Source organism: Actinoallomurus vinaceus (genome assembly GCF_039542055.1).
GTDB classification, from domain to species: domain Bacteria; phylum Actinomycetota; class Actinomycetes; order Streptosporangiales; family Streptosporangiaceae; genus Actinoallomurus; species Actinoallomurus vinaceus.
On the sequence record NZ_BAABHK010000008.1, the window covers coordinates 388,703 to 445,530 of the forward strand.

General features: G+C 69.9%; 53 protein-coding genes (1 of these 53 cut by a window edge). 29 read left to right on the plus strand and 24 right to left on the minus strand.

The window, feature by feature from the left end; all coding sequences use genetic code 11:
- Positions 1–5: 5 nt before the first annotated feature.
- Both ABEA24_RS28495 and ABEA24_RS28500 read left to right on the plus strand, forming a co-directional pair.
- Positions 6–1,160 (plus strand): sensor histidine kinase, encoded by a 1,155-nt coding sequence (locus ABEA24_RS28495; RefSeq protein WP_345434220.1) that lies wholly within the window; start codon positions 6–8, stop codon positions 1,158–1,160.
- Positions 1,161–1,164: 4 nt separating this feature from the next.
- Complete coding sequence (locus tag ABEA24_RS28500) at positions 1,165–1,827, plus strand: response regulator (RefSeq protein WP_345434221.1); 663 nt, start codon at positions 1,165–1,167, stop codon at positions 1,825–1,827.
- 13 nt (positions 1,828–1,840) lie between these two features.
- Here ABEA24_RS28500 and ABEA24_RS28505 read toward each other — a convergent pair whose 3' ends face one another.
- The 4 genes from ABEA24_RS28505 to ABEA24_RS28520 form a co-directional block, all read right to left on the minus strand.
- Positions 1,841–2,470 (minus strand): DUF4189 domain-containing protein, encoded by a 630-nt coding sequence (locus ABEA24_RS28505; protein WP_345434222.1) that lies wholly within the window; start codon positions 2,468–2,470, stop codon positions 1,841–1,843.
- Positions 2,471–2,586: 116 nt separating this feature from the next.
- Positions 2,587–4,044, minus strand: coding sequence for an MFS transporter (locus ABEA24_RS28510; protein WP_345434223.1), 1,458 nt, complete (start codon positions 4,042–4,044; stop codon positions 2,587–2,589).
- The gene (locus ABEA24_RS28515; RefSeq protein WP_345434313.1) at positions 4,041–4,640 is read right to left on the minus strand and encodes a TetR/AcrR family transcriptional regulator; all 600 of its coding nucleotides are present in this window, start codon (positions 4,638–4,640) and stop codon (positions 4,041–4,043) included. The genes ABEA24_RS28510 and ABEA24_RS28515 overlap by 4 nt, the downstream gene beginning before the upstream one ends.
- A 37-nt stretch (positions 4,641–4,677) precedes the next feature.
- On the minus strand, positions 4,678–5,583 hold the full coding sequence (locus ABEA24_RS28520) for a LysR family transcriptional regulator (RefSeq protein WP_345434224.1): 906 nt from the start codon (positions 5,581–5,583) through the stop codon (positions 4,678–4,680).
- A gap of 89 nt (positions 5,584–5,672) precedes the next feature.
- On the opposite strand from ABEA24_RS28520, the gene ABEA24_RS28525 reads away from it, so the two are divergent.
- Entirely contained in the window at positions 5,673–6,914 is a 1,242-nt protein-coding gene (locus ABEA24_RS28525) for an MFS transporter (protein ID WP_345434225.1), read from the plus strand.
- Between the two features lie 2 nt (positions 6,915–6,916).
- On the plus strand, positions 6,917–7,801 hold the full coding sequence (locus tag ABEA24_RS28530; RefSeq protein WP_345434226.1) for an NmrA family NAD(P)-binding protein: 885 nt from the start codon (positions 6,917–6,919) through the stop codon (positions 7,799–7,801).
- A gap of 111 nt (positions 7,802–7,912) precedes the next feature.
- Here the strand turns inward: ABEA24_RS28530 and ABEA24_RS28535 are convergent, their stop codons facing one another.
- Complete coding sequence (locus tag ABEA24_RS28535; RefSeq protein ID WP_345434227.1) at positions 7,913–8,668, minus strand: hypothetical protein; 756 nt, start codon at positions 8,666–8,668, stop codon at positions 7,913–7,915.
- Positions 8,669–8,892: 224 nt separating this feature from the next.
- Here ABEA24_RS28535 and ABEA24_RS28540 point away from each other — a divergent pair, with 224 nt between their 5' ends.
- On the plus strand, positions 8,893–11,211 hold the full coding sequence (locus tag ABEA24_RS28540) for an MFS transporter (protein WP_345434228.1): 2,319 nt from the start codon (positions 8,893–8,895) through the stop codon (positions 11,209–11,211).
- Between the two features lie 102 nt (positions 11,212–11,313).
- On the opposite strand, the gene ABEA24_RS28545 is transcribed toward ABEA24_RS28540, so the two are convergent.
- From ABEA24_RS28545 to ABEA24_RS28555, 3 genes are all read right to left on the minus strand, one after another.
- A complete protein-coding gene (locus ABEA24_RS28545) occupies positions 11,314–12,156 on the minus strand; it encodes a YceI family protein (protein WP_345434229.1) in 843 nt (280 codons plus the stop codon).
- 118 nt (positions 12,157–12,274) lie between these two features.
- On the minus strand, positions 12,275–15,364 hold the full coding sequence (locus ABEA24_RS28550; protein WP_345434230.1) for an MMPL family transporter: 3,090 nt from the start codon (positions 15,362–15,364) through the stop codon (positions 12,275–12,277).
- Positions 15,365–15,460: 96 nt separating this feature from the next.
- Positions 15,461–16,051 (minus strand): TetR/AcrR family transcriptional regulator, encoded by a 591-nt coding sequence (locus ABEA24_RS28555; RefSeq protein ID WP_345434231.1) that lies wholly within the window; start codon positions 16,049–16,051, stop codon positions 15,461–15,463.
- A 761-nt stretch (positions 16,052–16,812) separates the two neighbouring features.
- Between ABEA24_RS28555 and ABEA24_RS28560 the strand changes: the two genes are divergently transcribed.
- Positions 16,813–18,075 carry a WXG100-like domain-containing protein gene (locus tag ABEA24_RS28560; protein ID WP_486303927.1) on the plus strand — a complete coding sequence of 421 codons (1,263 nt, stop codon included), beginning with the start codon at positions 16,813–16,815 and terminating at the stop codon, positions 18,073–18,075.
- Positions 18,076–18,099: 24 nt separating this feature from the next.
- Positions 18,100–18,606 carry a hypothetical protein gene (locus ABEA24_RS28565; RefSeq protein ID WP_345434233.1) on the plus strand — a complete coding sequence of 169 codons (507 nt, stop codon included), beginning with the start codon at positions 18,100–18,102 and terminating at the stop codon, positions 18,604–18,606.
- A 31-nt stretch (positions 18,607–18,637) separates the two neighbouring features.
- On the opposite strand, the gene ABEA24_RS28570 is transcribed toward ABEA24_RS28565, so the two are convergent.
- Positions 18,638–19,858, minus strand: coding sequence for a pectate lyase family protein (locus tag ABEA24_RS28570; RefSeq protein WP_345434234.1), 1,221 nt, complete (start codon positions 19,856–19,858; stop codon positions 18,638–18,640).
- Between the two features lie 164 nt (positions 19,859–20,022).
- On the minus strand, positions 20,023–20,799 hold the full coding sequence (locus ABEA24_RS28575) for a pectate lyase (RefSeq protein WP_345434235.1): 777 nt from the start codon (positions 20,797–20,799) through the stop codon (positions 20,023–20,025).
- A 494-nt stretch (positions 20,800–21,293) separates the two neighbouring features.
- On the opposite strand from ABEA24_RS28575, the gene ABEA24_RS28580 reads away from it, so the two are divergent.
- Both ABEA24_RS28580 and ABEA24_RS28585 read left to right on the plus strand, forming a co-directional pair.
- Entirely contained in the window at positions 21,294–21,758 is a 465-nt protein-coding gene (locus ABEA24_RS28580; RefSeq protein ID WP_345434236.1) for a helix-turn-helix transcriptional regulator, read from the plus strand.
- A 5-nt stretch (positions 21,759–21,763) separates the two neighbouring features.
- On the plus strand, positions 21,764–22,174 hold the full coding sequence (locus tag ABEA24_RS28585) for a VOC family protein (RefSeq protein ID WP_345434237.1): 411 nt from the start codon (positions 21,764–21,766) through the stop codon (positions 22,172–22,174).
- A 38-nt stretch (positions 22,175–22,212) separates the two neighbouring features.
- Here the strand turns inward: ABEA24_RS28585 and ABEA24_RS28590 are convergent, their stop codons facing one another.
- On the minus strand, positions 22,213–22,482 hold the full coding sequence (locus tag ABEA24_RS28590) for a hotdog family protein (protein ID WP_345434238.1): 270 nt from the start codon (positions 22,480–22,482) through the stop codon (positions 22,213–22,215).
- A 331-nt stretch (positions 22,483–22,813) separates the two neighbouring features.
- Between ABEA24_RS28590 and ABEA24_RS28595 the strand changes: the two genes are divergently transcribed.
- The 4 genes from ABEA24_RS28595 (at position 22,814) to ABEA24_RS28610 (ending at position 26,496) form a co-directional block, all read left to right on the plus strand.
- Positions 22,814–23,662: a hypothetical protein gene (locus ABEA24_RS28595; RefSeq protein WP_345434239.1), complete on the plus strand. Its 849-nt coding sequence runs from the start codon at positions 22,814–22,816 to the stop codon at positions 23,660–23,662.
- A gap of 127 nt (positions 23,663–23,789) precedes the next feature.
- On the plus strand, positions 23,790–24,449 hold the full coding sequence (locus ABEA24_RS28600) for a DUF1989 domain-containing protein (protein WP_345434240.1): 660 nt from the start codon (positions 23,790–23,792) through the stop codon (positions 24,447–24,449).
- A complete protein-coding gene (locus tag ABEA24_RS28605; RefSeq protein WP_345434241.1) occupies positions 24,446–25,588 on the plus strand; it encodes an oxidoreductase in 1,143 nt (380 codons plus the stop codon). Before ABEA24_RS28600 ends, ABEA24_RS28605 begins: the two co-directional genes overlap by 4 nt.
- Before the next feature lie 35 nt (positions 25,589–25,623).
- Entirely contained in the window at positions 25,624–26,496 is an 873-nt protein-coding gene (locus ABEA24_RS28610; RefSeq protein WP_345434242.1) for a polysaccharide deacetylase family protein, read from the plus strand.
- 89 nt (positions 26,497–26,585) lie between these two features.
- Here the strand turns inward: ABEA24_RS28610 and ABEA24_RS28615 are convergent, their stop codons facing one another.
- Positions 26,586–28,151, minus strand: coding sequence for a PucR family transcriptional regulator (locus ABEA24_RS28615; protein ID WP_345434243.1), 1,566 nt, complete (start codon positions 28,149–28,151; stop codon positions 26,586–26,588).
- 136 nt (positions 28,152–28,287) lie between these two features.
- On the opposite strand from ABEA24_RS28615, the gene ABEA24_RS28620 reads away from it, so the two are divergent.
- A complete protein-coding gene (locus tag ABEA24_RS28620; RefSeq protein WP_345434244.1) occupies positions 28,288–29,712 on the plus strand; it encodes a purine-cytosine permease family protein in 1,425 nt (474 codons plus the stop codon).
- The gene (locus tag ABEA24_RS28625) at positions 29,712–30,689 is read left to right on the plus strand and encodes an asparaginase (protein ID WP_345434245.1); all 978 of its coding nucleotides are present in this window, start codon (positions 29,712–29,714) and stop codon (positions 30,687–30,689) included. Before ABEA24_RS28620 ends, ABEA24_RS28625 begins: the two co-directional genes overlap by 1 nt.
- A 132-nt stretch (positions 30,690–30,821) precedes the next feature.
- Here the strand turns inward: ABEA24_RS28625 and ABEA24_RS28630 are convergent, their stop codons facing one another.
- From ABEA24_RS28630 to ABEA24_RS28645, 4 genes are all read right to left on the minus strand, one after another.
- A complete protein-coding gene (locus tag ABEA24_RS28630; protein WP_345434246.1) occupies positions 30,822–31,751 on the minus strand; it encodes an NAD-dependent epimerase/dehydratase family protein in 930 nt (309 codons plus the stop codon).
- Between the two features lie 103 nt (positions 31,752–31,854).
- Positions 31,855–32,523, minus strand: coding sequence for a nitroreductase (locus tag ABEA24_RS28635; protein ID WP_345434247.1), 669 nt, complete (start codon positions 32,521–32,523; stop codon positions 31,855–31,857).
- 72 nt (positions 32,524–32,595) lie between these two features.
- Positions 32,596–33,090, minus strand: coding sequence for a MarR family winged helix-turn-helix transcriptional regulator (locus ABEA24_RS28640; RefSeq protein WP_345434248.1), 495 nt, complete (start codon positions 33,088–33,090; stop codon positions 32,596–32,598).
- A gap of 159 nt (positions 33,091–33,249) precedes the next feature.
- Positions 33,250–34,662 carry a carboxypeptidase regulatory-like domain-containing protein gene (locus ABEA24_RS28645; protein ID WP_345434249.1) on the minus strand — a complete coding sequence of 471 codons (1,413 nt, stop codon included), beginning with the start codon at positions 34,660–34,662 and terminating at the stop codon, positions 33,250–33,252.
- Positions 34,663–34,768: 106 nt separating this feature from the next.
- Between ABEA24_RS28645 and ABEA24_RS28650 the strand changes: the two genes are divergently transcribed.
- Entirely contained in the window at positions 34,769–35,371 is a 603-nt protein-coding gene (locus ABEA24_RS28650; RefSeq protein ID WP_345434314.1) for a TetR/AcrR family transcriptional regulator, read from the plus strand.
- Between the two features lie 28 nt (positions 35,372–35,399).
- On the opposite strand, the gene ABEA24_RS28655 is transcribed toward ABEA24_RS28650, so the two are convergent.
- Entirely contained in the window at positions 35,400–37,010 is a 1,611-nt protein-coding gene (locus ABEA24_RS28655) for a hypothetical protein (RefSeq protein ID WP_345434250.1), read from the minus strand.
- Positions 37,011–37,499: 489 nt separating this feature from the next.
- Here ABEA24_RS28655 and ABEA24_RS28660 point away from each other — a divergent pair, with 489 nt between their 5' ends.
- The 7 genes from ABEA24_RS28660 (at position 37,500) to ABEA24_RS28690 (ending at position 43,910) form a co-directional block, all read left to right on the plus strand.
- Positions 37,500–38,666 carry an RNA-guided endonuclease InsQ/TnpB family protein gene (locus ABEA24_RS28660; RefSeq protein WP_345434251.1) on the plus strand — a complete coding sequence of 389 codons (1,167 nt, stop codon included), beginning with the start codon at positions 37,500–37,502 and terminating at the stop codon, positions 38,664–38,666.
- A gap of 284 nt (positions 38,667–38,950) precedes the next feature.
- Positions 38,951–39,391 (plus strand): cupin domain-containing protein, encoded by a 441-nt coding sequence (locus ABEA24_RS28665; protein ID WP_345434252.1) that lies wholly within the window; start codon positions 38,951–38,953, stop codon positions 39,389–39,391.
- Positions 39,392–39,579: 188 nt separating this feature from the next.
- Positions 39,580–40,911 (plus strand): cytochrome bc1 complex cytochrome b subunit, encoded by a 1,332-nt coding sequence (gene qcrB, locus ABEA24_RS28670; protein WP_345434253.1) that lies wholly within the window; start codon positions 39,580–39,582, stop codon positions 40,909–40,911.
- A gap of 176 nt (positions 40,912–41,087) precedes the next feature.
- Complete coding sequence (locus ABEA24_RS28675) at positions 41,088–41,318, plus strand: hypothetical protein (RefSeq protein ID WP_345434254.1); 231 nt, start codon at positions 41,088–41,090, stop codon at positions 41,316–41,318.
- Positions 41,319–41,391: 73 nt separating this feature from the next.
- The gene (locus ABEA24_RS28680) at positions 41,392–42,147 is read left to right on the plus strand and encodes an SDR family NAD(P)-dependent oxidoreductase (RefSeq protein ID WP_345434255.1); all 756 of its coding nucleotides are present in this window, start codon (positions 41,392–41,394) and stop codon (positions 42,145–42,147) included.
- Positions 42,148–42,168: 21 nt separating this feature from the next.
- Positions 42,169–43,050: an ABC transporter substrate-binding protein gene (locus ABEA24_RS28685; RefSeq protein WP_345434256.1), complete on the plus strand. Its 882-nt coding sequence runs from the start codon at positions 42,169–42,171 to the stop codon at positions 43,048–43,050.
- 71 nt (positions 43,051–43,121) lie between these two features.
- Positions 43,122–43,910: a hypothetical protein gene (locus ABEA24_RS28690; RefSeq protein WP_345434257.1), complete on the plus strand. Its 789-nt coding sequence runs from the start codon at positions 43,122–43,124 to the stop codon at positions 43,908–43,910.
- A gap of 16 nt (positions 43,911–43,926) precedes the next feature.
- Here ABEA24_RS28690 and ABEA24_RS28695 read toward each other — a convergent pair whose 3' ends face one another.
- Positions 43,927–45,303 (minus strand): serine hydrolase domain-containing protein, encoded by a 1,377-nt coding sequence (locus ABEA24_RS28695; protein ID WP_345434258.1) that lies wholly within the window; start codon positions 45,301–45,303, stop codon positions 43,927–43,929.
- 124 nt (positions 45,304–45,427) lie between these two features.
- On the opposite strand from ABEA24_RS28695, the gene ABEA24_RS28700 reads away from it, so the two are divergent.
- The 3 genes from ABEA24_RS28700 to ABEA24_RS28710 all read left to right on the plus strand — a co-directional run bounded on the left by ABEA24_RS28700 (position 45,428) and on the right by ABEA24_RS28710 (position 47,407).
- Positions 45,428–46,168: a TetR/AcrR family transcriptional regulator gene (locus ABEA24_RS28700; RefSeq protein WP_345434259.1), complete on the plus strand. Its 741-nt coding sequence runs from the start codon at positions 45,428–45,430 to the stop codon at positions 46,166–46,168.
- Between the two features lie 144 nt (positions 46,169–46,312).
- On the plus strand, positions 46,313–46,888 hold the full coding sequence (locus tag ABEA24_RS28705) for an RNA polymerase sigma factor (protein WP_345434260.1): 576 nt from the start codon (positions 46,313–46,315) through the stop codon (positions 46,886–46,888).
- A gap of 51 nt (positions 46,889–46,939) precedes the next feature.
- Positions 46,940–47,407 (plus strand): peroxiredoxin family protein, encoded by a 468-nt coding sequence (locus ABEA24_RS28710; RefSeq protein WP_345434262.1) that lies wholly within the window; start codon positions 46,940–46,942, stop codon positions 47,405–47,407.
- Between the two features lie 8 nt (positions 47,408–47,415).
- On the opposite strand, the gene ABEA24_RS28715 is transcribed toward ABEA24_RS28710, so the two are convergent.
- From ABEA24_RS28715 to ABEA24_RS28735, 5 genes are all read right to left on the minus strand, one after another.
- The gene (locus ABEA24_RS28715) at positions 47,416–48,075 is read right to left on the minus strand and encodes a response regulator (RefSeq protein ID WP_345434263.1); all 660 of its coding nucleotides are present in this window, start codon (positions 48,073–48,075) and stop codon (positions 47,416–47,418) included.
- Complete coding sequence (locus tag ABEA24_RS28720) at positions 48,072–49,226, minus strand: sensor histidine kinase (RefSeq protein ID WP_345434264.1); 1,155 nt, start codon at positions 49,224–49,226, stop codon at positions 48,072–48,074. Before ABEA24_RS28720 ends, ABEA24_RS28715 begins: the two co-directional genes overlap by 4 nt.
- On the minus strand, positions 49,223–50,056 hold the full coding sequence (locus ABEA24_RS28725; RefSeq protein ID WP_345434265.1) for a CPBP family intramembrane glutamic endopeptidase: 834 nt from the start codon (positions 50,054–50,056) through the stop codon (positions 49,223–49,225). The genes ABEA24_RS28720 and ABEA24_RS28725 overlap by 4 nt, the downstream gene beginning before the upstream one ends.
- A gap of 166 nt (positions 50,057–50,222) precedes the next feature.
- The gene (locus ABEA24_RS28730; protein ID WP_345434266.1) at positions 50,223–51,455 is read right to left on the minus strand and encodes a putative PEP-binding protein; all 1,233 of its coding nucleotides are present in this window, start codon (positions 51,453–51,455) and stop codon (positions 50,223–50,225) included.
- Positions 51,456–51,609: 154 nt separating this feature from the next.
- On the minus strand, positions 51,610–53,481 hold the full coding sequence (locus ABEA24_RS28735) for an FAD/NAD(P)-binding protein (RefSeq protein WP_345434267.1): 1,872 nt from the start codon (positions 53,479–53,481) through the stop codon (positions 51,610–51,612).
- A gap of 178 nt (positions 53,482–53,659) precedes the next feature.
- Between ABEA24_RS28735 and ABEA24_RS28740 the strand changes: the two genes are divergently transcribed.
- From ABEA24_RS28740 to ABEA24_RS28750, 3 genes are all read left to right on the plus strand, one after another.
- Entirely contained in the window at positions 53,660–54,259 is a 600-nt protein-coding gene (locus ABEA24_RS28740; protein WP_345434268.1) for a TetR/AcrR family transcriptional regulator, read from the plus strand.
- A gap of 47 nt (positions 54,260–54,306) precedes the next feature.
- Positions 54,307–54,858 carry a carboxymuconolactone decarboxylase family protein gene (locus ABEA24_RS28745; RefSeq protein ID WP_345434269.1) on the plus strand — a complete coding sequence of 184 codons (552 nt, stop codon included), beginning with the start codon at positions 54,307–54,309 and terminating at the stop codon, positions 54,856–54,858.
- A 94-nt stretch (positions 54,859–54,952) separates the two neighbouring features.
- Entirely contained in the window at positions 54,953–55,933 is a 981-nt protein-coding gene (locus ABEA24_RS28750; protein WP_345434270.1) for an aldo/keto reductase, read from the plus strand.
- A gap of 2 nt (positions 55,934–55,935) precedes the next feature.
- Here ABEA24_RS28750 and ABEA24_RS28755 read toward each other — a convergent pair whose 3' ends face one another.
- On the minus strand, positions 55,936–56,828 hold the 3' portion of the coding sequence (locus ABEA24_RS28755) for an LLM class flavin-dependent oxidoreductase (protein ID WP_345434271.1). It continues 70 nt past the right edge of the window; only the last 893 of its 963 coding nucleotides appear in the window; its start codon lies off the right edge, out of view; the stop codon is at positions 55,936–55,938.

Consider the following 56,828-nt stretch of genomic DNA (forward strand, 5'->3'; position numbering starts at 1 on the left):
CCGGGTTGCCGTTCACAACCCCGGAGCCGGTCATGCGGGCGAACATCCTCAACCCATCAAGGGCCGACGTCGCGATCGCCGTCGTGGTCACCGTGATGACGGTGACGCCCACGATCGTCCCGTCCCGGCAGCCGTGGTGGTTCGTGGTGCTCGCCGTGCTGATGTCGGTGCCGGTGCTGTGGCGGCGCCGCGCCATCCTGTCCGCCGGGGCGGTCGTGGGCTCCGCGACGACGGTCCTGGCGATCGCGGCGAAGTCGCTGCCGCACTCCCCGGCTCTGCTGCTGCCGTACGGCGTGCTCGTGTGCACCTTTACGTTCGCGGCGGCGGACGTCTCCCCGGTACGGCGAGCCGGGGGCATCGCGGGCCTCGCCGTCGGCGTGGCCGTGTCGCTCATCGTCCCGCACGAGGATCTGGAGACCTACCGCTACCTCGTCACCGCGATCGTCGCCGCGTACGCCCTCGGCATCGGGGCGCGGGCCCGGCGGTCCGCCCAGAACGCCGAACGGGAGCGCGAAGCTCGCATCCGTGAGGAACGCGCCGCCGCGGTCGAACGCGAACGCACCCGGATCGCCCGCGACATGCACGACATCGTGACCCACTCGGTCGGCCTCATGGTGATCCAGGCAGAGACCGGCCCGCTGGTCGTACGCGATCGCCCGGAGAAGGCCGAGGCGGTCTTCGAGGCGATCGCGGAGGCCGGGCGGGACGCGGTCGGCCAGCTCCGACTGATCCTCGGCGCGCTGCGCGGAAGCGAGGCACCCGACGGCCGGGCTCCGGCACGGGGACCGCAGCCCGGGCTCGACGCCCTGCCCGGCCTGCTGGACAACGCCCGCCGGGCGGGCCTGGACGCCTCCACCGACGTGCAGGGCGCGCCGCGGCGCCTTCCCTCCGACGTGGACATCGCCGCGTACCGGATCGTCCAGGAGGCGCTGACCAACACGATCCGGCACGCGGGAGCGAGGACCGTCCGCGTACGGCTCCGCTGGTCCGGTGAGACCCTGGAGATCGAGGTCGCCGACGACGGCCGGGGCGCGCGGGAGCTACGGGAAGGACACGGCATGATCGGGATGCGCGAGCGGGTCACGGCCTGCGGCGGCCGGCTGGCCGTCCGGCAGGGGAACCCGGGCTTCACCCTCACCGCGACCCTGCCGATCGGGTGACGGGATGCTGCGCGTGCTCGTCGCCGACGACCAGGACCTGTTCCGCGGTGGCTTCTCGATGATCCTCAATGCCCATGACGACATCACGGTGGTCGGTGAGGCGGCCCACGGCGCCGAGGCCGTCGCCAAGGCGGTCGAGCTGGAGCCGGATCTGGTCCTCATGGACATTCGGATGCCGGGCGTGGACGGAGTCGAGGCCACCGCGCAGGTGTGCCGCAGGACGGACGCCAAGGTCCTCGTCCTGACGATGTACGACGTCGACGAGTACGTCTACGACGCCCTGCGCGCCGGGGCCAGCGGATTCCTGCTCAAAGACGTGCGGCGCGACGACCTCGTACGCTCGGTCCACCTGGTCGCCGAGGGAGAGTCGCTGCTGGCCCCGGCGATCACCCGGCGCCTGATCGCCGAATACGTCGGGCGGGGGCAGGCCCGGCCCCGGCTACGGCAGCGCCTCGGCGAGCTGACCGATCGGGAGATGGACACGCTGCGGCTGCTCGCGCGCGGCCGGTCCAACGCCGAGATCGCGGCGGATCTCGTGGTCACCGAGCACACGGTGAAGACCCACGTCAGCAACCTGCTGACGAAGCTGGACCTGCGCGACCGGGCCCAGGCCGTCGTCTTCGCGTACGAGTCCGGCCTGGTGGTCCCCGGCGACCACGAACCCTGATCGGTCCGACTTCCTACCGGGTGGTGCACACCCAGGTCGTCCAGCGGCCGCCGCCCGCGTTGGATATGGCGTTCCTCTCGGCTTCGCTCCGTGTGTCGCCGTGACCGCCCCAGTACCTGTTGGTGCGGGAGTTGTAGGCGATGGCACCGCAGCCGTTGACGAAAGTCGTGAGGACCTTGCAACTGGAGCGGGGGCACTCATTCATCGCTCGCCGCTGGGCGGTGGACGCAGAGCTGTAGTCCCAGGACTTGCCGACGCTGCCGTCGCTCGCCACGGCGATGGCTCCCCAGTGCTGCGGCGGCGGTGAGTACGTGTCGGGCGGAGAGTACGGCGTGTAGCTGGGCATCGCCGGCGGGCTGTAGCTGTAGCCGGGCGACGTCGGGCTGTCCGACACCGTTGGCATCGAGACCACCGACCTGTGTCCCGAGTCGCTGAGGATGTACCCGAACAACAGGACGGCGCCGCCGCCGACCAGCAGCACGAAGGCCGCGGCGACGACGATGATGATGACCGCCGCGTTGTTGTTCGGCCGCCGCGGGGGCGGTGGCCCCCATCCCGGGGGGCCCATCGGTGGTCCGGGCGGGCCGGGCGGAGGCCCGTAGGCGGGCGGTTGGGCGCCGTACGGCGGCTGCGGGGGTTGCACGGTCACTCCCCAGATGCGTCAGTATCCGGAACGTAAGATCGTATCGGTTGCCTCATCACTTTGAAGCAGGGCTAGGACGTCATTTCCGGCAAGTCGGTTCCGCGTCGCGGACGCTCCTATGTGGTGAGCCGATCGAGCGGGTCGTCCGCCGGCTGCGCGGGACGGCGGGGGGCGGTGCCTGACCGCGTGGGCAGGAGCAGGGCGGGGAACAGCCCGAGTGCGGTGACCGCGGCCAATCCCAGCAGTGCTGGTTGTGTCGCCTGGGCGGACGCCGTCCGCAGCGCGGAAGAGCCTGGGCCCAGGAATCCCTTCGCCTGCATCAGGGTGGCCGCGATCGCGATGCCGAGGGTCGGGCCGAGGTTCGTGGCGGTCTGCTTGAGCCCGCCGACGACTCCGGCGTACCCGGCAGGGGCGTCGCCGACGACGGTCCCGGTGGCGGTGACCATCACGGCGGCGAAGCCGGCGCCCAGCAGCGCGAAGCACGTGCCGCTCGCGGCCCAGGCGTCGGTCGAGGTCAGACGGGACATGCCGAGGACGCCGAGGGCCATCAGGACCGAGCCGATTCCGGCGGTCCGGCGCGGCCCGTACCGGCGCAGCGCGACGCCGACCAGTGGCGCGCCGAGGACCATGAGCACCGTCAGCGGCAGGACGCGCAGCCCCGCCGACAGGGGACTGAGGCCCTGCAGGTCCTGGAGCAGGAACGTCGCCGTGAACAGGGCTCCGAACATGCCGCCGGTGGTGAGGAGGAGAAGCGCGACGGCGGCCATCACCGGGACCGAGCGCGCCACCGCGGGCGGCACGATCGGCTGGGCGGCGCGGCGACCGCGCTCGACCATGAGGACCGCGCCGGCCGCGGTGCAGAGCAGGCCCGCCAGGGTCGGCGCGCCGGTCCAGCCGTGCGTGGGCACGCCGACCAGGGTGTACACCAGGACGGCCGGCACACTCGCGACCAGCGCCGCGCCCACGACATCGAGCCGCTCCGGTCGGCGGCGTGCGGATTCCCGCCGCGCCGGTGCGGGCACCCGCACCGCCATGGCGAACGCGGCGATCACCAGCCCGACGGGCAGATTGACCACGAACACGCTGCGCCAGCCCAGCTGCGCCACCAGCACACCGCCGAGCACCGGCCCGGTCGCGGCGGCCACCCCGATGGCGCTGGTACGGACGGCGACCGCCGTGCCGAGCCGGTCCGCCGGGAAGGTCAGGCGCAGCAACGCCAGCGTCGCCGGTTGAAGCAGGGCACCGAACACGCCCTGCGCCACGCGCAAGCCGATCACCCAGCCGATGCCCGGCGCGAGCGCGATCCCGGCCGAGGCCCCCGCGAAACCGACCAGGCCGTACAGCAGCAGCCGCTGATGGCCGTACCGGTCGCCCAGGCGTCCGGCGACGACCAGCAACGCGGCCACGGCGAGCAGGTAGCCGGTACTGGTCCACTGCGTCTGCGTCACACTGGCGCCGAGGTCCTGCCGGACGCTGGGCTGGGCCACGACCAGCACCGTGCCGTCCAAGGCGACCAGCATCGCGCCCGCCGCGCTGACCGCCAGGACCAGGCGTCGCCGTACCCCGCCGCTCACGCCGCCGCCTCGCCCAGATGGGCGTCGATGACCGCGCCGATGAGCTGGTCGAGCCGGTCGCCGGGCTGCGGCGAGTCGTCCTCGCCCAGCGCCAGCCCGATGCTGCCCCACCCCCACAACTGGGTCAGGCCGTGCACGTTCGCCCACAGCGCGACCGCGGTCACCGCCGCCGGGACGTCCGGCCGGCCCCCGTCCTCCTGCTCCCGGCAGCGGGTGACGAGCTCCACGATCCGGCCGAACAGCGGCAGGCTCGCCTCCCGCAACTGGGGCCGGCCGGCCGCGCGCGCCTGCCCACGCAGCAGATCGTGCCGGAACATCAGCTCGAACATGCCGGGACGCTCCTGGGCGTACCGCACATACGCGCAGGCCAGTGCCCGCAACTGCGCGCGCGGCGACGCGGCCTCGTCGGCGGCCTCGGCGAACCGCCCGGCCAGATCGGCGAATCCGCGCCGGGCGATCGCCGACAGCAACGCCTGGTGGGTGGGGAAGTGCCGGCGGGGCGCCCCGTGCGACACCCCGGCCCGGCGGGCGATCTCCCGCAGCCCCAGGGACGCGACGCCCTCGGTCAGCACCAGCTCCACGCCGACATCGACCAGCCGGTCCCAAGCTTGTCGATGTCACCCGAAAAAATGATCAGGACCGGACGCCCGGCGATTCCGAGGACTCCGCTGCCGGGATACCGAGGGCGGACAGGAACGCCGCGGCGGCGGGGGACGGCGGGAAGCGACTCCAGATGAGGTGCTCCATGCGGGCGGGAGCGTCGCGGAGCCGGAGGACGCGCAGATCGGGGAGTTCGGACACGAAGGCGGCGGGCAGCATCCCGATGCCCAGGCCCTGTCGGATCAGGCGAGTCATGAAGTCGACGCTCGTCACTTCGAAGGCGACCTCGCGCCGGACTCCGGCCGCCGTGAACGCCTCGTCCGACTGGCCCCGTGCGGCGGTGCCCGGGGGGAAGTCGACGAACGGTTCATCCGACAGCTGGTGCAGGTCCACACGCTCCTCGTCCGCCAGCGGGTGGTCGGGCGCCACCATGGCGACGAGGTCGCCGCGCGCCAGTTCGCGGCCGCGTACGCCCTTGGGGCGTGCGCCCAGGGGAAGGCCCAGGAAGGCGACGTCCAGGGTGCCCTGGCGCACCCGTTCGATCAGCTCCTCGCTCGCGCCCGAGCGGAGGCTGATCCGCACCTGCCGATGCCGCAGGTGGAACTGTTTCAGCTCGGCCGGCAGATCGACCGCCGTGACGGTGGGGATGGCACCGATGGCGAGCCGGCCGCGGATCTCGCCGACGGCGGCCGCCACCTCGACGTGGGCTCGTTCGGCGGCGTCGAGAGCCTGGCGGGCCGCGGGGAGGAACGCCTCACCGGCGGGCGTCAGCCGGACGCGGCGGCTGGTGCGGTCGAACAGTTTGGCGCCCAGCTCACGTTCCAGGCGGGCGATCTGGTGGCTCAGCGCGGACTGGACGACCAGGCACTGCTCGGCGGCGCGGGTGAAGTTCCTCGTCTCCGCGACGGCGACGACGTAGCGCATTTGCTGCAGCTCCATGGATCAATCGTGATACACGATCGATGTCGATGACAAACATGCGTTGGACTCATTGATCTCCCGTCGCCGAGGCTGGGGCCATGACGGCGATGAGACCTCACACGGATGGCGGCCTGTCGCGCGGTCTGCTGCTGCTCATGTCGGCGGCGACCGGGCTGGCGGTCGCGGGTAACTACTTCGCGCAGCCGCTGCTCGACCTGATCGGCCGGGAACTGGGGATCGGGCCGTCGCGGGCGGCGCTGCTGGTCACGGCCGCGCAGGCCGGGTACGCACTGGGGCTGATCCTGCTGGTGCCGCTCGGCGACCTGGTGGAGCGGCGGCGGCTCGCCGTGTCGCTCTACGCGGCGACCGCGGTGTTCCTGCTGGTGTCGGCTACCGCCACCAACGGCACGGTGCTCCTGGCCAGTACGGCCCTGACCGCGCTGACCTCGGTGGGAGCGCAGGTCGTGGTGCCGTTCGCGGCGACGCTGGCGGCCCCGGCCGAGCGTGGCCGGGTGGTCGGCACGGTGATGACCGGGCTGATGCTCGGCCTGTTGCTGGCGCGTACCGCGTCCGGAGCACTGTCGGGGCTGGGCGGGTGGCGGACGGTCTACTGGGTGGGCGCGGTCCTGATGGCACTGATGGCCGTGCTGCTGCGCACCTTCCTGCCCCGGCTCGGCGGAGACGGCGGACGCCGGTCGTACCTTGGTCTGCTGCGCTCGACGGTCGCCATGTTCCGGTACGAGCCGTTGTTGCGGTGGCGGGCGGGCATCTGCGCGTTGAGCCTCGCCTCGTTCAGCGTGCTGTGGACGGCGCTGACCTTCCTGCTGGTGCGGCCGCCGTACGGCTGGTCGGAGTCGGCCATCGGCCTCTTCGGGCTGGTCGGTGCCGTGGGTGCGCTGACCGCCACGGTGGCGGGGCGGCTGGCCGACCGCGGGTGGGTGCAGATCGTGACCGGCGCCGGGACGGTCCTGCTGGTGGCGTCCTGGGCGGAGATCGCGGCGGGGGAGCGCTCGCCGGTCTGGCTGCTCGTCGGCGTGATCGTGCTGGACCTGGCGCATCAGGCGGTGCTGAACAGCAGCCAGAACGTCCTCTACGCGCTCCGGCCCGAGGCCCGCAACCGGATCAACTCCGCCTTCATGACCTCCCTTTTCGTCGGCGGCGCGGTGGGGTCCGCGCTGGCCTCCGTGGTCTGGGTGCACGGCGGCTGGACCGGCGTGTGCGTCCTGGGCGCCACCCTCTCGGCCGGGACCGTCGTGCTCTGGGTCCTGGAGCGCATCACCGTCAAGCGGGCGGCACCCGGCATCGTCCGTGACCTGGTCCGTATCCCCGCTACCACCGAAGGAGAATGAGCGTGTCGCGCACCGTGCTGATCACCGGAGCCACCGGAACCGTGTCCACCGCGCTGATCAATGCGCTGGACGGGACCGAGGTGGACCTTCGCGCTCTCGTCCGCGACGAGTCCAGAGCCGACGGCCCGCGCGAGCGGGGCGTCGAGGTCTTCGTCGGCGACCTCGATGACGCTCGGTCGCTGCCGCCCGCCTTCGAGGGCGTGCAGGACGTGTGGCTGCTCACCCCGAACGGCCCGCGCGCTCCGGAGAACAACATGAACGCCGTGTGGGCCGCACGCCAGGCCGGCGTGGAGCGCGTCGTGCGCCTGTCCGTCGTCGGCGCGGCACACGACGCGCCGAACCGCAGCGGCAGGCTGCACGCGCTGTCCGACCGGGAGACCGAACGGTGCGGCATGCGCTGGACGGTCCTGCGGCCGCACTGGTTCATGCAGAACCTGCTGAACGAGGTGGGCGACATCTCCGGCACCGGCACGTTCTCGCTGAACATGGCCTCGGCGCGGATCGGCATGATCGACGTACGCGACATCGCCGAGTGCGCCGCCCGCGTGTTCCTCGACGACCCGGACCGCCACCACGGCGAGACGTACACCCTCACCGGTCCGCGCTCGCTGACGTTCGACGAGGTCGCCGGCCAATTGAGCCTCGCTCTCGGCCGGTCCGTCACGTACCTGCCGATCGGCGACGACGCCAGGCGCAAGACCCTGCTCGGCCACGGCGTTCCGAACTGGATCGTCGACATGCTCGAGGAGTACGCGCAGGCGTACGCCTCCGGCTGGGGAGACCTCACCACCGAGACGGTCGCCGACCTTCTCGGCCATCCCCCACGCGACATCGCCGACTTCGTCCGCGACCACGCCGCGGCGTTCACAGAGGAGGGCATCAAGTGATGCATCACCGATGACGGCAGGGTCACCGGCAGCACCGTGTCCGTGGGGAAGGGCCCGCACCTCGCCTGGCGCCGTACCGGCGGATAGCGCCGGACGAGTCCGGCGCCTCCGTCACTGCGGGCGGGTCAGCCGGACGTATCCGTACGGGTTGAAGGACAGGTCGTCATAGTCGGAGCCGTCGTATTCGCCGGTGCGCAGCAACCAGCGGGGGGCGTCTTCGGTCATCCGGAAGCCGGCGCCGTCCTCGATCTCCTCCGCGCGCGGATCGGTCAGCAGGTACACCGCCAGCGCGTCCAGGTGCTCGACCAGATCGGGCAGACCGTCCTCGGTCAGCTGCTCTTCGTCGACCTCGATCTCCACCTCGGGGGCGCCGAGCAGGTGCATGCCGCAGCTGTAGAGCACCTGCCCGTCGTAGATCGGCCGGTTCACCCAGGCGGCGACGAGCGCGTCGGCCAGGTCTTCGTCCTCGGCGCCGGCCGCTCGGTCGGCCAGGGCGAGCCAGCGGTCCCGGCCGTGCGCGATCCCACTGCCCTCGTTCTTCACCGCGGTGGCGCCGGACCGGAGGAGAGCGGCCGTCGCCGCCAGCAGCCGCCGCGAAGTGTCGGCGGCCAGTTCGCGCATCATCGGCGCGGACAGCAGGTAGCCGACGGTGTCGTGGGACTCCACGGCGGCCCAGTCCGACTCGTCGAACGAGGCCTCTGCCTTACTGGCCTCGAACGCCTTCGGCATCCGAGGATCGGGTTCGGTCTCGGAGTACTCGCGGTCGAGCACGAAACCGCCGAAGTCGGCGGCGACCCGTTCGATCTCCGAAAGGTCCAGCCCAGAGCCGAGTACGCACAGCACATGCCGAGGAACCGCGTCGATCATCCCGCCACGTTATCGACCACCACCGCCGTTCCGCGCCGATTCCCCGACACCCAGGCCGCCGGCATCACGGCCGGCCCGTGACCTGCCCCACAAACGGGACGACGGCGATCGAAACGATTGAGTTCCGCGGTGAGGTTGCCTACTTTGCTGTACGAAACCGTTTCGGACTTTTTTGGCTGCTGACGAACAACTGAGCCGTCCGAGCCACACGAGGGGGAAGTCCCATGTCATCCACCCGGGTCGACGCCGTCTCGGCCGGGCCGTCCGTCCAGACCCACCCGCACGCGAAGCACCGCTGGTGGGCGCTGGCCGTGATAGGCCTGGCCCAGTTGATGGTGGTGCTCGACGCGACGATCGTGAACATCGCGCTGCCGTCCGCCCAGAAGGCCCTGGAGTTCGACAACACCGGGCGGCAGTGGATCGTCACCGCGTACTCCCTGGCCTTCGGCAGTCTGCTGCTGCTCGGCGGGCGGCTCGCCGACCTCTTCGGCCGCAAGACGACCTTCATCATCGGCATCGTCGGCTTCGCCGCCGCCTCGGCGGTCGGCGGCGCGGCCAACGGCTTCACCATGCTGGTCGTCGCGCGCGCGGTACAGGGCCTGTTCGGCGCCCTGCTGGCTCCGGCGGCGCTCTCCCTGCTCACCACGACGTTCACCGACGCCAGGGAACGTGCCAGGGCGTTCGGCGTATTCGGCGCCATCGCCGGCTCCGGTGCCGCCGTCGGACTGGTCCTCGGCGGCCTGCTCACCGAGTACCTGAACTGGCGCTGGACGCTGTACGTCAACGACATCATCGCGGTTCTCGCGCTGATCGGTGCGATCACCTTCATCAGCCGCTCCGTCCCGACCCACCGGCCGAAGCTGGACGTCCTCGGTGTCCTCCTGGCCTCCGGCGGCCTGTTCGGCATCGTCTACGGCTTCGCCAACGCGGACACGCACTCCTGGCGCAACTGGATGACCTGGGGCTTCCTCGCCGGAGGCGGCGTTCTCCTCGTGGCGTTCTTCCTCCGGCAGCGCTGGGCGAAGCACCCCTTGCTGCCGCTGCGCGTGCTGGCCGACCGCGACCGCGCCGGCGCCCTGTCGACCGTGCTCATCTCGTCCGCCGGGATGTTCGGCGTCTTCCTCTTCCTCACCTATTACCTGCAGGGGACCCTGGGATATTCGCCGGTCAAGAACGGCCTGGCCTTCCTGCCGATGGTGGGTGCGCTGATGGTGATGGCGCAGCTGTCGACCAACTGGCTGGTGCCCAAGATCGGCCCCAAGGTGGTCGTGCCCATCGGCATGCTGCTGGCAGCGAGCGGCATGGTCTGGCTGACCCGTCTCGGCCTGGACAGCGGCTATGTGAAGCATGTGCTTCCGCCGCTGCTGTTGATGGGCGGGGGTATCGGGCTGGCAATGCCCGCGGCCATGAGCTACGCCACCCTGGGCGTGCAGGCGAGCGACCAGGGCGTGGCCTCGGCGGCCGTCAACACCACACAGCAGGTGGGCGGCTCGGTCAGCACCGCGTTGCTCAACACCCTGGCCACCAGCGCCGCCACTCACTACGCGAAGCATCACCCGACCGACCCGCTGGTCAAGGGGAACGCGGCGTTGCACAGCTACTCCACCGCCTACTGGTGGTCGGCAGGCTTCTTCGCCTTCGCCGCGCTCGTCACGGTGCTGTTCTTCCGCCGCAAGAAGAGCGTGATCCGGTCCAGAGCGGCAGCCACGCAGGACTCCTCGGCTCAGACCCACGCGGCGGCCCCCACACAGACCGGCCCCGCGCCCGCGCGCCCGGACACGGCTGGCGCGGGCGTCATCCGCGGGCGGGTACGGGACGGCGCGGGCGCGCCCGTGCCGCGCACCGCGATCACCCTGCTCGACTCGGCGGGCCACCAGGTCGCCCGCGCCACCTCCCGTGAGGACGGCTCGTACGCGGTGGACACCTTCGAGCGCGGTGCCCTCGTCCTCATCGGCTCGGCGCCCGGTCACCAGCCACAGGCCGCCACCCTGACCGTGACCGGCGCACCGATCTCCTACGATCTCGTGATGCTCGCCAATACAGGCGGCGTGGCCGGTACGGTGCGCGGCGGGGACGGCGGTCCCGTGCCCGGCGCCGTGGTGGTGGCCACCGACCAGCGCGGTGAGGTGGCGGCCTCCGCCGTCACCGGAAACGACGGCGGCTACCGGATCGATGACCTGCTTCCGGGCGACTACACCGTCACCGTCAGCGCGCCGGGCCACCGCCCGGCCGCCGAGCCGGCAACCGTGTCGGCCGAGGTGACCCGCTGCGACATCGAGCTTCTCGGCGCGGCGAGCCTGCAGGGGACGGTGCACACCCGGGACGGCCGTGCTCTGGACGACGCCCGGGTCACCCTGTTGGACGCCGCAGGCAACGTCGTCGGGACGCGCACCACCGGAGCCGATGGGAGCTACTCCTTCACCGACCTCGCCGACCGGCAGTACACCGTGATCGCTACCGGCTACCCGCCGGTGGCCACACCGATCACGCTGAGCGGCGGCCAGGACGGTGTCGACATCGTGCTGAGCCACGAAGAGGCATAGGCCCACGGTCGTGCCCGGGGCTCGGACGCGGCCGCGTCCGAGCCCCGGGCGGTTCCGGGCACGTGTTCGTCGCGCCTCCGCCGGACCGGGGCACCTGGGTCATCAGGAGGCGGGCGGCAGTTGTTCGCCCTGGACGGCCTGGATGTCGAGTTCCACCCGTAGGGTCGTGCCGATGGCGGCGATTCCGGCCTGGACGACCTGGTTGTAGTTCATGGCGAAGTCCTCACGCCGCAGTTCGGTGGTGGCGCGGAACGCGGCCCGGACCCCGCCCCAGGGGTCGGGACCGGTGCCGAGGTAGGACAGGTCCAGGTCGACGGAACGGGCCACGCCGTGCAGGGCGAGTTCGCCGTGGACGGTCCAGCGGGCCTCGCCGGCCGCCGGAGTGATGCCCGTACTGCGGTAGGTGATCTTCGGGTGGACATCGACGTCGAGGAAGTCCGGCGAGCACAGGTGGCCGTCGCGCGTCCGGTTGCCCGTGTCGATCGAGGCGGCTTCGATGACCGCCTCGACGCCGGACGACAGCGGGTTCTCGTCGATCTCGATCCGGCCGCCGAACTCCGTGAACCGGCCGTGCACGCTGGTCAGTCCGAGGTGCTGGGCGACCGCACGAACGGTGGAGTGGGCCGGGTCGATCGTCCAGGGGCCGGGCGGCGGGAGGTCGACGCCCCCGACGCGGGCCAGGGTGAGGGAACCGAGGTCGGCGGCGCCTGAGGCGGTCACGATGGCGGTGGAGGCGGCCGGGCCGTATCCGATGGCGGTGACGATCACGGTGTACGTGCCGGGCGCCAGGGCGTCGGTCCTGACCCCGCCTTCCTCGGACGCCGTCTCCCGCAGCACCTGCTGCCCCGTCATGTCGGTGACGGTCAGTACGGCGTGCGGGACGGCCCAGCCGTCCTTGGTGCGGATCCGGGCCCGCAGGCCGCCGCCCGTTCCGGTGGTGCTCATGGTTGCCTTCCCCTCGAAGTCCTGCGATGTGCTTCGGGCCCGGCCGGAGCGGCCTCGGCCGGGACCCCTGCCGCCGGCCCGCACGCCCTCGTGGCCGTACGGACCGGCAGGTCGGGTGTCACCCCTCGGGATGGCTCAGCTCCAGGTCGAAGCCGTCCGTCCCCTTGCCATCGACGGTGAGCGCGGTGGCGATCGGCGGGTAGCCGCCGGCGATCAGCAGGTACTCGCCCGCGTCCAGGTCGGTGAAGGCGTACGCGCCGTCCGACCCGGTGGTGGCGGTGCTGACCACGTTGCCCGCCGCGTCGACCAGCGTGACCCGGGCGTCCGGTAGCGGATTCCGGTCGGCGCCGGCCCGTACGACGCCTTGTAGCTGAACACCGGACCGCAGGACGACCTCCAGCCGGGTCATGCCCGTGCCGGAGATCAGGACCGGCAGTGCGGTGGGCCGGTGGTCTACCGCGTTGACGGCGACGGTGACGTCACCGGCGGGCAGCTCGGTGATCAGAAAGGTGCCCCTGCGGTCGGACTCGGCCCTCGCGACCACCTCGCCGAGCACATCGGTCACCGCGACCATCGCGCCCTCGACCGGCAGGTGGCTGTTCGCGTCGGTCACGGTGCCGGCCAGCCCACTGGTCCCGGCCAGCAGCACGTCGTAGGTCACGGGATCCGCGCTGTCGGAGACCACCACGGTGGACGCCTGCGGCTGGTGGCCGTCCGCGACCGCGATCAGGATGTACGAGCCGGTGCCCGGCGCGTCGAGGCTGTACCGGCCGTCGGTCCGGGCGACGGCCCGGCCGAGCTGGTGCCCGGTGAGGGAGACGAGCGTCAGCGTGGCTCCGCCGACGCCCGCGCCCTCCGAACCGCGCACCTGACCGCCGATGGACGGCCCGCCCGCAGCCGGGAGAGTGTCCCCGCCGCCCGCCGAGGCGTACGCGGCCAACGGCTGCATTCGGGCCTGCGGGCCACCGGCGCCGACCAGCACCGGCTCCCGTACGGGCTGCTGCTCGGCGAACGAGATCTCCGAGACCTCGGCCCGCGCACGCAGGCCCTCGCCCTCCACGTCCACGTTGGGCAGGATGCGGTCCAGCCACTTCGGGAGCCACCAGGCCGCCTTGCCCAGCAGGGCCAGGACCGCCGGGACGATGGCCATCCGGACGATGAACGCGTCGAAGAACACCGCGATCGCCAGACCGAACCCCATCATCTTGATCATCGACTCGCTGGCGCCGATGAAGCCGGAGAAGACGGCGATCATGATGATCGCGGCGGCCGTGACCACCCGGGCGCCGTGCTTGAAGCCGGTCACCACGGCCTGCTTGGGCTGCTCACCGTGGACGTACGCCTCGCGCATGCGGGTCACGAGGAACACCTCGTAGTCCATGGCCAGGCCGAAGACCACTCCGATCATGAAGATCGGCATCATCGACATGATCGGCCCGGTCTGCTCGACGCCGAACAGATCGGCCAGCCAGCCCCACTGGAAGACCGCGACCACGGCGCCCAGCGCCGCCAGCACCGACAACAGGAAGCCCAGCGCAGCCTTCAGCGGGACCAGGATCGAGCGGAAGACCACCATGAGGAGCAGGAAGGCGAGTCCGACCACCAGGCTCAGGTACGGGATCAGCGCGTCGGACAGCTTCTGCGAGAAGTCGATGTTCATCGCCGTCGTGCCGGTGACCAGCATCCGCGCGTCCGTGCCGCCCTTGACTCCGTCGGCCTTGTCACGGATGGCGTGCACCAGGTCCTCGGTCTGTTTCGAGGACGGCTTCGAGGCCGGTATGACGGTGATCGTCGCCGTGTCGCCGGCCTTGTTGAACACCGCAGGCGTGACCGTCGCGACGTCCTTGAGCCCTCTGATGTCGTCGGCCACCGTGGCGGCGGCTGCCTTCGGGTCGCCACTCGCCTTCGCGTCGACGACGACCATCAGCGGGCCGTTGAAGCCGGGTCCGAAGCCCTCCGAGAGCAGGTCGTACGCCCGCCGCTGGGTCGTGGACGTCGGCTGCGTGCCATCGTCGCCCAGCCCGAGCTGAAGCCGGCTCACCGGGGCGGCCGCCACGCCCAGGCCGATCATGCACAGCAGCAGGACGGCGGCCGGGCGGCGGACGACGAAGGTCGCCCAGCGGGTGCCCATGTTGGGCTTGGCCTCGGCTCCTGCGGAGTGCTTGCTCTTCCTGCCGCCCAACAGCCGGCTCTTCTCGCCCGCGGGCCGGATCCTGCGGCCCGCGTACCCGAGCAGCGCCGGGATCATCGTCAGCGCGATCAGCACCGCGATCGCCACCGTGCCCGCCGCCGCGATGCCCATCTTGGTCAGCATCGGGATGTTGACGACCGCGAGGCCGACGAGCGCGATCACGACCGTCAGCCCGGCGAAGACCACCGCCGAGCCCGCGGTGCCGGCGGCGCGTCCGACCGCCTCATCGCGCTCGCGGCCCTCGGCCAGCTCGGCCCGGTAGCGGGAGACGATGAACAGGGCGTAGTCGATGCCGACGGCAAGGCCGATCATCATCGCCAGCGTGGAAGTGGTGGAGCCCAGGTCGAGTGCCTTGGCCAGGGCCGTGATGCCCGCGACGCCGATGCCGACGCCGATGAGCGCGGTCAGCAACGGCAGCCCGGCCGCGACGAGTGAGCCCAGGGTGATGACGAGGACGACCGCCGCGATGGCGACGCCGACGATCTCTCCCGAGCCCGTCTCGGGCGTCGCCTGGAGTGCGTCCCCGCCGACCTCGACGGTCAGCCCGGCGTGCCGGGACTCCTCCACCGTCTTCTTCAGGAAGTCCTTGGTCGAGTCCTTCATCGTCATGGACGGGACCGTGTACTTCACCTGCGCGTACGCGATCGTCCTGTCCTGGCTCACCGCGTGCGACGTGAACGGGTCGGTGACGGCGCCGACCTCGGCGCCTCCACCGAGCTCCGTGACGGTCTGCTCGACGGCCGCCTTGTTCGCGGCGCTGGTGATCTTCTCGCCCGCAGGGGCCTTGAAGACGACACGCGCCGTCGCTCCGTCCGCGCTCATGCCGGGGAAGCGCTGATCCAGCAGGTCGAAGGCCTTCTGGGCCTCGGTGCCGGGGATCGAGAAGGACGATCCGCCGGCGGAGGGGGCGTTGGCCGCCGCGACGCCTACGACGGTCAGCAGCAACACCCAGATGAGTGCGACGAAGTGCCGTCGCCGGAAGGCGAATCGGCCGAGTCTGTAAAGGAAAGTGGCCACGGAGATGTACCCCCGGTTGGTTCAGGGCATGGCGGACCGCCCGACGACGTGAGCGGCCGCGTCAGGTACGGCTTGGGACTTGAGAGAAGGGGAAGGTCAGGCGCCGAGAGCCGGGAGGACCACGGCGTCGAGGTACGAATGGAGGAACGCCTGCGTCGGCGGCTCGTCGTCGATCAGGTCACGGGCGGCGAACGCGCCGAGCATCATGTGCACCACATAGTCCAGCGCGGGGTTGTCCGCACGGACTTCGCCTCGGTCGACGGCGCGCTGGAACACCCGGCGGAACTCCGTCATCTCCGGTTCGATGAGCTGCTCCCGGAACGCCCGCCGGAGGTCCGGGTTGTGGTGTATCGCCATGGCCAGACCGCGCATCAGCGAGGAGGTCTGTTCCATGGCGGGGTCGTCCTCGTGGGACACGAGGGCGTGCAGGTCGCCTCGCAGCGACCCGGTGTCGACGTCGGCGATGCGGCCGGGCTTGCCGTGGCGTATCGCCTTGGCGACCAGCTCGGCCTTGCCGCCCCACTGGCGGTAGAGCGTCGCCTTGCTGGACCGGGTGCGTGCGGCCACGGTGTCCATGGTGAGTGAGTCGTAGCCGACTTCGCGGAGCAGATCGAGCACGGCCCCGTAAAGCTCGGCCTCGCGCTCGGGCGTGATCCGACTGCGACGCGGCGTTGCGACCTCAGCCATGCCACTCACCTTTCAACTCCGAACGACACTGTTTCGTACGGCGCCTCCGCACGCTCAAGAAGATACCCCGAGAATTAGAGAAACGAAACGGTTTCGTACGTGTCTTGTATCACCCCGGCCGCAAAGACGTCCTGACGGTGCCGAGGCGCTGCTGCTGTCCGCGCTCGGTGGCGGCGTCGGAGCGGCCGTCGGGCTCGGAGCCGTCGCGGTGTTCGCCAGGATGAACGGCCGGCCCGTCGCGGTACCGCCGGCCGTGTTCGCCGCCGGTATCGGCGCGACGCTCCTGATCGGGCGGTCGCCGGCCTCTACCCGGCCATCCGGGCGGCGAGAATCCCGCCGACGGCGGCGCTGAACGGATAGCGGCGTCGCGACCGACCGGCCCGACGCGGGTTGTCGGAATACGAAACTAAAAAGGCCTACGAGAACCCCAACGACGAAGATTTCCGCTTTGTGTATGGTTTATGGCGGACGATCCGGGATCAAGGGGATGCGGCGTTATGGCGGGTGGGCAGCGGGATTCGGTCCGGTTTTCGGTCGAGGTTTTGGTGTATTACGCCCCCCGGTTCGACGCGGCGGGCACGGCGTTGTCGCAGGCCGGGACGGCGGCACAAAGGAGGTTGGAAGGATTAGCGGCATTTTGGGGTTCATCGTGGCCGGATGAGTCGTTCGCCGAATCCTACCGGCCGGCACAGCACTCACTCTTGGTAACGGCACAGCAATGCGCAGCCGACCTCAGGGCGATCGCGAGCGGCATCCAGCAGATGGCGCACAACTACGGCGTCACCGAGGCGAACGTGACCGCCGACATCGACCGGATCGCTGAGGCCGCAGGCCGAGAATCGCGGCTACTGCATAACACCGGTGGGCTCCCGCCCCCACCGGACGTGCCTGAAAGCACCCCACCGAGCTCACCACGTACGACCCCGAATCCGACCCCGAATCGGCCACCGACTCCACCGGCACGGGCCCCGTCCCAGCCGCCGAAATCCACACCACCGGCGTCGCCGCGGACTCCGAGTCCGTCTCCGGAGGCAGCGCCGGATCCGAACGCGTGGAGGCGGGCCGGGGCGACCTACTTCTTCGGGCCGTTCCCCACGGGCAAGCCGGAACTGATGGAGCAGGCCGCCGAGGCGTGGCGAGAGCTCGCCACCGCTCTGCGCACAGCCTGGGGAGACACCCAGCACTACGCGGCCTACGTGTTGGCCGAAAGCGAAGGCCCGGCCGCCGACAGTTTCCGCAACCATGTGCAACGGCTGGTGGACTACAACAACGGATCGCTGACGCTGACGCTGCAGGGGTGCGAGCACACCGAGCGTGCCTGCCGGGACCAAGCCCAGGCGATCCGTGACCTGAAGCACCAGTTCGACGAGCTCGCGTTGGAGTTCGCTCTCACGTTCATAATCGGCGAGGTCATCGCCGCGTTCCTGGCCGCACCCACCGCAGGGGGCAGCGAGGCCGCCGGCCAGACCGCCGAAGCCGCCGCGGAAGGCGGCATCACCGCCCGCGCAATGGCGTTGCTCCGCCAGTTCGTCGGAGCGGTCGTGGCTCGCATGAGGACCGTCGGCTCGGCACTGAGGGATCTCGCACGAGTACTACCGACTTCAGAACGAGAAGCAGCCGGTCTGGGCAAGGTGACCGTCAAGATCATCAGGAATCAGCTCACGGACGCCGAGGAGGCACAGGCCAAAGAGCTCGCCGAGTATCTTGGCGGAAAGGAGTTCACCGGGCCGCCGACGAACAACTTCGAAGGCATTGACGGCTGGCTCGATGGCCAGGAGGTCAGCCTTAAGGAGTACTCAGGAACATCCCCGTCTGCTGTGCTGAAACACGCGGTCAAAGCCGAGAGCCAGGCCACCAATGCGGGTTACAATAATGTGACGCTGTATATCAAGGCGCCGAACATGTCGGCGGCCAGGCTGGCCGACTTTGCCAAGAGCGGTCCATTGTCGCAAATTCCAGGACGTGCGTCGATCGGACGGATCTATATTCGCACGGCGGACGGATGGCTAAAATTCCCTCAATAGTCTCGAGTGTTTCACGGAGGACGTGTGGCGATCGAATGGTGGACGCGGGTCAATCAAGGTTTCTCAATAGCGGAGCTGCTCAGGTCCACCGCGGCGGTCCTTGACGACATCGGCTTCCCTGGGATTGAGATGGCCCTCCGCCCCGAAGGCGCCACGAGCGAAGTCATTGGCTATGGTCGGACCGATATCGAGGTCAGGATCTCGACCGCGGACGGGGAACATTCGAATACGTTCGGCTTCCAGGATTTCGGGGACCCGAGTGATCCGGAGCTCGGGGGATGGATCACAGTCACCCCGTGGCGGGATAACCTCTCCATCGTCCTGTCGATAGCCGTCATAATCGCCGCCGCGAAACTGACGAAGGCTCTGGTCGTCGACGAGTCGCAGTTGCTGGGTGGCAGGCAGCAGGCTCCGGAGGATCTGATCGAGGCCATTAAACGACACTCCGTTGAACGGTTCGCTCCGCCTGTCGAAAAAGCGCAATCGCTATTGCGAAGCTTCCAGCCAGGCCTGCTCATTGCGGGTCAGTAGAATCATTCGGCGACGGTATCGGCGCGGGCGGTCAGATCTTGCCGGTACCGGCGTTGGCGAGGACGTAGGTCTTCACCTGGGAGGTGGCGAGTTTCGGGTAGGCGTAGCCGCTCGGCAGTGACCACCCGACGGACGTCGGGGCGGTGCAGCCGGTCATGGCCGCTCCGTTGACCGTGGAACCGGTGTCCACGAAGGCGCCTTCGGGGTTGTCGGTGTTGGGATTCCGCACCACGTCGACGCACTTGCCGGCTGTGGCACCGGTGATCTCGAAGACGTTGTTCGTAGAGATGATCTTCGACTTGAGCCCCGTGCCGATGCTGTACAGATGCGGGTAGGCCACGTCGGTCCTGCTGCCCACGAAGTAGTTGTCGGCGCTGTGCACCTGGCCGAACCGTACGCGCGGCGCCCGCTCGGCGATGTCACGGACCAGGTCGGCGATGAAGCTGACCGTCAGGTGGCCGTCGTCGCTCGTCCTGCTGTCGGACGCCCCGACGAGATCGTTCTTGTCGTGCTTTTCCAGGATGGTGTTGGAGACGGTCACGTAGTCCGCGCCGTTCTTGATGTCCACCGAACCGTCGTGGCACTGGACGCGCTTGGCCACCCCGTTCTTGTCCTTGTTGCCCAGCGGCTCCTGGTCGTCGGTGTACGGGGCGTCGGTGTACCACATGTGGTCGAGCCACACGTGCGTGCCGCCGTCGACCGTGGTGCCATCGAACTCGGAGTTGTAGTTGCCGGCCCCGTCGCCGGAGTCCCACTTGGGTTCGAGGTCGCACGGGTTCGTCACCTTGATGTTGCGAATGATGACGTTGTCCACCTTGGAGATCTTGAACCAGCCGTTGGGCAGGTAGGCGTTCGAGCCCACCCCGATGATGGTGGTGTTCGGGTTGAGCTTGATCTCGCCGCGGGAGGCCTGGTCGTCGTGGTCGGTGTACGGCTTGCCCTCGGTCATGTCGATCGTGCCGACCCACTTGATGATCTTCGGGGCGTTCTTGTTCTTCTTCCCGGTCGTCGGGTCGATACCGGCGATCGCCGTCATCAGCTGGGCCTTGGTCGACACGGTGTAGACGTGGGCGGCGTCCGCCGTGGAACCACCGCTCGTGCCACCCGACTGGGCCGCCCATCCGATGTCGGCGACGCCCGTCGAGGCGTCCGCGGCGCCGGCGCTCGTCGCCGACACGCCGCCCACGACCCCGATTCCGCCGACCATCACGGCCGCAGCCGACAGCGCCATCGTGCGCCTCGAAATCCTCACCGCTCGCCTCCGGTGCTTCCTGGTCTCCTGCGCCGTGTCATACGCGGGCGCCTTCATCGCAGATCGGTCAGATCGGCTCGTACGGCCGGCCGCCGCCGAACGCCTGGCGAACATGCCCGCAGGCAGGTGCCGGGCGTCCGGGGGCCGCCGATCGATGAACCGTGCTACTGGTACGTGACGTCGGACGTGGTGACGTGGCAGTACGAGTCGCCCCACCCGTCCTTGAGGTACGTGGGCTCGCTGCCCTTCGGTGCGCCCTTGTACTCGGCGCAGACGTGCGCGCTCTTGCCGTTGATGAGCGTGATGTGGGTCAGGGTGGCCTGGTCACCCCAGTTGGTGTTGATGCCGACGACGTACTTGGCACTGTCCAGGATGACGTTGTCGACGACCACCTGCCGCTTGTACGACGTGGAGCAGTTGCCGCACGCCCGGTACAGCTTCCCGATCGTCTTCGCGTAGAAGTTCGAGATGTGCACGGTGCCGGAGCCGTTGTGCTGGAACACCTTGTCCGAAGCCGACTTGGCGCCGCCGCCGATGACGTAGGAGTCGCCGCTGGTGCCCTTGAAGGTGGCGGCGTCCTCGCCGACGTCCTCCCACCACACGTTCTGGAGGGTGCACCGGCCCTCGCAGTGCACGCCGTCGCCGGCCGGGGAGCCGATGATGACGTTCTTCAGCGTCGCGCCGTCGGCCAGGTCGAACATCGCGGGCTGGCTCTCGCCCTGGCCGCCGTCCCCGATGCAGCAGTAGCGCTTCATCCCGCCGTCACGCGTCCCGCTGACCGAGATGGTCTTCGTCACCGTGACGTCGCCCGTCTTGGTCGGCCACGTGGGGACGGTCGCGGCCGACGCGGTCTGCGTCACGACGAACGCCGCGGTGACCGCCACCACGGCCACCCAGATCGCCGCGAAGAAGCCGACCCGTCGCCTGATCCGTGGGCGCATCGCTGCCTCCCTCCTCTTCGCTCGCGGCGCACGCAGTGCCACTCGCGAGCAGGCGGATGGTTGCTCTGGGAAAGCGTTTTCCCAATTGCGGCAGAGCGTAGGTGCCGTCGATGATCGGCACAACGCGCAGGCCGGGGAGCGATAACCCGATCACGGGGAACCGCCCGCACCGGCCGCCGACCCGGCAAGCCCTTGTGAGCGCATTCGCCCAGCGTTCACGGAGGTACGCCACCGCGCTTCGCGGCTGCCGTCCACCCACCCGTGGACCACCCACGGCTTGAAAGTTTCAGGCGCCGTCGGGGCCGGACCGGTCAGGAATCGAGAAGCGCGAGTCACGGAGCCGCTCCTAACCTGATCGCCATGGCGTCCGTCGAATCCGTCGCACGGCGCATGCGAATCCGCGGACTCGACCACGACACCTGGCTCGGTGTCACGGTGGCCACCTCGGCGTAAGACCCAGGTGCTCACGGAGATCGGATGAAAGGAGTTCTCTCATGTGTCATCCCTCGTGGGGGCGCGCACTCACCGCGGCGCAGCGCCTGAGCGACCTCGCGCGGCTGCGCCGTGTCCGGGACCGGATCGACCGGGAGTACGCGCAGCCGCTGGACGTCGAGGCGCTGGCCCGCGGCGCGCACATGTCGGCCGGGCATCTCAGCCGCCAGTTCCGGCTCGCCTATGGTGAGTCGCCGTACGCCTATCTGATGACGCGGCGGATCGAGCGCGCGATGGCGCTGCTGCGGCGGGGTGATCTCAGCGTCACCGAGGTGTGTTTCGCGGTCGGCTGCTCGTCGCTGGGCACCTTCAGCACCCGCTTCACCGAGTTGGTCGGCGTGCCGCCCAGCGTCTACCGGCGCCGGTCGGCGGGCGCGACGGCGGGGATGCCGTCCTGCGTGGCCAAACAGGTGACCAGGCCGGTCAGAGGCCGAGAAGCGCCGGTCATTGAGCCGCAGCTAGCGTGAGCGGTATGGACATCACCATTCACACATGCGCCCTCCCGCACGACGACCCGGACGCCTCCCTGGCCTTCTACCGCGACACTCTCGGCTTCGAGGTCCGCAGCGACGTCGGGCAGGGCACGATGCGCTGGATCGTGGTCGGTCCCAAGGACCAGCCCGGCACGTCCATCCTCCTGGCGCCGCCGGGCGCCGACCCCGGCATCACCGACGACGAGCGCCGCACCATCGCCGAGATGATGGCCAAGGGCACCTACGGTTGGATCCTGCTGGCCACCCGCGACCTCGACGGCGTCTTCGAGCAGTTGCAGGCCGGCGACGCCGAGGTCGTCCAGGAGCCGATCGAGCAGCCGTACGGGGTGCGGGACTGCGCCTTCCGCGATCCCGCGGGCAACCTGATCCGCATCCAGGAGCTGCGCTGAGCCATCCGGCGATCCCAGCCCGAGCTGCCGGCCACCCCCTAGTTCGGGAGGCGGCTGAGGATCTGTTCGAGAAGGTCGTCACGGCGGCGCGTCGCGCTCCAGGAGAAGCAGGCGAGGCCGGCGAAGAACCCGACGCCCGCCAGCACCGCCGCGACCACCCCGCGCAGGAAGGCGGTCACGTGGATGATCTGCGGCGCCAGGGCGTCGTCGTCGATGGAGACGAACACCTGCACCGCCGCGGTCACGGCCAGCAGAGCCGCTCCGGCCATGAAACCCCAACCCACGGTGATCCACTGTTTGGACGTCATGCGGTGATCGTCCTCTCGCCGATCACGGGTAAGAAGCCCGAGGCCGCATCCGGCCTCGGGCCGGGTCCGCAGGCGAGGGGGTCGTCGGCCGTTACCGGCCGTTGACCCGGCTTGTCAACGATCAATACGGTGAGTCAGTCGACTCGCCGCGTGCGAGACGGCCCCGGACTCTGCGATCGAGGTGGCGATGGGCAGGCGAGAGGCGCCGGTTCCGGACGGGCCCCTGAAGGAGTTCGCCCTCGCGCTCCGCGCGCTGCGGGTGAACGCGCCCGGAGCGCCGACCTACCGGGAGCTCGCCCGCGAGGCGCACTACTCGGCCTCCGTCCTTTCGGTGGCCGCCGCCGGTCGCCGGCTGCCGACCCTGGACGTCACCCTCGCGTTCGTCAGGGCCTGCGGCGGCGACACCGGCGAGTGGCGGGAACGCTGGACAAGGCTGCGCGCCGAGCTCCAGATCCACCACCCGGACCTGATCCCCGACCCGGCGCAGGACCCCGACACGTCGCCGACCCCGGCCGGGCCAGAGCCGGCGACGGCGGACGATGACCCGGCGTCACCGGTTTCGCCGCGGCCCGGGAGGAGCCGACCGTTCCTGCGCCTCGGGCTCGGTGCCCTCGTGGTCGTGGCCCTGGCCGCGACAGCCGTCTTCGTCGCCAATGAGGTCTCATCGTCCGGGGCGAACGGCCGGGCGGATTCCGGGCACCGCGGCAGGACACCCGCCGGCTCACCGCAGGCCTGGAGCGCGACATCCGGACCATCGTGTTCAACGGGTCACGCTATGGCGATCGACACCACCGGTTCTTGGACGCCCCTGCCGGGCAGCGCGACCGGCGGCTGCGGAGAGGCCTTGATCCATCGGACGACCGACAACGGCGACGGGGCGAACTGGGTCTTCTATCCCGGCGTCGGCAAGACGTGCACCTTCAAAATATATATTCCAAACTCAAACGCCATTACCGCGAGGAACGTGACCTATCAAGCCTGGGACACTCTTCCCGGCAAGCATTACGACAGCAATCGCATCGGTGGCAATGTTCGGACCGATCAGTTCGCCAATCGGGGCCGCTCGATAACGCTTACCTTCGGACCGACCAAGAACGGCACTATCGACCTGCAAATCTACGACGATTATGCGGATAAGACGGTCGAGGTCGCCGACACGGTCGCCGCCACCTGCCGCTGATCTGTATCCGTCCGCCCGCGTGCGGTGACCCTGTGCCTGTGTGATGGCGGATCGCCCAGTAGAACCCCTAAAACGCTGTAGGAAGATCCATGGAACCGTGTGCTCTTCCCGAGGTTGACTGACGCCCATGGATTCGACGAGGCGCCGTGTCGTGATACCCGCCCGAGAAGCACGCCTGGTCCGGCTCGCGACCGGTGACCGTGTCCGTGTGGTCGGTCTCGAAGGCCGGCAGGTGGGCGATGTGTTCTGCTTCGCCGCCGAGGACCCGTCCGAACACCTCAGTGCCGCACATACCCGGACCCAGCTCGGCCGGCTGTTTCCGGCGTTGGGGGAGTCGTTCGTCACCGACCGGCGGCGGCCGATCCTGACGTTGGTCGGCGACACCTCTCCCGGCGTCCATGACATGCTGATCGCCGCCTGCGATCCGGCGCGTTACCGAGCTCACGGTGTCGGGGGGCGGCACGCCTCATGCGCGGAGAACCTGCACCGTGCCCTCGGAGAGGTGGGCCTGCGGACCGCCGTCGTCCCCCAGCCGGTCAACGTCTTCATGCGGATCTCGATCGAGGAGAACGGCGGTCTGAACTGGCTGCCCGCGCTGAGCCGCCCGGGAGACAGCGTGACCTTCGAGGCGGCGATGGACTGCGTGCTGGTGGTCTCCGCCTGCCCGCAGGACGTCGTCGGCATCAACGGGGGGAACGAGCCGACCGCGCTGGCCCTCGACCTGTTTCCCGCCCAGGAGTCCGCCGAGCGGGTCCCCGCCCTTCATGACACAGGAGAAAAGCAGTGACCACCATCGACTCCGGAGCCGTGCACCCGGCCCTGGCACCTCTCCATGCCGCGGGTCTGGACCTGCGGAACCGGCTCGCGGTCGCGCCGATGACCCGCGTCTCGGCCGCACCCGACGGCACGCCGACCCGGCAGATGGCCGAGTACTACGGTGAGTTCGCCCGTGGCGGCTTCGGCCTGGTGATCACCGAGGGCACCTACACCGACGACGGGTACAGCCAGGGATACCTCAACCAGCCGGGCATCGTGACCGAGGGGCACGTCGCGGCCTGGCGGCAGGTCACGGAGCAGGTACACGCGGCCGGTGCCCGCACCGTGCAGCAGCTGATGCACGCGGGAGCGCTGTCCCAGGGCAATCCGTACCAGCCGGGGACCGCCGGCCCGTCGGCGGTCGCGCCACTGCGCGAGATGATGCCCGAGTACGGCGGCAGCGGGCCGTGGCCCGTGCCCCGCGAGATGACCGCCGCCGACATCGAGGAGGCCGCGGCCGGGTTCGTCGCCGCCGCCGGGAACTCCCTGCGCGCCGGGTTCGACGGCGTGGAGGTGCACGCCGCCAACGGCTACCTGCTCGACCAGTTCCTGACCGACTACACCAATCGGCGCACCGACGGGTACGGTGGCGCGCTGATCAATCGCCTGCGACTCACCGCCGAGGTCGTCGCGGCGATCCGCGCCGACCTCGGCCCGGACGCCGTCATCGGCGTGCGCCTGTCCCAGGGCAAGGTGAACGACTTCACGTACCGCTGGCCCGGCGGCGCCCGCGACGCCGAGGTCATCTTCGGCGCGCTGGCCGAGATGGGAGCGACGTACCTGCACATCGCGAGCGAGGGACGAAGCTGGATCGAGAGCGCCACGCTCGACGGCGGGGTCACCATCACCGCGCTCGCGCGCAAGGTGTCCGGTCTCCCGGTGATCGCCAACGGCGGCATGCACGATCCGGGCCAGGCCGCGGAGGTGCTCGAGAACGGGCACGCCGACGTGCTGTCCCTCGGGCACGGCGCCCTCGCCAACCCCGACCTCCCCCGGCGGCTGGAGAGCGGGGCCGTACCGGCAGAATTCGACCGTCGACTGTTGCAGCCGATGGCGACGCTGGACAACGCGGAGCGCCACCGCCGTGAGCGGGCGGGCGCGGCGTCGTGAGTCCGGCTCCGGCCGGAGTGGACGGAGATGACGCGATGGACGAGGCGGGCTGGCGGGCCGGGGCCCGGTGCGTGTTCACGCTGACGTTCGACGTGGACGCCGAGGCGGCCGTCCTCGCGCACGGACGGCGGTTCGCCGGCCACGCGATGACGATGTCGCACCAGGCGTACGGCCCGGAGGTCGGCGTGCCACGGCTGCTGGAGCTGCTGGCCGACCTCGGCGTGCCGGCGACGTTCTTCGTGCCGGGCTGGGTCGCCGAGCGGCGGCCCGGCCTGGCGGCCGCCATCGTGGAGGCCGGGCACGAGGTCGCGCATCACTCGTACAGTCACCGCCCGCCCACCGGGATGAGCGCGGCCGAAGAGCGCGCCGACTTCGAGCGTGCGCTGGAGGTCTTCGCCGACCAGGGCATCGAGATCGCCGGGCACCGCGCCGCGCTGTGGGAGGCGACATGGCGCACGCCGGAGCTGATCGCCGAGCACGGGCTGTCGTACGACTCCTCGCTGATGGGCGACGACCGCCCGTACCTGCTGACGACGTCGGGCGCCGACGTCGTCGAGCTGCCGGTGCACTGGTCGCTGGACGACTGGGAGCAGTACGCCTTCCTGCCCGACCCGCACGTCGGCTCGGTCATCGAGTCCCCGGTGAAGGTCCTGGAGATGTGGCGGGCGGAGCTGGACGCCATGCGCCACTACGGTTGCCTGTTCAACCTCACCAACCACCCGTTCCTGACCGGCCGGCCCGGCCGGGCCGTCGCGCTGCGCACGCTGGTGGAGTACGCGCTGGAGTGCGGCGACGTCCGGTTCGACCGGTGCCGGGACGTCGCCGAACGCGCTCGCGCGGACCGGGCGCTGCCCCGCCGTAGCCCGGAGCCGCCTGACGTCGACCCGGCGGTCTACCCGGTCGACTGACTCCGGACCCAAGCCGGGGCGGCGGGACCCTTCGTCCCGGTCGGGGAGAGGCCAGGGCGGCGGGCCTTCGTCGCGGCCCTCCGTCCCGGTCAGGGGAGCTGACCGAGCGCGTCGGCCCGTAGTGCCAGGAACAGGTCGACCAGGTCCTCGGTGCGGTTGACGTCGCGTCCGGTCAGCTCGGCGATCCGAGCCATGCGGTTCCGCAGCGTGTTGACGTGCACATGCAACGCCGCGGCGGTGGCCGCCCAGTGGCAGTCGTTGGCCAGGAACGTGCGCAGACTGGTCTCCAGCCCCCCGCCGCGCGCCGCGTCATGGGCCCGCAACGGGCCGAGTACGGCCGAGGAGAACCGCCGCAGCGTCTCATGGTCGTGCCCGCCGAGCAGCAGCAGGTGGGTGTTGAGGTCGTCGTACGCCATGGCCGCCGGGCCGCCGCTCCGGCGGCGGAGTACGCGGCAGGCCTCGCGCGCCTCCAGCACCGGGCGGCGCAGCCCGGCCGCGTCCGGGACGGTCCCTCCGAGCCCGGCGACCAACCGGCGGCTGCCGAACCGCGGCGCCAGGTCGGCCACCAGCCGCCGGGCGAGAGCGGCGAACTCCGCCTCCGCTTCGCGCCAGGACACGATGGCGACGACGTCCTGGCTGGCGGTCGCGGTCACGGCGGGAACGCCCTGGGCCAGGAAGAACCCGGTCACCGCGTCGCCGAGGCCGGTCAGGCCGTCGTCGTCGGCGAACGCCAGCGCGCACACCGCGAGCGGGTGGCCCGCGTCGATCCCGAACGCCCGCAGCCGGCTCGGCAGCTCCGCCTGCCGCCCGGGGCCGGACAGCACCATGTCGAGCAGCTCGCCCGCGAACCGCATCTCGATCGCGTGCACCGCCTGCCGCTTGGCGACCTCGAGGCTGAGGAACGACGCCGCCTGACCCATGGCGTCCTGCTCGGCCGGGCTCAGCTCGGCCATCGGGCGCAGGCACACCAGGCCCGCGTCCACCTCACCGAGCGCCGCGATCAGGAAGATCGATGCGCACTCGCCCGAGCCGAGGTCGAGTTCCAGCGGCGGCGGGTGCCGGGCCAGGGCCTCGGCGACGAGGCGCGCCCGCCCGGAGTTCAGGTCGGCGCCGGCCGTCGCGACGACCCTCGCCGTACGGTCGATCACGGCCAGCGGCAGGTCGTGGTCACGGCGCAGCACCCGCAGGATGCCGGACGCGCCGGCTCCTCGCGCCATCACGTCGGCGAGCGCGTCGCTGCGCCGAACCCGCCCCAGCAACTCCCGCTGGCGCTCCTCGGCGTACGCGGTGGCCATGGCATGGGACAGCGCGGTGAACGGAACGTCCGTCGACAACTCGATGAGCGGCAGGCGCGCGCGGCGGCAGGCGGCGACCAGCTCCGCCGGGACCCGGCGGACGCTCTCACGCAGGCCGAACACGATCCCGCCCGCACCCGCGTGCGCGACGCGCGCCACGAACGCCTCGGCGTCCTCGGGGCCGGCGCACCACAGGCCGTTCGTCAGGACCAGCTCGCGGTCTCGCAGGTAGGGCGACGGATCGGGCAGCTCGGTGGTGTGCACCCAGCGCATCTCGGCGTCCAGCGCACCGTCGGCACCGCGCTCCAGCACCCGCAGTTCCAGGGCCGGGTCGTCGACCAGTCGCCGGATCGTCACCATCTCTGGAAGTTAACACAGCGGCCAGCCGACCTCACTGGACGTTCATCCACTCTTCAGCGGCTGACGTGCGTGCTTTCGTGAACCCCACGAGAGCACGCCGCGCGGCATCACCGAGGCGCGGCCCGAGGAGGTTCCCATGTCCGCCGAAACCATCGCCTCCGGGCACGCAGAGACGGCGCGCTTCGACGCGCACGGCATCGAGCCGATCCCCGAGCACGGCCGGGACGCGACACCGCTGGAGCAGTTCTGGATCTGGGCCGGCGCGAACATCGCGCCGATCAACTGGGTGCTCGGCGCGCTCGGCGTCACACTGGGGCTGACCGTCGTGGAGACCCTGATCGTCGTCGCGGCCGGCAACCTGATCGGCTGCGCGGCGTTCGGGCTGTTCAACCTGATGGGGCAGCGCACCGGCGTCAACCAGATGCTGCTCGGCCGCGCGACGTTCGGACGCCACGGCGCCGCCGTTCCCGGCGTGATCCAGGGGCTGCTCGCGACGGGCTGGGTCGGGGTGAACACCTGGGTGGTCCTCGACCTGGTGATGGGCATCCTCGCCCGCCTCGGTGTGCACGGCGGCTCCGGCACGAAGTACCTGATCGGTGGCCTGATTATGGCGGCCCAGCTCGGCCTGGCGCTGCTGGGCTTCTACGCGATCCGCACCTTCGAGAAGTACACCGTCCCGCTGACCGTCGTGGTGATGGCGGTGATGACCGTGCTCGCGCTCGCCCGCGCGCACCCGCACTGGTCCACCGCGACGCATCCACTCGGCGACGGCGGGAAGGTGACGGCCGTCACCCAGCTGCTGACCGCGATCGGCGTCGGCTGGGGGATCTCCTGGCTGCCCTACTCCGGCGACTACAGCCGATTCGTCCGCCGGGGCACCGGCGAGCGGACGGTCTTCCTGGCCACCGCGGCCGGGGTCTACCTGCCGAGCGTGTGGCTCGCGGCGCTGGGCGCTGTGCTGGCCGGCTCCGGCGGCGGCAGCGACCCGGCCGACCTGGTCGCCCGGACGTTCGGCGTGATGGCGATCCCGGTGCTACTGCTGATCATGCACGGCCCCATCGCGACGAACATCCTCAACCTGTACTCATGTTCGCTCGCGGTGCTGACCGTCGGCGTCCGGGCCGCCCGCTGGAAGGTCACGCTGTTCGCCGGGGCGATCGCCTCCGCGGTGCTCGTGGTGTTCATCCGCTCCGACAGCTTCGCCGGCGCCTTCGACAACTGGATGAGTTCGATCCTGGTGTGGATCAGTCCCTGGGCGGCGGTGGTCGCCGTCGACTTCTTCGTACGGCACCGGGGCCGGCCCGACGTCGCGGCGCTGTACCGTGAGGACTCCGGCGAGCCGGCGTTCAACCGGCCGGCGCTGGTGAGCCTCGGTCTGGGCATCGTGGCGGCGTGGAGCTGGCAGTACGGCCTGGTCCCCGTGATGCGCGGGCCGCTCGCCCGCCTGCTGGCGCACACCGACTTCTCCTGGCTGGCCGGGATCGTGGTGGCGGGCGGGCTGTACTGCGCGCTCGGCCTGCGTGCCACGGAGCGGCGGCGGCTCGTCTCGGAGGAACTGTGATGACCTTGGTGCACGTGCTCACGACGGGCGGCACGATCGCCAGCCTGTCCGGACCGGACGGGCGAAGGGCCGCCGTCCCCGGGGACGAGCTGCTCGCGACGATCTCCCCACCGCCCGGTGTGGAACTGCGGTCGCGTGCGCTGATGACCCGGCCGAGCTTCGGCTTCGGCACCGGCGACCTGCTCGCCATCGCCCGGGCCGTACGAGACGCGCTCGCGGACGGCGCGGACGGTGTGGTGGTCGCCCACGGCACGGACGTCATGGAGGAGACCGCGTTCCTCACCGACCTGACCCACGACGATCCCCGGCCGGTGGTGTTCACGGGTGCGCAGCGGCCCGCCGACGATCCCGCACCGGACGGTCCGGCGAACCTCGCCGACGCCATCCGGGTCGCCGCGGACCCGATCGCCCGGAGCAGGGGCGTGCTGGTGGTGTTCGACGGCGTGGCGCTGCCCGCGTTCGGCGTGACCAAGATCGACACGCTGAGCTCCCGGGCGTTCGCGAACCGGCGGGGCGGCCCGGCGCTGCGGGTCGCCGCGGGGCGGGTCGTGAGCGTGGCCACCCCCGAACGGCCGGCCCTGTTCCTCGACCCGGACGTGCCGGACCTGCCACGCGTCGACGTCGTCGCCCTGTACGCGGGCGCGGACACGGTCCTGCTCACGGCGGCCGTCGAGGCCGGAGCGCGCGGCATCGTCCTGGCCGCGCTCGGCGCGGGCAACGCCACCCCGGCGATCACCGCCGCGGTCGCGGACCTCATCGAGCGGGGCGTCCCGGTGCTGGTGTGCTCCCGGGTCCCGAACGGCCCGGCCGTACCGCTGTACACGAGCGGCGGCGGCAGCGACCTGGCCGGCGTAGGCGCAGTGTTCGGCGGGGACCTCAGCCCCTGGCAGGGACGGCTCCTGCTGGCGGCCGCCATCGCCGCCCGCCCGGACGACCCCGCCGGAGCCGTACGGGAGGCGCTGAAAGACCTCTCCTGAAGAAGGTCGCATACGGCCGGGGTCATTCGCCGGTACGCCGGCGGCGGAGGATGTTCACGACCGTCAACTGCGGGCTGGCCGTTCACCTGGTGCGGCTCCATGACGACGCCGATCCGAACTCCTCCGCCCGGGTCACGCCAGCGCTTCCTTGAACCCCTGCCGCCACGAGGGGTGGCGCAGCTGCCAGCCGAGCTCCCGCTTGGCCTTGGCGTTGGAGGAGCCACGTACCTCGGTCATCATCATCACCGCCAGCTCCCCGGCCGCCAGCCGGCCCAGCCACTTGGGGAGCCGCATCGGCGGCTTCGCCCCCGCGCACTCTGCCAGGTACGGCAGCCAGTCCCTGACCTGGGCCGGCTCGTCATCGACGATGTTGAACACGCCCGTCGCCTTCCGTTCCACCGCCAGGACGGTGGCGCTCGCCGCATCATCGAGATGGACCCACGACCAGTAGCCGGCGCCGCCCCCCACCAACGGGAACTTCCGCTTGCGGATGAGCTCGACCTGGTCGTCGCTGGCGCCCGGCCCGTAGAACCAGCCGTAGCGCAGGACGGCGCCGCCGGCCTTGAGGACCGCGTCCTCGACGTGGCGGAGCGGCTCGATCACCATGTGCGCCGCCGGCCCCGCGTGCAGTTCCACAGGGCCCTGTTCCGGCTCGTCCCATCCGCCCTCGCGGGTCCCGTTCCACGCGGCGTTGCCCTGCGCGACGAAATGGGACACGCCGGTCGCCTCGGCGGCGGCCAGCAGGTGGTCGGTCCCCTCGATGCGCAGCCGGTTGGTGTTCGCGAAGTACCGGTCCGACTTGAAATCGGGCTCGCCGGCGTGGACGAGGTTGAGCGCGGTCATCTGATGCACGATCACGTCCGGGTGGGCCGTGGCCACCGCCTCACCGACCGACGCCGCGTCCAGCCCGTCCATCACGACCGCCTCGGCACCCAGCCCCGCCAGCAGGTCCAGCTTGGCCGCGCTCGTCGTCGTCGCCGTCACCTGGTGACCCCGGGCCACCAGCTGCGGCACCAGCCGCTGCCCCAGAACCCCGCTCCCGCCTGCCACGAACACGCGCATGACCATCACCCTCCCGACCCAGGAACCTGTCTCCGCAACCCGAGACAAGAAAGCCCCCGCCGTCTGTGACATGGAGACGGAAAAAGAACCGGGAGAAGCAGTTCTAACCCTCGACGAACGTGACCGTCTCGTCGAGCGGCGCCCGGCCCGTACGGACGTAGTCCACTGTGACGTCCTCGAACCCGATCGACATGCCACAGAACAGGATGAGCCCGTCGGGGGGTGACAGGACCTCCGCGACGGTCCTGCGATAGACCGACCACGCCATCTGAGGGCAACTGTGCAGCCCTTCGGCGCGGAGCAGCAGCATGACGGTCTGTAGGTACATGCCGACGTCGGCCCATTGGGGCCGGCCCATGTCGCGGTCGATGTAGCAGAACAGGGCGGTGGGCGCGTTGAAACAGTCCCAGTTCGCGGCGGCGGCCCGCTGGCGCGCCTCCCAGTCCTCGCGCGAAATACCGAGTGCGCTGTAGCGCTCCTTGCCGAAGGCGGATCGGCGCTCGTGGTACGGGGACTTCAGTGTGGGCGGGTACATCTCGTACTCCCGCTCGTCCCAGGCGTCGCCTGCGACCACGCGCGCGCCGGCGCGCTTCTTGAGCTCGGCCAGCGGACCACCGGTCAGCACGTAGGCGTGCCACGGCTGGATGTTCGATCCGGACGGCGCCCAAGCCGCGGCGGACAGCACGCGCTCCAGCGCCTCCCTCGGGACATGCCGGTCGGTGAATCCGCGCACCGCCCGTCGGCTCGTAACCGCCTCATAGACGTCCAACATCGCCTACCCACCCATCGGCCAACCTGGCTTGGGCAATTTGGTCATGTTCGCGACGGTATCACATGATACTATTTATAGGGTAGACGCGTCTTCGTCTGCGGGGTGGGCGAACCGGGTCAGTAGATCCGTCAGCTGCTCGTGCTCGCCGGGCTCCATTTGGGCGACCAGGCGCTCAGCCAGCGGCTCCGCCGCCACATGGGCCGCATCGAAGAGTTCGATGCCCTGAGGCGTGATCTCCACTGCCCGCGCCCGCCGGTCTCCCGGAACGGCCTTGCGTACGGCCAGCCCCCTACGCTCCAGGTCGTCCACGACCCGCATGATTCCCGCCTTGTCCGACCCTGTCGCCTCCGCCAGGTCCCGCTGCACTGTGGGCCCGCGGTCGACCAGCACGATCAACACGGCAAAATGCCGCAACTCGATGCCGAGCGGCCGAAGCGCCTCCGTCATCACGGCGGCCGCGCGCCAGTGCGCCCGGCGCAGCAGCAAGCCGAGAGCGAAAGGCGAGGCGTCCCCGGGGCGGTCGGTCGCACGCGAGGTGATGCCTCTGTGCGGAACGTCGGCGGTCATGAGAGCACATTACCGATCATCCGATCACTCGAAACGGTATCACTTGAAATTAAATGCGGCTCGAACCAGCCGACCGTTGAGCTCCCGATCTGGCCCGCCTTGTCGGCGGCCCGTCCGTGCCGCCGGAGGCGGGACGTCGCGGGGGGTGCGACCGGCGGTTCAGTGGTCGTGGGCGACCGTGGTCGCCGGGTGGCTGTGCATACGGCCCGGAACGGCGTGTTGGCGAGGCGTCAGGATGAAGTCCTGGTTCACGGGTGTGGCCCTGTCGAGCAGCAGACGCGTGGCGACCGGCTGCCGACCGGGGGCGCCGGCGACAACGAGGGCGTACCCATCGTGGAAGCCCGTCGCCGCGTACTCGCCGTTCTGGTCCGTACGGGTATGGAGGAGCTGGCGGCCATGCGGGTCGGTGACCGTGATCGTGACGTCCGGCAGTGGTTCTCCGACGGGACCGCTGACTCTCCCGGTCAGCATCGGCGGCTGCTCGCCGAAATGGTGCCGGCGCGGAGGGAGGGCGATCGGCTCGGGGAGCTCCACGGTGGGATCTTCCGCGGGGGGCACGGGGACGTATTCCGTCATGCCGGCCCGTGCCTCGCGCACGAGCTGTCGTAGGTGCTTGACGTACCCGAGCACGATGAGAGCGGCGCCGAGTGCGACCCAGGCGCAGAGCACCGCGGTGGGCCGGCCCAGTTGCCGGTCGTTGAAGTAACCGATGTTGCGCAGGGCATCGGCGGTATTGCCCATCGGCAGGACGGGGTGGAGGAAGCGGAAGAAGTCCGGGAGTAGGCCGACGGGGACGGCGGCGCCGCTGGAGGGCGCGCTGAGCATGAGGAACAGCGTGACGGAGACCCCTGGGAAGAGCGGGCCGAGAAAGGACACGAGTCCGTAGGAGGTCAGCGATACGGACTGCGTCAGCAGGAACAGGTACAGCAGGGAAAGCGGATGCTGCGGGATCGCATCCATCGCGTACGCGCCCGTGAGGTAACTGGCGAGGGCGGCGCCGACGCCGCCTCCGACCATCGTGGCCACATGCGCTCGACGGCTGAAGCCCACCGCGCGCTGCATGGTGACCACCAGGAAGTAGGCGGGGAGAGTGCAGGCCATCAGCAGGTAGAACGGGCTGGTGCCCGGGTCTCCCGGCCTGGTCGGGACCAGTTCCTGGAAGTCGAGGGTGGCGCCGGTTTTCTGGGCCGCCGAGGTGAAGACCTGGCGAATGACCGACTCCATGGAGGCGCCGTCCGCCTTGGAGCCGTACAACTGCGGATGGTGCGGAGCCGGCGCGAATGCCGCCACCGCGTCGTTGTTCAGGACGGCGGAGCGCGCCTCGGCTGCGGAGTCGACCTGCCGCAGGGTGAAGCCGCCCGGGAGCGCGGTGTCGAGTTGGTGCTGCAGCTGCGCTGTCGTCGTCGGCGGGGCGGCGACTGCGACCTTGATGTGATGCGGCGTCGGGTGATGGAAGGCCGGCAGGAAGGAGAAGAGGAATCCGGCAAGGAAGATCGCCGGGAGCCAGAGCCCCATCACGAGGGTCCGCACGATCTCACCGGGACGTTTCGTCTTCGCATGCGCAGATGCCATGCGGTCGAGCTTAGCTGAATTCTGCACTGATGCATTAATGCACGAGTGCAAGTAGTCGCCTGGGAGTACGCTGGCGCTCGCCGGTTGCGAGGAGGACTTGATCAGCATGCAGGGCGCGGTTCCGGGGCTACGTGAGCGGAAGAAGGTCGAGACTCGCGAGGCCCTGCGCGCTGCCGCGATCCGGCTCTTCCTGGAACGTGGTCCCTCCGCGGTCACCGTGAACGACATCTGCGAAGCCGCCCGGGTCTCCCGCCGGACCTTCTTCAACTACTTCGAGAGCAAGGAGGCGGCGGTCTTCGCCTGGGACCAGCGCCTCAGTGACGAGTTCGCCTCCAGACTCGCCGCGCGGCCATCGCACGAACCACCGCTCACCGCCCTGCGTCGAGCGATGGACGACACCCTGCCCGGCTTCGCCGCACAGACCGGCTGGCATGCGCGCAAGAAGCTGTTCAGCGCGTGTCCCGAGCTGAGGACGAAGGTCCTGGACGCGATCTTCCGCCTTGAGACCAGGCTCGTCGACACCCTCACGGATCGCATCGGGTGCCCGGCGGGCAGCCTCTATCCGCGGCTGCTCGCGGCAGCGACCGTGTCGGTCTTCCGCGCGGCCTTCATCGTTTGGGCACCGGAGACGGGGCTCAAGGGACTGCATGCACTCATCGACGAGGCGTTCGACCGCCTCGCCGCCGGCCTCTCCGTCCCCGCCTCCTGACCGCTGCGTACGCCGGACGCCGGGCCGTTCAGTTCGACTCGTGGCCTGGCATCCACTGCGGGTCATCGTGCCGTGGCCGCTCGCCGCCCGGCACCCACTCCGGGTCATCGTTTCGTGGCTGCCCGGCGCCTGGCACCCATTCTGGGTCATCGTGCCGTGGCCGCTCGGGGCCCGGCGCCCACTCCGGATCATCGTGCTGTGGCCGCTCGGGACCTGGCACCCATTGCGGGTCATCGTGCCGCGGCTGCCGCCGAGCGCCGCTGGAGTCTCCCCCCTCGGGGCGCCACGGGCGCGGCCGGCCACATCGAGATGGTCGCTCGGAAGGTTCGTGACACGCCCGGCCGGGGCCTCGGCGACCTGTGCTCCGGTGCCCGTCCGCGGGTGCGTCACTCGGTGCGGCAGTGTGATGCGGCTTCGGCCGGTGCGGCCGCCGACCCGGGCGCCGGCCTGGATGCCGGCCCGGCCGCTTGGTCGGCGAACCCGAGCCGGCCACCGGGGTGTGTTCAGCGGGCGAAGTCGGTTCGGTGGATTGAGGCGCTTCGGCCGTCGGGGACGGTGCGCTGGACGGGGTCGGTTCGGCGGACGGAGTCGGCTCGGTCGTCAAGGGCGGTTCAGACGGTGAGCTCGGTTCGGTCGTCGGGGTCGCCTTCGGGGATCGGGTCGGCTTGGCCGGTGGAGTCCGGGTCGCCGAACTCGAGCCGCCGGCGGCGCCGCGTCGAGGTGTCGCGGTCGCACCTCTGGCGGCGCCACGGGTCGGCGTCGGCGACGCGCTCGCGTCCGAGGTGGCCGTTTTGGACGAGGGGGACGTCTGGCCACCGGACCGTGTGGGCTGGGCTGAACGGCTCGACGGCGCACTCGGGCGTACGGCTGTGCCGGTGTCGTGCGTGCGGCCGGAACCGGACAGCGCGAAGGCCGCTCCCGCGACTGCGGCGACGCAGGCCACCGCGGCCACGACCGGGAGGAGCCGTCTGCCGACCGATGACGTGTTCTGTTCGGCGTGCGGGTCGCCGATGGGCGGCGGCTCGCCGATATGGACGGTCGCGTCTTCGTCCCACGCCGCGACCGTTGCGCACGAGGACAGAATCCGCTCTCGTTGTCCCGCCGGCGGCTCGTACCCCAGCGTCACCAGCCGGTGCAGCGCCTCTCCGCTCAGCGGGGAGAGCATGGCCGAATCCCGTGGCTGCCGGTTGCTCACGGAGGCGGCGGCCTCCTCCAGACGCAGCTGTGCCTCCCACGCGAGCGTCTCGGCGGTGTCCCGCGTCACACCGAGCACCCGGGAGGTCTGCTCCGGATCGAGAGCGTTCGTCAGCGCCAGGATCTCGCGGTGTTCGGGACTCAGGAGGGCCAGCGCGCGTCGCAGCGGGTCGGTCGACGTGGTCGTCGCGACGGCCCGCGTGAGGGCACCGCGCCGTACGCACTCGGTCCGGGCGAGGGAGTAGAGCCATACCGGCAACTCCGCGTCGTCGCCCGGGACGGCGTCCGGACGGCGGGCGACCGCGCTGAAGGCGTCGCTCAGCGCATCGCTCGCCTCCACGCCGACCATGACGTAGCAATAAGCGTAGAGCGGTTCGGCGTACTCGTCGTAGAGCGCGTCGAACGCCTGCGGAGCTCCCGCCCGTAGGGCCTCGGTCAGGGACACCGAACACCTCCATCCCGCCACATCGCCCCAAGATCGGTGCAATGTACACATAACGACAGGAAGTCGATACTATCCGCAAACTCGGCATGCGATGGCACCCTGACCAGGCAAGACGTCCCGCAGAGCCGGTTGTCGGCCGACCGCCACGCCCCGCATCCGCCCGTCGGCGCTCTGATTCAGTGTGTTCTTGCGAGGAATCCCGGGTCTTCACTTCAGGCCCGGGAGGAATCGCATCCTGATCTTTGCGGCGCGCAGCGCCGCACAGCGTTCTGGGAGGCTGCCCGCTCCGCTCGGGTTGGGCGCTCCCGATCGCCGGGGTCCTTGGCGATCGCCAGTCGGACACGCTCGCCTGAGGCGGCGAAGTGGGAGGGGGCCGGAAGCGGCCGCCCTGCAGGTACGTGGAATGTGCCCGGAAGCCGTCGCTTCTCCGGTGAATATGAGTTCGATTCCCCAATGTGATGACGTAAAGCGATGATATCGTCGCGGATTGTGAAGGTCGTGGTGCGGGTAAAACTCGTGCCGACGCCGGTGCAGGCGGCGGCGCTGAAACACACCCTGCGCACGGCCAACGAAGCCGCCTGCTGGGTCTCTGAGGTGGCCTTCGCCCGAGGCGTGCCCCGTGAGTACGAACTGCGCAGGCACACCTATGCCGAGCTCAGGGAGCGTGGTCTGGGCGCGCAGGCCGCGCAGCATGTGATCAAGAAGGTCCGGGACGCCTACACCAGCCTGCACGCCAACCTGCGGGCCGGGAACCTCGGCAAGAAGGGCTCCAAGCGGCGGATCAGGGCCGAGTCCAAGCCGATCGCCTTCCGGCCCCAGGCGGCCCACCCGTATGATGACCGGTGCCTCAGCTGGCAGTACGACGCCCAGATCGTTTCGATCTGGACGATGGCGGGCCGGTTGAAAGGCGTGCGGTTCGCCTGCTCACCGAACGCACTCAAGCAGCTGATCGCCCACCGCAAGGGTGAGAGTGATCTGGTCGAACGCGATGGCGTGTTCTACCTGGCCGCCACCTGTGAGGTGCCCGAGGCCGAGACTGGTGAGCCGGCCGGGTTCATCGGGGTGGATCTGGGCATCGTCAACATCGCCACCACCTCCACCGGCCACCGGGCCGCCGGACGCAACCTGAACCGCTACCGCAAACGCCAGGTCGCGCTGCGGGCCAAGCTGCAGAAGAAGGGCACCAAGTCCGCCAAGCGCCTGTTGCGGAAACACCGCCGGACCGAATCGCGGCGGGCCAAGGACATCAACCATCGCATCTCCAAGACGATCGTGACTGAGGCTGAACGCACCGGACGCGGAATCTCCCTCGAAGACTTGACGGGGATCCGTGAACGGGTACGGCTCCGCAAGCCCCAACGGGTCGCGCTGCACTCCTGGGCCTTCGCCCAGCTAGCGGACTTCATCGTCTACAAGGCACGCCAGGCCGGCGTGGCTGTCGTGCTCGTCGACCCGGCGTACTCCTCCAGGGAATGCGCTGAGTGCGGGCATGTCGACCGGCTCAACCGGATCTCTCAAGCTTTGTTCATCTGCCGGGGTTGCGGCGTCGTTGCGCACGCGGACCGGAATGCTTCCCGCGTTCTGGCCCGAAGGGGCCAGGACGCGTGGGATGCGGGGCGGACGTCACACGTCCCGGCCACCAGCCCGCGAAGCTGATGGCCAAGACGCGGCAGACCACCTCACAGCCAGTGAGGCTCTAGCTGCAAGCTCGGTCCTTTGAGGACCTTTGAGGACCGAGAAGCTGACTGGAAGGAAACTCTCAAAGGCGCACGGCCTGTCACAGCCGCAGGCCGTACTCGGTCTTCCTAGCGACGCAAATCGCGTGAACCCGGAATCGGCGAACACGGTCACCGCCGACCGAGATGTCGGTCCACCGGCCAGAAGGTGATGGCCGACGCGGGATCGTCCGTTCCGGGGCAGGCCTACGGAGGTGTAGTTCAGTGTCGGAGAATCGATCAGCGGGTGGGGCCGCCGAGCAGGAGAGCTCGGAGACGTTCGGGCCCAAGCTGCTGCAGGACATCAAGCCGCCCTTCATCCCCGAGGGTGCGTCGGGGATGACCGTCCTCGTCGAGTGGCCTCCCGGTGACCCCGGGACTCCTCCGCACCGCCACTCGGGGCCGTGCTTCGGTTACGTGATCGAGGGCGCGATCCGGTTCGAGCTCGAGGGTGAGCCGGAGCGCGTGATCAAGGCCGGCGAGACGTTGTACGAGCCGGGCGGCGACCTGATCCACTACCAGAACGGCAACGCCCTGTCGGACGCTCCGTCGAAGTTCGTCGTGACCATGCTGTGCGCGCCGGGCCAGCCGATGCTCACGATGGTCGAAGAGGAAGAGCTGGAGAAGCGGGCCCACCTGCGCGCCCCGCGACCCTCCGCAGGCTGACCTGCGAGCTAGAAACGGGGAGGCGGAGCCCGGGACGCTCAGGGTTTCCCGGGCTTCGCTGCAGGGCCGGCGACCGGCAGGCAGCATGATCTGCGACACATCAGGGTCGGCGATGTCACAGACGCGAGCGTGGATCGGTCTTCATGTGTGACGTGACGTTCCGTTAGACGCTGACATTTGGGGGACCGATGCCTCGTAGGTCTCGGTACACGCGGGTCACCGGCCAGAATCACTGGTCGTTCATGTTCGGCGAGATCGCCGCGTACGCGTTCGTCGTGTTGGTGGTCACCGGCTGTTTCCTCATGTGGTTCTACGACCCCAGCATGAAGCGGACCGTCTACGGCGGTGCGTATTCGACGCTGCGGGGCGTCCGGATGAGCCAGGCGTACGCCTCGACCCTGGATCTCAGCTTCGACGTTCGCGGTGGCCTCCTGGTACGGCAGATCCACCACTGGGCCGCTCTCATCTTCATCGCCGCGGTGATGCTGCAGTTGCTGCGCCTGTTCTTCACCGGCGCCTTCCGCAATCCCCGCCTGCTCAATTGGCTGATCTGGGTAGGGCTGCTGGTGTTGGGCATGGCCGCCGGCGTCACCGGCACGGTACTGCCCGACGATCAGCTTTCCGGCGGCAGCATCGGCCTCATCCAGGGGGTCGTTCAGTCGATACCGCTGATCGGCACCTACCTGATGCTCTGGCTGTTCGGCGGTGACTTCCCCGGCGAAAAGATCATCCCCCGCCTGTTCGAGGCGCATCTCCTCGTCAGCGCACTCATGCTCGCGTTGCTGGCACTGCGCTACCGGCTCGTGCGGCGGCACGGGCACACCCGTTTTCCGAACCGGCTGCCGGACCTCATCGGCCGCCGCTCCCGACTGGTCGCGCGTGGAGCGCTCTTCTCCGCCACCTGTGGAATTCTCGCGCTGCTCGGGTCGGTCGCACAGGTCAACCCGATCTGGCTGTACGGTCCCTTCGAGCCCGGCTCCATCACCGCGGGCGCCGTACCCGGCTGGTACATGGGCTTCCTCGACGGCGGCCTGCGAATCATGCCGAACTGGGAACCCACCGTGTTCGGGCACCCTCTCACCCTCGCGGTGCTCGTACCCGCGCTCATCGTCCCTGGCATCTTCTTCACGCTCCTGGCCGCCTATCCGGTGATCGAGCGCCGGATCACCGGTGACCTGGGCGCACACGACGTGCTGGACCGCCCACGCGATACGGCGACCCGTACGGCGCTCGGCGCCTCCGGAGTGACGTTCTACGGGCTCCTGTGGGCGGCGGCCTCGAACGACCAGATCGCCACGCACTTCGGTCTGTCCCTGACCGCCCTCACGGTCTTCTTCCGCGTCGCCGTGATCGCGGGGCCGCTTCTGGCCTTCACCGTCACCCGGCGACTCTGCCTCGGACTGCAACAACGGGAACACGACGAAGCGGAGCATGGCGTTGAAACCGGAGTGATCCGGCAACTCGCCAACGGCGGCTTCGAAGAACTCACCAACTCCCCGCAACGACCGACAGCCCGCTGACGACGGCGTCCTGGTCCGTGCCGAACGGATTTCCGCTGGGCTGTCACAGATGGCGAGGCTGTCCGGTCTTAGCTGGCGACCGGGCGGTGAACGATGTCCCGGCGTACAGGAAGGCATGTCATGAAGATCGTGGTCATCCGCGCGGGCCGCCGCGCCTCCCGGCCGGCAGGACGCTCATGAGCACCCCGGCCGGCGAAGACGGCTTCCTGTACGAGCTGGAGATCGAGGTCGAGGAAGAGCTGACGATAACCGAGTCCAGCCGTCCGGAGGAGGCCGCGGACCTGCCGGTCACCGAGTGGCTGTTCGACCCGGCGGACGCCGAACGCGACCAAGCCGGCCTGCACGGCCTGCTCGGCGCGATCCAGGCAATGGAAGAAAACTCCCGGCCCGGAGACCAGGACGCTTGATGAAGGGGTACAGACGGGAACGACTCCAGGAGGTCATATAGACGGCTTGCGATCATGAGCAGGAGGTGGACCCGTGACCGAGGCAACCGGCAGGGTGGCACTGGTGACCGGGGCCAGCAGCGGAATCGGTGCGGCCACCGCGCGCCTTCTGGCCACGCGAGGGATGCGCGTGGTGGTCAACTACCTCCGCAGCAGTACGGCGGCCGGGGAGGCCGTGGCCGGCATCGAGGCCGCAGGCGGCCAGGCCATGGCCGTGCAGGCCGACGTGCGCGAGGCGGCGGCGGTCGAGAGCATGATCGAGCAGGTCCAGGCGGCATGGGGCGGCATCGAGGTGCTCGTGCACAACGCGCTCACCCCGTACGTGATCAAGCCGTTCCAGGACATGACGTGGGAAGAACTGGGCGGCAAGCTCGACGACGAGATGCGTGCGGCGTTCGCGGTCACCAAAGCCGTCCTGCCCGCCATGACCGAACAGGGCTGGGGACGCATCATCTATCTCGGTACCGGCCTCAGCCGCCGGCCCCGGGAGGGCATGATCGCACTGGGTACGGCCAAGGCCGCACTGGCGCAGTTCTCCCGGTACCTCGCCCAGGAACTGGGCCCGCGGGGCATCACGGTCAACGTCGTCGAGCCCGGCCCGGTGGAGGACACCCGCATGGCGAAAGTGCTCGACGAGGAGCTCAAGCGGCGGCAGGTGGCCGCGACCCCCCTGGGCCGCCTGGCACACCCGGCCGACGTCGCCCAAGCGGTCGCCTTCTACGCCAGCGAGGACAACGCCTTCATGACCGGCACCACGGCCGCGGTCAACGGCGGGATGTCCATGGACTGACGCCCGTAAGGAAAAACGTTCATGTACACGATCGATCTCGCCTATGTCGGGCGCGGCCTGCACGAGGAACTGGTCGCCTACATCGCCGACCAGCAGGGCTACTACGCCGACGAGGGCGTCCACGTCGCGCTGCGCGACGGCTGCTCCTGGGACGAGGAGCGGCTGCGCCGCGGCGCCACCATCGGGCTCGGCCGGGCACTGGTGTCCCGACTGTCCGACGGCGTCCCCTGGGTCGCACTCAATGTCAACACCCACCGCCCGCTGTTCTGGTTCCTCGCCCGCCCCGGCCTGACCTCCCTGGCCGACCTGGCCGGCCGACGGCTGGCGGTACACGCCCCCCACACCGCACCCGGGTGCTTCGCCCGGATCGTGCTGCGTCGGGCCGGCCTCGACCCGGACCGCGACATCCACACCGTCGTCCGCCCGCCCGGCGACTACGGCATGGACCTGCGCCGGCTGCACGAGGGCACGATCGACGCCGCCCTGGTCGGCAGCACCATGGCACCGGAGGCGATGGCCGCCGAGCACGGCTGGCACGTGCCGGCCTGGGTCGGCGACCACTTCCAGATCCCCACCGTTGGCGTGGCCGTCGACCCGACCTACATCCACCCGGACGACCCCGCGGTCCAGGCCGTCGTACGAGCCCACCGGCGCGCCCTGCAGGTGATCCACAACGAACCCGACACCACGGTGCGGCATGTCCAGACGTTCCTCGGCCGACACACTCCGGACGAGGTCCGAGCCCACTACGAGACGTTCATCGCCCCGTACTTCACCACCGACGGCCAAGCCGACCTCGCCGTCGGCGCCACCGCGATCACCGCGGTCGCCGCCGAACTCGGCGTCCCCGCCACCGTCACCGCGGCCGAGTTCTACGGCATCGCGACCACCACACCGCGCTGAGAGCAGTCCTGGCCGCGGTCACCCTCGGCACCCTGTCGCCCGACCGGCCTGCCACCGGGGAGGATGCGTCCATGAGCGAGAAACCCCCGGCCGATCAGCACGCGGCGCAGTATCTGGTCGCCGTGATGCGCCGCCAGACCGCGCACCTGGAAAAGGTGCTCCACACCGACGCGCACCTGCCCGACTGCTTCGACGACGTTCACCTCCCCGCCTGGCTGCGCCGCACCGAGGGAGAACAGCGGCTTCCTGTGACGATCGTCGTCGCCATGGCGATCGTCCTGCAGGTGGAGCTCCCGCGCCGGTTCGCCCTGCAGCCGCACTTCCTGCTACCCGGCCTTGAGGCGGCGCTGGCAGGCGGCCTGATGGCGGCCAACCCCCGGCGGATCAACCGGGAGTCCCGGGTCCTGCGCAGCGCCAGCCTCGTACTCATCGCGGTCATCACCGTGGCGAACACGTTCTCGGCGTTCACGCTCGTACGCGCGCTGATCGACGGAACGGCCGGCGACGACGCCGGACCGTTGCTGGCCACGGGCGCGGCCATCTGGGGCACCAACGTCATCGTGTTCGCGATCTGGTACTGGGAACTGGACCGCGGCGGACCGGCGGCGCGAGCCCTCGCGCACAAGGCCTACCCCGACTTCCTGTTCACCCAGATGCAGGCCCCGGAGATGGCGCCGCCGGACTGGGAACCCGCCTTCCTGGACTACCTGTACCTGTCCTTCACCAACGCGACCGCGTTCAGCCCCACCGACGTGATGCCACTGCCCCGCTGGTCCAAGATGATGATGCTCGCCCAGTCGGCAGTGTCGATCGTGGCGGTCGCCCTGGTCATCGCCCGAGCGGTGAACATCCTCAAATGACCGGGCCGCACCTCCTTCAGGCGACCTTCGGCGCGGCCCGCATGCCGAAGTAGACGTAGGGTGTGCCGTCCGGAAGCGTCCCGAACACCAGCGGCAGCCACGGCGCGCTGACGGGGCCGACACCGGGCATGGCGAGCACCGTGTCGGACACCGCCACCAGGTCGGCCTCGATCGGCGGTGAGTAATCGGCCATCCCGCCGGTCAGCCGCAACCGCAGACGCGGCACACCGTCCCGCTCGCCGATCGTGATGCGCACCCCTTCGCGTTCGTACGTGCCCGCGAGCGCGGCGACGTCGACCGGCCGCGGTTCCGCGGCGGGGGCGAAGACGTCGGGCATCCGCACCCCGGCGAGCTCACCGAGCAGCTCCTGGAACAGGTCGACGAACAGACCGGTCGCACCGCCGCCATTGGTCAGCAGCGCGGCGGCGACGCCGCTGCCGGGCACGACACGCAGGTACGAGAACTGCCCGCCCGAGGCGCCGTCGTGGCCGTAGCCGGCGACACCGTCCCAGTCGTACAGCGCCCACCCGTGGCCCCATCCGTCCGCCATGAACGTCCATCCGTCCACGCAGTCGACGACGCGTCGCCGCATCGTCGCCGCCGACTCGGCGGACAGCAGGCGCGTACCGTCGGGCGCGGCGCCGTCGTCGAGATGCATCCGCGCGAAGCGGACGACGTCGACGGCACTGACGAGGACGCGCCCGTACGGTCCGGCTGAGCGCGGCAACATGTCCCACACGGGCGCCGGCTCCGGGTCGCTTCCCAGCTCGCCGAGATGGGTCATCGCCACCCGGAACCGCAGCGCCTCCTCCGGCAAGGTCATCGAATGCCCGAGACCGAGCGGCGCCAGCAACCGGTCGCGCAACGCGTCGTCCCAGGTCTGACCGGTGACCACCTCCACGATCCGGCCGAGGATCGCGTACCCGGTACTGCAGTAGGAAACGACGGTCCCCGGCGGGCAGTCCTGACCCACGTTCGCGCACGCCTCCACGTAACGGGCGAGGCAGTCGTCACCGCGACCGGTGTCGAGGGTGAAGTCCCCGGCGATCCCGCTGGTATGGCTGAGCAGACGCCCGATCGTCACGCTCTTCGTGACCTCGTCATCGGCGACCGCGAAGCCCGGCAGGACGTCGACGACCCTGCTGTCGAGCCGTAGCTCACCGGAGTCGACGAGCTGCATCACCAGCGTCGCCGTGTACACCTTGGCGATCGAACCGGACTGGAACACCGAGTCCGTGGTCACCTCCACGCCGGTCCCTCGGTGCAGCACGCCACTGGCCGACTCATGGATCGTCCCGCCCGCCAGCACCGCCAGCGCGGCGCCCGGCACGTGATGGGCCGCGCGCAGTTCATCAAGCCTGGCCTGCCAGTGGTCGGCGTCGAATCGCGACATGAAGCCAGTCCCTTCCGCATAACGCACCGTACAGTGTGCGGCGCTCCGCACACTGTACGGACGACTATGCACTGTTCGCAAAGCCGTACACTGTTCGGGCGAGGATCGTCGTGAAGGAGACCGCATGCCGGCCGACAAGCAGCCGTACCCGTCGGTGTGGGCCCGCCCGCAGCGGCCCCGGCGTGAGCAGCCGCCGCTGAGCCGGCAGCAGATCGTGGCCGCGGCGCTCGAACTGCTGGATGCCGAGGGCATCGACGCCCTGAGCATGCGTAAGCTCGGCACCCGCCTGAACGCCGGAGCCACCTCGATGTACACGCATGTGGCCAACAAGGACGAGCTGCTCGAACTGGTCGTCGACGAGGTCTACGGCGAGGTCGAGGTGCCGGCCGCCGACGACCCGGCCGGCTGGCGCGCGGCCATCACACGCTGCGCCCACAGCCTGCGGGCCGCGGTCCTGCGCCACCCCTGGATCGTCTCCGTGCTCGGTGAGACGGGCGTGGCCTATCTGGGGCCGAACGTGATGCGGCAGAACGAGGCCATCCTCGCCGCGTTCGAGCAGGGCGGCTTCACGCTGGAAGCGGCCGATCGGGCCCTGAACACGGTCGTGGCCTACGTCATCGGGGTCTCGACCAGTGAGGCCGCGTGGTTGACCACACTCGCCCGCAGCGGCCGAAGCGAGCAGGAATGGGTCGAAAGCCTTTGGCCGGCCGCCGAACAGGCCGCACAGGATTATCCGCGACTGCGAAAGCTGTACGCCGCCCAGCGAAACCAGAACCTGAGCGCCACCCGCGACGACGACTTCGACAGCGGACTCGAATGCATCCTCGACGGCCTGGCCGCCCGCTTCGCCCCCGCAGGGGGTTAGACCAGAGGCGAATCCTTTCGCGGTGTGGAGGCCTCTTATGGGGTGATGGCCACAACGGTGAGGAGATGTGGATGAGCGACCTCGTGACGCCGACTGTGCGGCAGGCGCGCTTCAGGGCCTCGTTCCGGCGGCAGAGGCGGGGACGTGGCTGAGCGCCCTTGGGCGAGCGCGCAGCTCATCGAGGCCGCGCAGGCCGGTGATCGCGAGTCGATCACTGCGGTGATCTATGGTGCCCATTCGCACGTGCGGCGCTTCGCGGAGCATCTTTGCGCGTCCCCGCAGGATGCCGAAGACGCCGCGCAGGAAGCACTGATCATCCTCTACCGGAAGATCGGCTCACTGCGCGCCACCGGGGCACTGGCATCGTGGATGTTCCGAATCGTCCGGAACGAGTGCCTGCGCCGCGCTCGAGTGCTGCTCGACCGCTACGACGAGGTCGAAGCCGGCCTGGTGACCTCAGCCGAGGACGAGGCCATCCGGCGCCTGGAAGCCGAACTCGTCGCCCAGGCGATCCAGGAGCTGCCCGAGGTTCAGCGCAGAGTATTGATCATGCGGGACGTCCTGGGCTACCCGGGGCGGACGGTCGCGGAGGCGCTCGGCCTGAGCAACGCCGCGATGAAGTCCCAGCTGCACCGGGCCCGCAACAGGCTCCGGCTCAGCCTGAGCGGCATGACCGGCCCCACCGGCGGCCCGAACGACCCCGGAACCACCAGCGCCTGACCTGCGTGGACCGCATTTCGCACAAACCAAGTTCGAAGGAGAACTTCCGCCATGCTCGAAACCGGATCGCCCGCGCCCGACGTGGTGCTGGAGGACACCGACGGCCGGGCCGTCCGCCTGTCCGACCACCAGGGCGACCACGCCGTGCTGATCTATTTCATGCGGTCGACGTCGTGCCCGGTCTGCAACAGGCACGTCCAGGACCTCATCCGGCGCCGTGACGAGCTCGCGGCCGACAACGTCCAGGTGCTCGTCGCGGTTCCTGAGGGTCGCCAGGAAGCGGCCGCGTGGAAGGCCAAGCGCCGGGTCCCGTTCCCCGTCCTCGTAGGCCGCCGGAGCACCCCGCACGAGATGATCGGCCTGAGCAGAAAGGTCTTCGGCTCGCTGCAGCAGTCGGGCAGCGTCCTCATCGATTCCCAGGGCATCGTCCGCCACGCCCACGGCGCCACCATGCCCACCGGCGGCTACGACAAGAAAGGGATCACCGCCGCCGTTCAGAGTCTCCGCGCACCCGCGTGATCTAGGCCCTAGGTGACCAGGCCGTTGCGGTAGGCGTAGACCACCGCTTGCACGCGGTCACGCAGGTCGAGTTTGGTGAGGATGCGCGACACGTACGTCTTGACGGTCTCGTGGCTGATCACCAACGTCGCGGCGATCTCGCCGTTGGACAGGCCGTTGGCGATGAGGCGTAGTACCTCCAGTTCGCGTGGGGTCAGCGCGGTGTCGCCCGGCGTGTCCTGGGTGGGACGGATCCGCGCCGCGTACCTGCCGACGAGCTGCCGCGTCACCTCGGGTGCCAGCAGCGCGGCGCCTGTCGCGACGGTGCGGATGCCGTGCAGCAGCTGCGCGGGCGGGGCGTCCTTGAGCAGGAACCCGCTCGCTCCGGCGCGCAGCGCCTCGTACACGTACTCGTCCAGGTTGAACGTGGTCACCACGAGCACCTTGATGGGGTCCACCACTCCGGGACCGGCCAGCAGACGGGTCGCCTCGATGCCGTCGAGCACCGGCATCCGTACGTCCATCACCACCATGTCCGGATCCAGCCGGCGGGCGAGGTCGACCGCGGCGCGCCCGTCTCCGCACTCGCCCACCACCTCGAGGTCGGGCTGCGCGTCGATGATCGTCGCGAACCCCGTGCGGATCAGCGCCTGGTCGTCGCAGACCAGGACCCGGACCGGTGCGTTCACGACGGGCTCCCCGCGGGAATGCGCGCCCGTACGACGAACCCGCCGCCCGCCCGCCGGTCCGCGCTGAACTCGCCGCCCAGGGCGTCGACCCGTTCGCGGAGCCCGGCCAGGCCCCGCCCGCTCCCGGCGGGAGAGGCGGTTCGCGAGCCCGAACCGTCGGTGCCGACCTCCACGGTGATCTCCTTTTCGCGATAGCGCACATGGACCACGGTGCGGCTGCCGTGGGCGTACTTGAGGGCGTTCGTCAGGGCCTCCTGCACGACCCGATAGGCCACGAACTCGGCACTGCCGGCCGACTCCGCCGGACTGCCCTCCTCGGCGAACTCCACCGGCTGCCCGGCCTGGCGCGTCTGCTCCACGAGCGTGTGAAGTTCGCCGACGGACGGCGTCCTGACCTCGGTGCCGTGGTCGGGGTTGAGCAGGTCGAGCAGGTGCCGCAGGTCGGCGATCGCCCGCCGGCCGGTGTCGGTGACGGCGCTCAGAGTGGTGTCGAGGCGATCGGGCGCGGCGGTCAGGTAGCGTGCCGCCTCGGCCTGCACGACCATCGCCGTCACGTGGTGGGTCACGACGTCGTGGAGCTCGCGGGCGATGCGGGTGCGCTCGGCGGCGCGGGTGGCCTCGGCGACGTGGCGGCGGCGTTCGGCCTCGGCCGCCCGGGTGGAGCGCAGCCAGGCCCCGATGCCCCATGCGAGGGCCGCCAGCAGGTAGAACGTCACGTACTCGGTCGGCGCATCGGTCCCGCCGAGCCGGTCGAGCGCGACCGCCAGCGGCAGGAACGCGGCGGAGAGGAGGACCGCGGTGACGCGCCGCCGACGTTCCAGATGGGCGCCCGCGCTCAGCAGCGCGACGGCCAGTCCGGCGCCCGCGACCGTGTGGTAGGCGCGGATCTGGTCGACGGCGAAGCCGAGTGACACCAGGGTGAGACAGGCGGCCGGCCACCGCCGGCGCACGGCGAGCGGGAGGCACTCGAGGGCGACCACCACGACGGCCAGCGCGTCGAAGGGGCGGGCCGGCAGGCCGCCGACCTGCGTCCCGTGGTCGTGGAACGACGGCAGGAACGACAGGACGACCAGCAGCAGCGCGAACGGGAGATCCCGGACCGTGACGTCACACCGCCGCCACAGGTCCGGGACCCGCCGGAGATCGATCACTGCGCGAGCGTAGCGGTCGCGGCGGCGCGGGCACCGCGCCGGCGAGGGACCAGGTTGCCGCGCCGGTGGGCCAGCCACATGAACACGATCGTCAGCAGCACACCGAACACGACCGTGTACGGGCTCGCCTCCGGCCCGAACTTGCCGCCGGTGACCAGGGCCGGGCCTGAGGTCACGCCGTGCAGCAGCCCTTCGGTCTTGCCATTGCCGGAGACCTCGGTGCCGAAGATGCCGGCCTCGGCGAAGTTCCAGCCGAAGTGCAGGCCGATCGGCACCCACAGGTTGCGGGTGGCGGCGTAGGCGGCGGCGAGCGTGCCGCCGGCCTCGATCGCGATGGCGATCGCGCCCCACAGGGTGGCGTCCGGGTTGGTCAGGTGCGACAGGCCGAACAGCACACTGGTCAGCGCCAGCGCCATCCACGTGCCGACGCGTTCCTCGACGATCCGGAACAACACGCCGCGGAACATCAGTTCTTCGGTCGCGGCGGCGGCGGCCATGAAGCCGAACAGCCCCACCGCGCCCGCCGTCGACCCGTAGCCGTCGACCCGGTAGTCGCCCAGGAAGACGAGGTTCACGATGACGGCCGCGAACCACCCGACACCGATCAGCGCCCCCAGGCCGATGCGGGCGGCGGCACCTTTGATCGCCACCTCCACCGGCGCGCGCCGCTCGGACCACCGCACCACCCGGGCGTACACGAACACCGAAAGCGCAGCCGTCGCGACACCGAGGACCAGGCTCAAAAGTGCGTTCCCCTGCACCGCGGTCACGAGCTGTCCGCCGACGGCAGCGACCACCACGACGGGCAGGAGCTGCTTCAACAATCGCATGACGACTCCTTCGCGAGATTCCGCGGCAGGAATGCCGCGGCTACGTCGAGAACGCTATGGATTCGACGGTTTGGAATCGTCACCGCGCGGTGGACACTCGTGGGTAGCTCGCATGGGGGACAAGCGCGCCGCGATGTCGATGATCTGCTGCTCGAATGTGACCGTTTCAGGCGGCCGGCGCTGAGCCTTTGACCTTCTGGGCGAGATGCCGCAACTCGGCGGTGCACATCATGAGCCTGCGTGCCGGAAGGTGTTGCACGTAGTGGTCCACATCGGCGCCGAGCGCGAACACGTGCACGGGGACCCCGGCGTCGCGACCGGACTCGACGGCTTGGCGCAGTCCGGCCAGGACGGCCGGATGCCGGGTCTGGTAAATGGAGGAGACCAAGTGGTTGTTCCGGTCGACGGCGAGGTAGAACTGGATCAGGTCCTTGGTGCCGACGAACAGTTCGCCGGCTCCAGCGGCGCAGAACTCGGCCGCCGAGTGTACGGCGGCCGGCGTCTCGATGAAGATGCCGAGCGGCGTGTCGTCACTCAAGCCGAGGTTCTGCCGCAGTCGCGAGAACTCGTCGCGGTCGTTGATGAACGGAACGGCGAAGCTCAATCGGTCCGCGTCCGCGCCCAAGCGTTCCCTGACGTGGGCGCGGAGCGCCCGGAACGCATGTGGGTAGTTGCGCTCATGCAGCAGCCATCTGGCGCCGTGGAGGCCGAGTTCGGGGTTCGGCTCGTCGGCCACCTGTACACCGGTCGTGATCTGGGCGGCGTCGTCCGAACGGAGGTCGAGCAGTCTCATGACCAGGCGTTGGCCGGGGAGGAGTTCCTTCACCATCGAGCACAGCTCTGCGGCCACGGCGGCGCCGTAGCGCTCGGCCTCCTGGACCCCCGCCCGAAGTGAGTCGATCGGGCTCAGGGCGGCGGCGAAGCAGAGGAACTCCTCGCGGATGAAGTACGAGTTCGCGCGCTCGACGCGCGGTGTGAGGGCGTTCGTGGACCGGATGTCCGTGGCGTCGGCGATGACCACGCAGATCGACTCGATGTCGTCGAAGGTGGTGGCCGGGATCTCCGACGGCTGCGTCACGGGTTCGGCTTCGCCGAGAACGACCGACTCGCGATCGAGCAGAATGGTGACCTCGTCGACGAGCGCCTCTAACTCGAACGAGTCGATCCGAAGAACGGGAATCCCGCGCGAACGGCAGAGGGACTCCATGTGGCCGGTCCGGCCGCCTCTCGCGCAGATCACCGCGGAAGAGCCGAGGATGGCATCGTAGAGTTCGGGGCCGAGCGTATCGACCACCAGAATGGCACCGTCGATCGGATTCCTGGTTCGATTGCAGGTGCCACGAACACTCCGCTTGTTCGAACCGACGAGCAAAACCCCTGGTACTTCGCGAGGGCCCACGAGTGTCCTCTCTCACTGATTCCGGGTCGGCTGGTCCGGAGTCGACCGCGCTTCGACGTGTTCTGCGGTCCACCTCTCCGGTCAGCGCATAATCAGAGGCTGGCAGCCGTCGAGACGGCCGCACAACTTCTCGATTGCCGAGGTGGCTTTCCGGCTAATCCGACTCCGGCGACTCATCGAGCCCGAGCAGGGAACGGAGGTCTCGTGGCGTCACGGACAGGTCGTTGAGCTTCGTCATGGCGGCCGTATTCACGACGAACCGCAGTGCACGGTCCGTCGGCGGGGCTTCACCCTTGGCCATCACGGCGTCGCGAACGGCCTCAATGCTCTCCTCGAGCCGGGTCGTCAAGGCGTCGCGGTCGCGACGACGCCGAGCGGCCATTCGATGCACATCGAGCAGGACCGAGCGGGCGAACGCCTCGCGCACCTCGCGGTCGTCCGTGTCGGTCACGGTCTTGGCCGCGTCGTCGGCCTGTTCGTCGTAGCAGAATTCGAGCCGGTGCAGCACGGTCGCGGCGACGCCCACCGAATGGTTCTTGATCGCGGCGAGGTTGAAGGTGAACGCGCCCGTTCGGCCGTACCGTACGATCTCGTCGCCCTCTCGGGGAACGCCGACCACGGAGATCGGACCGGAGCGGGCGCCGGTCGGTCCGAGGAGGACGCCGCAGCCGTCCACCTCGACACCGAGCCCGGTGCGCCGGTGCCCCACCGCGATCTCCTTCCGCAACAGGTTCCGCCAGAGCGCCGAACCGACTCGCTCGTAGTTCGGCTCCCGCCCGAAGTTGGAGATCACAAGATCTGCTTCGATCGTCCGCGGCGACGCCGGCGACGCCGGCCCGGACACGGACAGCTTCAAAGTGCCGGCCTCGGTGCCGACGATCTCGTCGACCTTCCCGGTGGAGAGGATGATCTGCCCGCCATCCGCGATCGCCGCGTCGACGAACTCGGTGATGTACGGGACGGCGCTCACTCGCAGCGTCGCCAGCAGGCTCCCGTAGGTGCCGAGGAGCGCACGGAGATCGGATGAGGGGACACGTGCCAGGATCTCGGGCAGGTGGGGCTCCCACGATTTGGCGACCCGTTCGGTCACCACCGCGCGAGCCACGGCGGGATGTTCCCGGGCGACGATGGCGCACGCCCGTTCCCATTCGTCCCTGAAGCGCTGAACGAGCTCGTCGCGGCCTTCGTAGCGGTCGGCGTGCAGTCGTGGGGTCGGCAGGCTGAGGACGTGGTGCCGGTGGTCCGAAGGATAGGTCCGGAGCGTCAGTCCGGAACGCGAGATCATGTGGATCTTCCCGGTATGGCCACGCCGCAGGAGGAGCGAGGCCGAGTCGTACGCGCTCAGCAACGTGCCGATGATGGCGACCACGGCATCCTGCCGGAGGCCGAGGATGCGCTCCATTCCCGCTTCGGAGTAGGGGTGCCGCACGAACGAGGGGTGGTCCATCACACCGGTCGCGAACGGGAGGTCCCGCTCCTCGAGACCGGTCGCGAGGACGACGTGGTCGGCTCGTAACGTCGTCCGGCGTGACGCGGTGTCGGTGTGCGCCACGGAGTAGTTCTCGACGACGACGTCCACGTGGCCCGCGCCGACCGCCATGTCGACCACCTCGCCGTCGGCTTCGAGCAGCGTCACGCGGTTCGGCGCTTCGCGTACGGCTTCGGCGAGGCGGCAGGCGAGGTAGTCGCCGTAGATCCGGCGGGGCGCCGGTCCGGACTCGGTGAACGCGAAGTCGCTCCACTCCGGGGGCCAGCCGGTCCGGTCGGCTTCGTTGTTGGCCCAGGCCACGAAATCGTCGACGTCCTCCCGGAACATCGCCATGCGGCCCGCCTGGATGTTGAAGACGTGGTGCCAGTGGTTGCCCGCCCGGTGGTAGGCCACGCCCGCGCTCCGGTGATCGGGTCGCCGCTCGATCACCACGACCTGCAAGGGTTCTCGGGCGAACTGCAAGAGGCGAATGGCGGTGGCGGTGCCGCCTAAGCCCGCTCCGACGATGACTACCCTTCGGCGTCCTAAGAAGCCCACGTGGCCACTCCCGTACGCGAGCGAACTGTTTACAAAAAGGTGTACCGCCGGCCGAGCGTATCCCGCGTCATCGTGCTGCTCAACGGCTCGCGGACCGGTTCCTGCGGGATCCGGGGTTGCGGCTTGACCGCTACTCTGTTTATCTTGGAACGGTCGTTCCAAGATAAAGAAGGCGGACATGCCCGACGTCAAGCACTTCGATCCCGACCAGGCACTCGACACGGTGGTGCGGCTGTTCTGGCAGCGGGGTGCCGATGTCACCGGGATCAGCGAGGTCGTCAAGGCGACCGGGCTGAACCGGTCCAGCCTGTACGCCACCTACGGCGGCAAGAGACAGCTGTACACGGCGGCGCTGCGCCGCTACCTGGAGCGGCAGTCCGGGCCGGTATTCGAGCGGCTGGCCGCCGACGGTCGCGGGCTGCCGGCGATCGCCGCTTTCTTCACGCGGCTGATCCAGTCGCGCTGCGAGGGCGAGCGCGCCCGCTGGGGCTGCATGGTCTCCAACGCCCACGCCGGCGCCGACGGCGGCGATCCGCAGGTACGGCAGGTCCTGCAGGCGCACCACGACCGGCTCCGCGCCGCGATGCGGACCGCGCTGGATGCCGCCGCCGCCCGCGGTCAGCTGCGGCCGGGCCCGGACCTGGACGCCACCGCCGAACTGCTCGCCCTCGTCGCCTACGGCGTCAACCTCCGGTCCCGTGCCGGGGCTGACGCCGCCGAACTGCACAGCACCGTCAGCGCCGCGCTCAACTCGCTGAGCGCCTCCGCCACCTTCTGATGACCGATCCGATGACTCCGACCGATGCACGGGGAGAACCGACGACCATGGCCGACTTCACCGTCTATGACGAGACCAACGCCCCCGAGGCCGCCCGCCCGCAGCTGGAGGCCGCCAAGAAACGGATGGGCTTCGTCACCACCCTGAACGGGGTGATGGCCGAATCACCCGAGCTGCTGGCCGGTTACAACGCTCTGGCCGAGCAGTTCGGCAGGTCCTCGCTGCCGATGCGCGCCAAGCACGTGGTGTGGATCACCGCCAGCGTGGACAACGGCTGTGAGTACTGCGTGGCCGCGCACTCCACCATGGCGCTGCGGTCCAAGGTGCCGGCCGAGGTGGTGGAGGCGTTGCGTGCGGGCAAGCGGCTGGACGACCCCTCGCTGGAGGCCGTGCGGCGCTTCACCCAGCTCATCGTCTCCGGGCGGGGGTGGGTGGAGGACGCCGAGGTGGAGGCGTTCCTGGATGCCGGGTACACCCGCCGCCACGTCATGGACGTCATCCTCGGCGTGGGGATGAAGACGCTGTCCAACTACACCAACCACATCGCCCACACCCCGCTGGACCCCGCCTGGGCGGACCAGCGGTGGAGCACCATGTGACAGACCGTGCGGTGAGAGGGAGTGGTGTTCGGGGGCGCGACAGGGCCCCCCAGATTCCTTTCACACAGGGTCGAGGCGCCGTCACACTCGAAGCATGGAATACACCCGTTTGGGCACGTCAGGCCTGAAGATCAGCCGGATCTCGCTGGGCTGCATGAGCTTCGGCGACCCGGCCAAGAGGATGAGCTGGACCCTCGACGACGAGGGGGCCGAGCCGATCTTCCGGCAGGCCATCGAGCTCGGCGTCACGTTCTGGGACACCGCGAACATCTACGGTCTGGGCACCTCGGAAGAGATCGTCGGACGCGCGCTGCGGAAGTACACCCGGCGCGACGACATCGTCCTGGCGACCAAGGTGTTCCAGCCGATGCACCAGGGCCCCGGCGGATCCGGGTTGTCCCGCAAGGCCATCATGGAGCAGGTCGACGCCTCCCTGCGGCGCCTGGACACCGACTACATCGACCTGTACCAGATCCACCGCTTCGACCCTGAGACGCCGGTCGAGGAGACGATGGAGGCGTTGCACGACGTGGTCAAGGCGGGCAAGGCCCGTTACATCGGCGCCTCCTCGATGTGGGCGTGGCAGTTCGCCGCGATGCAACATCGCGCCGAGATACACGGATGGACGAAGTTCGTCTCCATGCAGGATCAGTACAGCCTGATCCACCGCGAGGAGGAACGCGAGATGTTCGGCCTGCTCGCCGACCAGGGCGTGGGCAGCATCCCGTGGAGTCCGCTGGCCGCGGGGCGGGTGGCGCGGCCTTGGGGTGAACGGTCGTCGCGTCGCTCGGAGACCAATCCCGACGTCGATTTCCACGGCCGGCCCCTGTTCCTCGACAGTGACAAGGCGATCGTGGACGCGGTGCAACGGATCGCCGAGGCTCGCGGCGTGCCGATGGCGCAGGTCGCGATGGCCTGGGTGCTGAAGAACCCGGTGGTCTCGGCTCCGATCGTGGGCGCGACCAAGCCGCACCATCTGGCCGACGCGGTCGCCGCGCTCGACGTCCGGCTCACCGACGAGGAGATCCGCTCGCTGGAGGAGCCGTACGTCCCGCGGATGCCCACGTACTTCTGACCTCATGCGGTGACCTCCTCCAGGATCATGTGGAGTTCCCGCAACGCCGTCGTCTCGCCGTGCCGTACGTGCACGCCGGAGAGGTTCAACGCGATCTCGTCGGCGCCGGCGTCGGCATGGTGGCGAAGCTGCTCGCGGACGTCGGCGAGACCGCCGCCGAGGAACGCGCCGCCCTTGATCAACGCCGTCGCGGCGGCGCGCGGGTCGGCGGTGTCGATGTCGATACCGCACCTTCGCAGCATCGTGGCGTAGTGCGGCAGGCGGAGGTGGCCGGAATGCCCGGCGATCACCACATCGGGCAGGTCGCGTCCGTCCGTGTCGAGGGCCACCGGGACGATGGACACCAGGCGGGGCACCGGACGTCCGGCCGCCTCGGCGCCCTCGCGAAGCGCGGGGACGATCACGTCCCGGAGGTGGGCGGCGGGGACCAGCCAGGTGATGGCCACGTCGGCCAGCTCGCCGGCGACCCGGGCCATGGCCGGTCCGAGCACCCCCACGCCGACCTCGACCGGCGGGCTCGGGACGGGCCTCAGGGCGAAGCGGCACGAGAAGTACTCCCCCTCGTACTCGACCCTTTCCCCGGCCAGCAGCCCGCGCATGATGGTCAGGTACTCGCGCGTGGCGGTCAGCGGGCTCCGATACGGCCTGCCGAGCAAGGACCGCTGGAGGGCCTCGGCGCCCGGACCGTAACCGGCGACGACCGGGTGGCCCGTGGTCATCGCCAGCGTCTGGGCGAGTTGCGCCGCGGTGGCGGGGTGGCGGTTCGGCATGAGCAGCACGCCCGTCCCGACCGGGACGCGGAAGCCCGACGCCGCCGCGAACACGAAGGTCTGGTTCGGGTCGCTGATGTCCGCCTGCCCCTGCCACAGGCGATGCGCCGTGCTCCACTGCGTGA

Coding starts and splice junctions, on each gene's coding strand:
- ABEA24_RS28500 (WP_345434221.1), top strand. CDS start 1,165: ATGCTGCGCGTGCTCGTCGCCGACGACCAGGACCTGTTCCGCGGTGGC.
- ABEA24_RS28520 (WP_345434224.1), bottom strand. CDS start 5,583: ATGGAGCTGCAGCAAATGCGCTACGTCGTCGCCGTCGCGGAGACGAGG.
- ABEA24_RS28525 (WP_345434225.1), top strand. CDS start 5,673: ATGAGACCTCACACGGATGGCGGCCTGTCGCGCGGTCTGCTGCTGCTC.
- ABEA24_RS28535 (WP_345434227.1), bottom strand. CDS start 8,668: ATGATCGACGCGGTTCCTCGGCATGTGCTGTGCGTACTCGGCTCTGGG.
- ABEA24_RS28540 (WP_345434228.1), top strand. CDS start 8,893: ATGTCATCCACCCGGGTCGACGCCGTCTCGGCCGGGCCGTCCGTCCAG.
- ABEA24_RS28545 (WP_345434229.1), bottom strand. CDS start 12,156: ATGAGCACCACCGGAACGGGCGGCGGCCTGCGGGCCCGGATCCGCACC.
- ABEA24_RS28555 (WP_345434231.1), bottom strand. CDS start 16,051: ATGGCTGAGGTCGCAACGCCGCGTCGCAGTCGGATCACGCCCGAGCGC.
- ABEA24_RS28560 (WP_486303927.1), top strand. CDS start 16,813: ATGGCGCACAACTACGGCGTCACCGAGGCGAACGTGACCGCCGACATC.
- ABEA24_RS28575 (WP_345434235.1), bottom strand. CDS start 20,799: ATGCGCCCACGGATCAGGCGACGGGTCGGCTTCTTCGCGGCGATCTGG.
- ABEA24_RS28580 (WP_345434236.1), top strand. CDS start 21,294: ATGTGTCATCCCTCGTGGGGGCGCGCACTCACCGCGGCGCAGCGCCTG.
- ABEA24_RS28585 (WP_345434237.1), top strand. CDS start 21,764: ATGGACATCACCATTCACACATGCGCCCTCCCGCACGACGACCCGGAC.
- ABEA24_RS28590 (WP_345434238.1), bottom strand. CDS start 22,482: ATGACGTCCAAACAGTGGATCACCGTGGGTTGGGGTTTCATGGCCGGA.
- ABEA24_RS28600 (WP_345434240.1), top strand. CDS start 23,790: ATGGATTCGACGAGGCGCCGTGTCGTGATACCCGCCCGAGAAGCACGC.
- ABEA24_RS28610 (WP_345434242.1), top strand. CDS start 25,624: ATGGACGAGGCGGGCTGGCGGGCCGGGGCCCGGTGCGTGTTCACGCTG.
- ABEA24_RS28615 (WP_345434243.1), bottom strand. CDS start 28,151: ATGGTGACGATCCGGCGACTGGTCGACGACCCGGCCCTGGAACTGCGG.
- ABEA24_RS28620 (WP_345434244.1), top strand. CDS start 28,288: ATGTCCGCCGAAACCATCGCCTCCGGGCACGCAGAGACGGCGCGCTTC.
- ABEA24_RS28625 (WP_345434245.1), top strand. CDS start 29,712: ATGACCTTGGTGCACGTGCTCACGACGGGCGGCACGATCGCCAGCCTG.
- ABEA24_RS28630 (WP_345434246.1), bottom strand. CDS start 31,751: ATGCGCGTGTTCGTGGCAGGCGGGAGCGGGGTTCTGGGGCAGCGGCTG.
- ABEA24_RS28635 (WP_345434247.1), bottom strand. CDS start 32,523: ATGTTGGACGTCTATGAGGCGGTTACGAGCCGACGGGCGGTGCGCGGA.
- ABEA24_RS28640 (WP_345434248.1), bottom strand. CDS start 33,090: ATGACCGCCGACGTTCCGCACAGAGGCATCACCTCGCGTGCGACCGAC.
- ABEA24_RS28645 (WP_345434249.1), bottom strand. CDS start 34,662: ATGGCATCTGCGCATGCGAAGACGAAACGTCCCGGTGAGATCGTGCGG.
- ABEA24_RS28650 (WP_345434314.1), top strand. CDS start 34,769: ATGCAGGGCGCGGTTCCGGGGCTACGTGAGCGGAAGAAGGTCGAGACT.
- qcrB (WP_345434253.1), top strand. CDS start 39,580: ATGCCTCGTAGGTCTCGGTACACGCGGGTCACCGGCCAGAATCACTGG.
- ABEA24_RS28675 (WP_345434254.1), top strand. CDS start 41,088: ATGAGCACCCCGGCCGGCGAAGACGGCTTCCTGTACGAGCTGGAGATC.
- ABEA24_RS28685 (WP_345434256.1), top strand. CDS start 42,169: ATGTACACGATCGATCTCGCCTATGTCGGGCGCGGCCTGCACGAGGAA.
- ABEA24_RS28690 (WP_345434257.1), top strand. CDS start 43,122: ATGAGCGAGAAACCCCCGGCCGATCAGCACGCGGCGCAGTATCTGGTC.
- ABEA24_RS28695 (WP_345434258.1), bottom strand. CDS start 45,303: ATGTCGCGATTCGACGCCGACCACTGGCAGGCCAGGCTTGATGAACTG.
- ABEA24_RS28700 (WP_345434259.1), top strand. CDS start 45,428: ATGCCGGCCGACAAGCAGCCGTACCCGTCGGTGTGGGCCCGCCCGCAG.
- ABEA24_RS28710 (WP_345434262.1), top strand. CDS start 46,940: ATGCTCGAAACCGGATCGCCCGCGCCCGACGTGGTGCTGGAGGACACC.
- ABEA24_RS28725 (WP_345434265.1), bottom strand. CDS start 50,056: ATGCGATTGTTGAAGCAGCTCCTGCCCGTCGTGGTGGTCGCTGCCGTC.
- ABEA24_RS28740 (WP_345434268.1), top strand. CDS start 53,660: ATGCCCGACGTCAAGCACTTCGATCCCGACCAGGCACTCGACACGGTG.
- ABEA24_RS28745 (WP_345434269.1), top strand. CDS start 54,307: ATGGCCGACTTCACCGTCTATGACGAGACCAACGCCCCCGAGGCCGCC.
- ABEA24_RS28750 (WP_345434270.1), top strand. CDS start 54,953: ATGGAATACACCCGTTTGGGCACGTCAGGCCTGAAGATCAGCCGGATC.